The 57671-nt window shown below is 37.5% G+C and carries 54 protein-coding genes and 4 other annotated features (2 of these 58 running past the window's edge); of the genes, 10 read left to right on the forward strand and 44 right to left on the reverse strand.

The genetic code is table 11. From position 1 onward, the window contains the following. The 4 genes in view from AZF08_RS04310 to zapA are tightly spaced (at most 55 nt apart) and all read right to left on the reverse strand, a layout consistent with a single transcriptional unit that may run on beyond the window. On the reverse strand, positions 1-134 hold the 5' end (the start) of the coding sequence (locus tag AZF08_RS04310; RefSeq protein WP_033672837.1) for an endonuclease MutS2. It extends 2227 nt beyond the left edge of the window; the window shows 134 of its 2361 coding nt (coding positions 1-134); the start codon lies at positions 132-134; the stop codon falls past the left edge of the window. A 20-nt stretch (positions 135-154) separates the two neighbouring features. Next, positions 155-1873, reverse strand: a complete 1719-nt coding sequence (gene polX / locus AZF08_RS04315; RefSeq protein ID WP_033672838.1) for a DNA polymerase/3'-5' exonuclease PolX — start codon at positions 1871-1873, stop codon at positions 155-157. 55 nt (positions 1874-1928) lie between these two features. Beyond that, positions 1929-2468 (reverse strand): CvpA family protein, encoded by a 540-nt coding sequence (locus AZF08_RS04320; RefSeq protein WP_033672839.1) that lies wholly within the window; start codon positions 2466-2468, stop codon positions 1929-1931. A 1-nt stretch (position 2469) separates the two neighbouring features. After that, the gene (gene zapA, locus AZF08_RS04325) at positions 2470-2739 is read right to left on the reverse strand and encodes a cell division protein ZapA (RefSeq protein ID WP_002088902.1); all 270 of its coding nucleotides are present in this window, start codon (positions 2737-2739) and stop codon (positions 2470-2472) included. A gap of 124 nt (positions 2740-2863) precedes the next feature. On the opposite strand from zapA, the gene rnhC reads away from it, so the two are divergent. Further along, positions 2864-3802, forward strand: a complete 939-nt coding sequence (gene rnhC / locus AZF08_RS04330) for a ribonuclease HIII (RefSeq protein WP_033672840.1) — start codon at positions 2864-2866, stop codon at positions 3800-3802. Between the two features lie 308 nt (positions 3803-4110). Continuing rightward, positions 4111-4251 (forward strand): hypothetical protein, encoded by a 141-nt coding sequence (locus AZF08_RS30685; protein ID WP_162177845.1) that lies wholly within the window; start codon positions 4111-4113, stop codon positions 4249-4251. Between the two features lie 103 nt (positions 4252-4354). Here AZF08_RS30685 and AZF08_RS04335 read toward each other — a convergent pair whose 3' ends face one another. The 6 genes from AZF08_RS04335 to AZF08_RS04360 form a co-directional block, all read right to left on the reverse strand. Beyond that, entirely contained in the window at positions 4355-4489 is a 135-nt protein-coding gene (locus tag AZF08_RS04335; protein ID WP_063177237.1) for a YuzL family protein, read from the reverse strand. 105 nt (positions 4490-4594) lie between these two features. Further along, the gene (asnS, locus tag AZF08_RS04340; RefSeq protein WP_033672841.1) at positions 4595-5986 is read right to left on the reverse strand and encodes an asparagine--tRNA ligase; all 1392 of its coding nucleotides are present in this window, start codon (positions 5984-5986) and stop codon (positions 4595-4597) included. A 50-nt stretch (positions 5987-6036) separates the two neighbouring features. Further along, positions 6037-6288: a binding site (T-box leader), on the reverse strand. A gap of 71 nt (positions 6289-6359) precedes the next feature. Continuing rightward, the gene (locus AZF08_RS04345; protein WP_033672843.1) at positions 6360-6701 is read right to left on the reverse strand and encodes a hypothetical protein; all 342 of its coding nucleotides are present in this window, start codon (positions 6699-6701) and stop codon (positions 6360-6362) included. 141 nt (positions 6702-6842) lie between these two features. Beyond that, positions 6843-9263 (reverse strand): phenylalanine--tRNA ligase subunit beta, encoded by a 2421-nt coding sequence (pheT, locus tag AZF08_RS04350; RefSeq protein WP_033672844.1) that lies wholly within the window; start codon positions 9261-9263, stop codon positions 6843-6845. Between the two features lie 18 nt (positions 9264-9281). Beyond that, complete coding sequence (gene pheS, locus AZF08_RS04355; RefSeq protein ID WP_033672845.1) at positions 9282-10316, reverse strand: phenylalanine--tRNA ligase subunit alpha; 1035 nt, start codon at positions 10314-10316, stop codon at positions 9282-9284. Positions 10317-10360: 44 nt separating this feature from the next. Further along, positions 10361-10588, reverse strand: a binding site (T-box leader). 33 nt (positions 10589-10621) lie between these two features. After that, positions 10622-11386 carry a TrmH family RNA methyltransferase gene (locus tag AZF08_RS04360; RefSeq protein WP_033672846.1) on the reverse strand — a complete coding sequence of 255 codons (765 nt, stop codon included), beginning with the start codon at positions 11384-11386 and terminating at the stop codon, positions 10622-10624. Positions 11387-11500: 114 nt separating this feature from the next. Here AZF08_RS04360 and sspI point away from each other — a divergent pair, with 114 nt between their 5' ends. The 4 genes from sspI to AZF08_RS04380 all read left to right on the forward strand — a co-directional run bounded on the left by sspI (position 11501) and on the right by AZF08_RS04380 (position 14174). Continuing rightward, positions 11501-11710, forward strand: a complete 210-nt coding sequence (sspI, locus tag AZF08_RS04365) for a small acid-soluble spore protein SspI (RefSeq protein ID WP_033672847.1) — start codon at positions 11501-11503, stop codon at positions 11708-11710. Between the two features lie 190 nt (positions 11711-11900). Next, complete coding sequence (locus tag AZF08_RS04370; RefSeq protein ID WP_033672848.1) at positions 11901-12458, forward strand: HD domain-containing protein; 558 nt, start codon at positions 11901-11903, stop codon at positions 12456-12458. A 403-nt stretch (positions 12459-12861) separates the two neighbouring features. Then, on the forward strand, positions 12862-13578 hold the full coding sequence (locus AZF08_RS04375) for a CPBP family intramembrane glutamic endopeptidase (RefSeq protein ID WP_033672849.1): 717 nt from the start codon (positions 12862-12864) through the stop codon (positions 13576-13578). A gap of 230 nt (positions 13579-13808) precedes the next feature. After that, entirely contained in the window at positions 13809-14174 is a 366-nt protein-coding gene (locus tag AZF08_RS04380) for an ammonia permease (RefSeq protein ID WP_033672850.1), read from the forward strand. Positions 14175-14212: 38 nt separating this feature from the next. Here AZF08_RS04380 and AZF08_RS04385 read toward each other — a convergent pair whose 3' ends face one another. Next, positions 14213-15967, reverse strand: coding sequence for a DHA2 family efflux MFS transporter permease subunit (locus AZF08_RS04385; RefSeq protein ID WP_033672851.1), 1755 nt, complete (start codon positions 15965-15967; stop codon positions 14213-14215). Between the two features lie 12 nt (positions 15968-15979). Next, positions 15980-16633, reverse strand: coding sequence for an HlyD family secretion protein (locus AZF08_RS04390; RefSeq protein WP_033672853.1), 654 nt, complete (start codon positions 16631-16633; stop codon positions 15980-15982). Positions 16634-16929: 296 nt separating this feature from the next. On the opposite strand from AZF08_RS04390, the gene AZF08_RS04395 reads away from it, so the two are divergent. Continuing rightward, positions 16930-17547: a TetR/AcrR family transcriptional regulator gene (locus tag AZF08_RS04395; RefSeq protein WP_033672854.1), complete on the forward strand. Its 618-nt coding sequence runs from the start codon at positions 16930-16932 to the stop codon at positions 17545-17547. A gap of 38 nt (positions 17548-17585) precedes the next feature. On the opposite strand, the gene AZF08_RS04400 is transcribed toward AZF08_RS04395, so the two are convergent. From AZF08_RS04400 to AZF08_RS04520, 24 genes are all read right to left on the reverse strand, one after another. Beyond that, positions 17586-18671, reverse strand: coding sequence for a M42 family metallopeptidase (locus AZF08_RS04400; RefSeq protein WP_033672855.1), 1086 nt, complete (start codon positions 18669-18671; stop codon positions 17586-17588). A gap of 69 nt (positions 18672-18740) precedes the next feature. After that, positions 18741-19232 (reverse strand): dUTP diphosphatase, encoded by a 492-nt coding sequence (locus tag AZF08_RS04405; protein WP_033672856.1) that lies wholly within the window; start codon positions 19230-19232, stop codon positions 18741-18743. Positions 19233-19552: 320 nt separating this feature from the next. Further along, on the reverse strand, positions 19553-20575 hold the full coding sequence (gene adhP / locus AZF08_RS04410; protein WP_033672857.1) for an alcohol dehydrogenase AdhP: 1023 nt from the start codon (positions 20573-20575) through the stop codon (positions 19553-19555). Between the two features lie 271 nt (positions 20576-20846). Continuing rightward, positions 20847-21203 carry a 50S ribosomal protein L20 gene (gene rplT / locus AZF08_RS04415; protein ID WP_033672858.1) on the reverse strand — a complete coding sequence of 119 codons (357 nt, stop codon included), beginning with the start codon at positions 21201-21203 and terminating at the stop codon, positions 20847-20849. A gap of 37 nt (positions 21204-21240) precedes the next feature. Further along, the gene (rpmI, locus tag AZF08_RS04420; RefSeq protein ID WP_001125945.1) at positions 21241-21441 is read right to left on the reverse strand and encodes a 50S ribosomal protein L35; all 201 of its coding nucleotides are present in this window, start codon (positions 21439-21441) and stop codon (positions 21241-21243) included. A gap of 21 nt (positions 21442-21462) precedes the next feature. Continuing rightward, positions 21463-21966 carry a translation initiation factor IF-3 gene (infC, locus tag AZF08_RS04425; RefSeq protein WP_000973214.1) on the reverse strand — a complete coding sequence of 168 codons (504 nt, stop codon included), beginning with the start codon at positions 21964-21966 and terminating at the stop codon, positions 21463-21465. A gap of 63 nt (positions 21967-22029) precedes the next feature. Further along, positions 22030-22150 (reverse strand) — a sequence feature (ribosomal protein L20 leader region). 217 nt (positions 22151-22367) lie between these two features. Further along, a complete protein-coding gene (gene thrS, locus AZF08_RS04430; protein ID WP_033672859.1) occupies positions 22368-24299 on the reverse strand; it encodes a threonine--tRNA ligase in 1932 nt (643 codons plus the stop codon). Between the two features lie 47 nt (positions 24300-24346). Next, positions 24347-24575 (reverse strand) — a binding site (T-box leader). A gap of 31 nt (positions 24576-24606) precedes the next feature. Beyond that, positions 24607-25488, reverse strand: a complete 882-nt coding sequence (gene ytxC, locus AZF08_RS04435; RefSeq protein ID WP_033672860.1) for a putative sporulation protein YtxC — start codon at positions 25486-25488, stop codon at positions 24607-24609. A gap of 499 nt (positions 25489-25987) precedes the next feature. After that, a complete protein-coding gene (gene dnaI / locus AZF08_RS04445; protein ID WP_033672861.1) occupies positions 25988-26923 on the reverse strand; it encodes a primosomal protein DnaI in 936 nt (311 codons plus the stop codon). A gap of 33 nt (positions 26924-26956) precedes the next feature. Beyond that, positions 26957-28363, reverse strand: coding sequence for a replication initiation and membrane attachment family protein (locus tag AZF08_RS04450; protein ID WP_033672862.1), 1407 nt, complete (start codon positions 28361-28363; stop codon positions 26957-26959). Positions 28364-28521: 158 nt separating this feature from the next. After that, positions 28522-28983 (reverse strand): transcriptional regulator NrdR, encoded by a 462-nt coding sequence (gene nrdR / locus AZF08_RS04455; RefSeq protein WP_001203688.1) that lies wholly within the window; start codon positions 28981-28983, stop codon positions 28522-28524. A gap of 189 nt (positions 28984-29172) precedes the next feature. After that, positions 29173-29556, reverse strand: a complete 384-nt coding sequence (gene speD, locus AZF08_RS04460) for an adenosylmethionine decarboxylase (RefSeq protein WP_006096185.1) — start codon at positions 29554-29556, stop codon at positions 29173-29175. Between the two features lie 388 nt (positions 29557-29944). Then, positions 29945-30973, reverse strand: coding sequence for a glyceraldehyde-3-phosphate dehydrogenase (locus tag AZF08_RS04465; RefSeq protein ID WP_033672863.1), 1029 nt, complete (start codon positions 30971-30973; stop codon positions 29945-29947). Positions 30974-31082: 109 nt separating this feature from the next. Then, positions 31083-31685, reverse strand: coding sequence for a dephospho-CoA kinase (gene coaE / locus AZF08_RS04470; RefSeq protein WP_033672864.1), 603 nt, complete (start codon positions 31683-31685; stop codon positions 31083-31085). 52 nt (positions 31686-31737) lie between these two features. Continuing rightward, the gene (gene ytaF, locus AZF08_RS04475) at positions 31738-32370 is read right to left on the reverse strand and encodes a sporulation membrane protein YtaF (protein WP_033672865.1); all 633 of its coding nucleotides are present in this window, start codon (positions 32368-32370) and stop codon (positions 31738-31740) included. 82 nt (positions 32371-32452) lie between these two features. Then, positions 32453-33283: a DNA-formamidopyrimidine glycosylase gene (mutM, locus tag AZF08_RS04480; protein ID WP_033672866.1), complete on the reverse strand. Its 831-nt coding sequence runs from the start codon at positions 33281-33283 to the stop codon at positions 32453-32455. Between the two features lie 12 nt (positions 33284-33295). Beyond that, positions 33296-35929, reverse strand: coding sequence for a DNA polymerase I (gene polA, locus AZF08_RS04485; RefSeq protein ID WP_033672867.1), 2634 nt, complete (start codon positions 35927-35929; stop codon positions 33296-33298). A gap of 402 nt (positions 35930-36331) precedes the next feature. Further along, on the reverse strand, positions 36332-38095 hold the full coding sequence (gene pnpS / locus AZF08_RS04490; protein WP_033672868.1) for a two-component system histidine kinase PnpS: 1764 nt from the start codon (positions 38093-38095) through the stop codon (positions 36332-36334). Then, positions 38088-38804, reverse strand: coding sequence for a response regulator transcription factor (locus AZF08_RS04495; protein ID WP_033672869.1), 717 nt, complete (start codon positions 38802-38804; stop codon positions 38088-38090). The genes pnpS and AZF08_RS04495 overlap by 8 nt, the downstream gene beginning before the upstream one ends. A 293-nt stretch (positions 38805-39097) precedes the next feature. Beyond that, the gene (locus AZF08_RS04500; RefSeq protein ID WP_033672870.1) at positions 39098-39571 is read right to left on the reverse strand and encodes a MaoC/PaaZ C-terminal domain-containing protein; all 474 of its coding nucleotides are present in this window, start codon (positions 39569-39571) and stop codon (positions 39098-39100) included. A 309-nt stretch (positions 39572-39880) separates the two neighbouring features. After that, entirely contained in the window at positions 39881-40819 is a 939-nt protein-coding gene (mdh, locus tag AZF08_RS04505; RefSeq protein WP_033678285.1) for a malate dehydrogenase, read from the reverse strand. A 19-nt stretch (positions 40820-40838) separates the two neighbouring features. Beyond that, positions 40839-42131, reverse strand: a complete 1293-nt coding sequence (gene icd, locus AZF08_RS04510) for an NADP-dependent isocitrate dehydrogenase (protein WP_033678288.1) — start codon at positions 42129-42131, stop codon at positions 40839-40841. Between the two features lie 161 nt (positions 42132-42292). Then, the gene (gene citZ / locus AZF08_RS04515; RefSeq protein WP_082246201.1) at positions 42293-43441 is read right to left on the reverse strand and encodes a citrate synthase; all 1149 of its coding nucleotides are present in this window, start codon (positions 43439-43441) and stop codon (positions 42293-42295) included. Positions 43442-43828: 387 nt separating this feature from the next. Then, positions 43829-44290 carry a DUF441 domain-containing protein gene (locus AZF08_RS04520; protein ID WP_033678291.1) on the reverse strand — a complete coding sequence of 154 codons (462 nt, stop codon included), beginning with the start codon at positions 44288-44290 and terminating at the stop codon, positions 43829-43831. A gap of 449 nt (positions 44291-44739) precedes the next feature. Between AZF08_RS04520 and ytvI the strand changes: the two genes are divergently transcribed. Next, positions 44740-45861 carry a sporulation integral membrane protein YtvI gene (gene ytvI, locus AZF08_RS04525; protein ID WP_033678294.1) on the forward strand — a complete coding sequence of 374 codons (1122 nt, stop codon included), beginning with the start codon at positions 44740-44742 and terminating at the stop codon, positions 45859-45861. A 334-nt stretch (positions 45862-46195) separates the two neighbouring features. On the opposite strand, the gene AZF08_RS04530 is transcribed toward ytvI, so the two are convergent. The 8 genes from AZF08_RS04530 to dnaE all read right to left on the reverse strand — a co-directional run bounded on the left by AZF08_RS04530 (position 46196) and on the right by dnaE (position 57214). Then, entirely contained in the window at positions 46196-46582 is a 387-nt protein-coding gene (locus tag AZF08_RS04530) for an FxsA family protein (RefSeq protein WP_033678297.1), read from the reverse strand. A gap of 319 nt (positions 46583-46901) precedes the next feature. Continuing rightward, complete coding sequence (pyk, locus tag AZF08_RS04535) at positions 46902-48659, reverse strand: pyruvate kinase (RefSeq protein WP_033678301.1); 1758 nt, start codon at positions 48657-48659, stop codon at positions 46902-46904. Positions 48660-48712: 53 nt separating this feature from the next. Further along, complete coding sequence (pfkA, locus tag AZF08_RS04540; protein WP_033678304.1) at positions 48713-49672, reverse strand: 6-phosphofructokinase; 960 nt, start codon at positions 49670-49672, stop codon at positions 48713-48715. A 128-nt stretch (positions 49673-49800) separates the two neighbouring features. Continuing rightward, positions 49801-50775, reverse strand: coding sequence for an acetyl-CoA carboxylase carboxyl transferase subunit alpha (accA, locus tag AZF08_RS04545; RefSeq protein WP_033678307.1), 975 nt, complete (start codon positions 50773-50775; stop codon positions 49801-49803). Next, complete coding sequence (accD, locus tag AZF08_RS04550) at positions 50763-51632, reverse strand: acetyl-CoA carboxylase, carboxyltransferase subunit beta (protein WP_033678310.1); 870 nt, start codon at positions 51630-51632, stop codon at positions 50763-50765. The genes accA and accD overlap by 13 nt, the downstream gene beginning before the upstream one ends. Before the next feature lie 257 nt (positions 51633-51889). Further along, complete coding sequence (locus tag AZF08_RS04555; protein ID WP_033678313.1) at positions 51890-52534, reverse strand: FadR/GntR family transcriptional regulator; 645 nt, start codon at positions 52532-52534, stop codon at positions 51890-51892. A gap of 14 nt (positions 52535-52548) precedes the next feature. Next, positions 52549-53757, reverse strand: a complete 1209-nt coding sequence (locus AZF08_RS04560; RefSeq protein ID WP_162177855.1) for an NAD(P)-dependent malic enzyme — start codon at positions 53755-53757, stop codon at positions 52549-52551. A gap of 133 nt (positions 53758-53890) precedes the next feature. Further along, positions 53891-57214: a DNA polymerase III subunit alpha gene (gene dnaE / locus AZF08_RS04565; protein ID WP_033678316.1), complete on the reverse strand. Its 3324-nt coding sequence runs from the start codon at positions 57212-57214 to the stop codon at positions 53891-53893. A 117-nt stretch (positions 57215-57331) separates the two neighbouring features. Here dnaE and AZF08_RS04570 point away from each other — a divergent pair, with 117 nt between their 5' ends. Next, positions 57332-57667, forward strand: a complete 336-nt coding sequence (locus AZF08_RS04570; RefSeq protein WP_033678318.1) for a YtrH family sporulation protein — start codon at positions 57332-57334, stop codon at positions 57665-57667. Then, positions 57664-57671: the beginning of a sporulation membrane protein YtrI gene (ytrI, locus tag AZF08_RS04575; RefSeq protein ID WP_033678320.1), read on the forward strand. It continues 496 nt past the right edge of the window; 8 of the gene's 504 nt are visible here — the first part of the coding sequence; its start codon is at positions 57664-57666; the stop codon falls past the right edge of the window. Before AZF08_RS04570 ends, ytrI begins: the two co-directional genes overlap by 4 nt.

Raw genomic sequence — 57671 nt, forward strand, 5'->3', positions numbered from 1 at the left:
TCCACAATTTCTTCAAAATCTGTACTTGGCACAAGACTCTTCACTTTATCACGTCCAAGTGAAGAAGCGGTATGTTCAAGTAATTGTTCTTTTACTTTGTTATATTCTAATACACGCAACGTTCGTTCTAACATAGTTGCACGTCCCCCTTGTGTTACTTATTCCGTTTAATATAGTCTAATAAACGTTCAATATCCCATGTGTTAATCACGGTATCTTTTTGAATCCATCCTTTACGTGCGGCAGCTACACCTGTTTCCATATCTTCTAACATTTCAAGTGTATGAGCATCCGTATTAATGGCTACTTTCACGCCAGCATCTTGTGCTTGTTTTAATAATTTTGCACTTAAATCCAAACGGTTCGGATTCGCATTAAGTTCTAATACTGTATCAGTTTCTTTTGCAAGCTCAATTAATAAATCTGTATCTACATCGTACCCTTCGCGGCGTCCAAGTAGACGGCCTGTTGGGTGGGCAATCATTGTAACATGCTTATTTTCAACCGCTGTACGCAAGCGTTTCATAATCGTTTCACGGTCTTGTGAGAAGCTAGAGTGAATTGCACCAATTACGTAATCAAGTTCTGCTAATACTTCATCATCAAAATCTAACGTTGCATCTGGTAAAATATCCATTTCAATTCCACGTAAAATTGTGATGTCTGGGTATTTTTCATTAATGCGTTCAATTTCTTTTCCTTGTTCACGAAGGCGCTCTTTTGTTAAACCGTTTGCTACTTTCAAATATTGTGAGTGGTCGGTAATTGCCATAAACTTATATCCCCGAGCTCGGCACGCTTGCACCATTTCTTCAATTGAAAAAGCACCGTCGCTCCATGTTGTATGCATATGTAAATCACCTTGTATATCAGAGAACTGAATTAAATTCGGATATTCTTTAATTAACTCGATCTCTTTTCCATCTTCACGTACTTCTGGTGGGATAAACAGCAAACCAAAGTGAGCGAAGAACGCTTCTTCTGTTTCAAACGTCTTTACCTCACCTGTTTCTAAGTTTTCCACACCGTACTCACTAATCTTTTCGCCTCGATCTTTCGCAATTTGGCGCATTCTTACGTTATGATCTTTTGAACCTGTAAAATGATGAAGAGTTGTAATAAATTCTTCTGGCTTTACAAGACGGAAATCAATGGAAATGTCATATTCATATTGAAGTCGAACAGATACTTTCGTATCTCCGCTTGCAATGACTTCAATCATATTATCAAACTGCAGTAAATGTTCACGTACCACTGATGGTTCTGTCGTTGCGATGATGAAGTCTAAGTCTTTCACCGTTTCGCGAACGCGGCGTAAGCTACCAGCACGAGAGAATCGAACAATTTCCTGGATATTCGACAATTTCTCCTCTATTTCCCCGGCAATAGGTAGAACCATTGCAATCGGTAACCGTTCTGGACGAGAGCCAACTTGAGCGATTGATTCTAGTATTTTCTCTTCCGTTTTCTTACCGAATCCTGCTAGTAGCTGTACTTTATTTTCTTCACAAGCCTTTTGCAATGTTTCCATATCAATAACGCCAAGCTCTTTATACAACTTCGCTACTTTTTTACCACCAAGCCCTGGCAATTTTAATAATGGCAATAGACTACTTGGCACTTCTTTTTCAAGTTCTTGCAATACTTCTGAAGTTCCACCTTCAATATATTCTTGAATAACCGCTGCTGTTCCTTTTCCGATGCCTGGAATCTTTGTGAAATCTTCAATTTCAGAAAGACTACGATCATCACTTTCTAATGCTGCTGCCGCTTTACGAAATGCGGATATTTTAAATGGATTTTCGCCCTTAAGCTCCATAAAAAGACCGATTGTCTCTAGTAATTTAATCACTTGTTTTTTATTCACTTTCATTCTTGCCCCGCCTTTCTTTCATAGAAAAAAACTCCTCTTTCCGAAAAAAGAGAAGTTATACTCTGCTACCAGTCTGCCATAGTTCCTTCACCTTTTCAGAAAGAATAGGTGTATCGTCTACAATTATTTTGCTAATCGATGATTTTTGTAATGGTGTTTGTATTTGTTCAATTGGAAGTATTGTTCCAACAATAATTAAGACGAACAAAATAATATACACTTCTAAAAAGCCAAGCAGTGCCCCAGCAAATGCATTCACTTGCTTTAAAACTGGGATTTCTGTAAACATATTCAGCAAATTTCCAAGCAATGAAAGTGCGATTTTTGTAATAATAAATAATACGATAAACGCAATTGCTTGATAGAACACTGCTTCAATATTATTCACATCGATCCATTCTGGAACAGATACGTTCTTATCAAATGGATACGGAATAAATTTTTCAAGTGCTGGTGCTAAATCTTTGCAGTACCAGTATGCAACAAGGTATGCGATAATAAAGCTTGTTAACTTTACAAGTTGCAAGACAAATCCTCTTCTTAATCCGAGGAAAAATCCCATAACAAGCAGTAAAATGATAATAATATCAATCATGTTATTCCATTCCTTTTTGTGTCATACTTTCTTTCAATTTCTCATGTTCTTCTTTTAATTTTATGTAATCGTGTATGACGTTTACCGCCGTCAATACCGCTAGTCTACTCGTATCAAGCGAAGGATTCTTGGCATTGAGTTCGCGCATTTTATCATCCACAATCGCTGCTACCATGCGGATATGACTTGTACTTTCATCGCCAACAACTGAATATTGTTGACCATAGATTTCTACATTAATTCGACTTTTATTTCCCTTTTGTTGTGACAACTCACCGGCCTCCAATCACGTACAGAATCCTAAAGTTTATCATACCATGAACCATCATAATATGGAAACAGAAAGAACAATCCGATATGATAAAAATAACAATATAAAAAAAGGAGCGACCACTTTGTCAAATTCTATCGTAATACAAACAAGTTCTGCAACAATTGAAGACATGCAGAAGCAATATAAACAAGCAATTAGCCCGAAAGTTCCGCAAGGCGGTGTGTTTATGGCGAAAGTCCTATCTTGTACCATTACGGCCTATAAATCCGGTAAAGTAATGTTTCAAGGCATTCGTGCTCAGGAAGAATCTGCACGCTGGCAAAATGTTTCTCAAGCACCTAAAGCACCTAGTAAAAAAACAGTACATGCACATCGTTTTGCGCCCCCATCTTCTATCGGCACAATGTCTATTCTTGGGTCGGATGAGGTTGGTACTGGAGATTACTTTGGACCGATGACGGTTGTTGCTGTATATGTAGATGCAAAACAAATTCCATTGTTAAAAGAACTTGGTGTAAAAGATTCCAAAAACTTAAATGATGCTCAAATTACTGAAATTGCAAAACAACTCCTTAACGTTGTGCCATACAGCTCTCTCGTTCTGCATAATGAAAAATATAACGAGCTTTTCGACAAAGGAAACAACCAAGGTAAACTAAAAGCGCTCTTACATAATAAAGCTATTACAAACTTACTAGCAAAGATCGCGCCGACAAAGCCAGAAGGCATTTTAATCGATCAATTCACGCAGCCGGATACCTACTATAAATACTTAGCAAAGCAAAAACAGGTACAGCGCGAAAATGTGTACTTTGCTACAAAAGGTGAAAGCGTCCATTTAGCAGTTGCTGCAGCTTCCATATTAGCTCGCTACTCATTCGTAAGACAATTTGACGAACTAAGCAAAAAAGCTGGCATGCCACTTCCAAAAGGAGCAGGCAAACAAGTTGATATCGCCGCAGCTAAATTGATCCAAAAACTAGGGAAAGAAAGACTTCCTGAGTTTGTGAAACTTCACTTTGCCAATACGGAAAAGGCGTTTCGTTTATTGAAAAAATAACTACTTTTTAGTATCGACAGGATATGGATGAACTAAACAAGGCGAAAAGAATTGTGTTCTTTTCGCCTTGTTTATTCCCGAGCAGGCAAAAGATGCTCTTGTCTCCTCTCTTCAAATACTTGGATTTGTTCATTTAACTTAGATTGAATATCTCACAAGGTAGCAATTTGCTCCGTAACATCTTCTAATATGGATGAACATACGCAAAGTACTACATGACACAAAAAATACAAAAATCATTTCAAAAAAATAATACTTATGGTAGGTTTAAATTAGAAAAATTCGCCTAAAAAGGGAGTCGAAAGCTAATGAATCGACTTAAAGCAAAGAAATCATTATATATCCTTGTACATCTCATTGTACCTCTTGCCAATTTTATTATCTCCGTTATTTTGGGCGCCTTTTTCACTTCTAAATCTTCATTAGCCTACTATGGTTTTTCTATTTAGATCGTCTAGACAAAGATATAGAAAAAATTGTAAAATAAATTGAAGATAAGAAACGGAAAACGATATAAAGAAGAGTAGTCCGCATGACTACTCTTCTTTATATTTAGCTTCGTTTTTGCTTCTTATTTGAGGAAGATACTTTATAAGAACCCGTTTCGTGTGTAGTCGTTCCTTGTCCTTCCACTTCTGGAGAACCAAGGCCCGATCTAGAATGATCTGTTTTTACTTTTTTACCCAATGTACTCACCTCCAAGGTTACTTTTTACTTAGAGGTTAGAAACTATGCAGGAGAAGGACATAACAAAAAAAAGCGAGAGGATCCCCCCCTCGCTTTTTTCATATCTTAAAACTCCGCAGAACCTGGAGTTCTTGGGAATGGAATTACGTCACGGATGTTTGCCATACCAGTGATGTACATTAGGAAACGCTCGAAACCTAGACCGAATCCAGCGTGTTTTGTACCGCCATATTTTCTAAGTTCTAAGTACCACCAGTAATCTTCTTCATTCATGCCTAATTCTTTAATACGATCTACTAAAACATCCATTCTTTCTTCACGTTGGCTTCCACCGATTAATTCGCCGATGCCAGGAACTAGAAGGTCAGTAGCAGCTACTGTTTTACCGTCATCGTTCATACGCATGTAGAATGCTTTAATGTCTTTTGGATAGTCTGTTACGAATACAGGGCGTTTAAAGATTTCCTCTGATAAGTATCTTTCGTGCTCTGTCTGTAAGTCAATACCCCATTCGACTGGGTATTTGAAGTCTGCACCTGATTCTTGAAGCACTTTAATTGCTTCTGTGTATGTGATGCGACCGAAGTCTGAATTGATTACGTTGTTCATACGCTCTAGAACTGTTTTATCAACAAAGCTGTTGAAGAATTCCATTTCTTCTGGTGCATGTTCTAATACGTATTTCATTGCATATTTCAGCATATCTTCTGTAAGATCCATTACATCACCTAATTCAGCAAATGCAATCTCAGGCTCAACCATCCAGAACTCAGCTGCGTGGCGAGTTGTGTTTGAGTTTTCCGCACGGAATGTAGGTCCGAATGTGTATACATCGCGGAACGCTAATGCATAAGCTTCAGCATTAAGTTGTCCACTTACTGTTAAGTTTGTTTCTTTACCGAAGAAGTCTTTTGATTCATCAACTTGTCCATCTTCACCTTTTGGCACATTGTTCATGTCTTGCGTTGTTACGCGGAACATTTCGCCCGCACCTTCTGTATCACTACCAGTGATAATTGGTGTATGAACGTGTACAAATCCACGCTCTTGGAAGAACTGGTGAATCGCAAACGCTGCGATAGAACGCACTCTGAATGTTGCAGAGAATGCATTTGTTCTTGGACGTAAATGAGCGATTGTACGTAAGTATTCAAACGTATGACGTTTCTTTTGTAGTGGGTAATCAGAATCTGATAATCCCTCAATTTCAATTTTGTCCGCTTTGATTTCAAACGGTTGTTTTGCGGTTGGTGTTGCGATAAGAAGTCCCTCAATTGCAACTGAAGAGCTTAGTGGAAGCTTCGCAATTTCTTTAAAGTTTTCTAGTTCTGTATCAAAAACGATTTGAACGCTCTTGAAGAAGCTACCATCGTTTAATTCAATGAAACCGAATGCTTTTGAATCACGTAGATTACGGATCCAACCCGATACTTTTACTTTTTGATCAACATATTTTTCTGTATCTCTATACAGACTTTTTACTAATGTGTTTTCCATATTGAATTGCTCCTTTTCCTATATTTAAATACAAAAAAACCTTTCATCCATAAAGGGACGAAAGGTTAAACTTCGCGGTACCACCCAATTTGTCATAAAGACCAACTTTAACTCGTATGTATTACATACTTCCCGGTTTGTAACAGGCCGGCTTCCCGTCTAAGCCTACTCTTGAATGCAAGATTCAAATTCGGTTAGCAACTCCAAGGTGTTCTTCACATATACCGCCTCATCAGGCTCTCACCGTCCCTGACTCGCTATGGATTATAGTATATACTACTTTTCCTTATCATCGTCTTTCATTTTGTTAAACTAAAATTAATGTACTACATTCGCGGGAAAGATGCAAGTTGTCCTATTGATAAAGTGAAACTTACCACTCTCGCCATTCTTCAGTTATATCTTCTTCTACTTCCAATCCTGCTATAGATGCGGCTTCTACAATAAATTCATACAACTCTTCTCTTTCTAATGTCTCAATGAAAAAATCGTATCGTTCATTTAATTCATTCAAACTAACTACAACTTTTTCTACGCATTCCATAATTTCTTTTTCAGTCGCCCTTTCCGTAATCTTTTGTAAATCTCTTACATAGATATTTAAGACTTCTGATGTCGCTTCGATATTTTCATTTGTGAAAATTTCGTCTCCATCATTCATTCTAAGTTTCCATTCCATTGTTGGTTTACGCTCTAATAATCTTTCAAACTTCATTTTATACCTCCGCTAATACAAAACTTTATTTTTTCTATTTTATACACCATGTATTCAATAAACAATAACTTATTTCCCTTAAACAAAAAAGAGAAGATATCCTCCCAATAATGGGATGATATCTTCTCTTATGTTCAAAGATTATTTACGTAACTCCGCACCAAATTTCTCTTCTACTACCGCTAATACACGGCTATGTGCTTCTGTTACTTCCTCGTCTGTTAATGTACGTTCTGGATCGAAATAGTTCATAGAGAATGCAAGTGATTTCTTGCCTTCTTCCATTTTTTCACCTTCGTATAAGTCGAATAGTGTTACTTCTTTTAGAAGTTCTCCGCCTGCTTCAGCAATTACTTGCTTCATTTCGCCAGCTTTTACCTCTGTCGTTACTACAACTGCCATATCACGTGTCATAGATGGGAAACGCGGAATTGCTGAGTAGTAAGTATCTTCTACATCTGCAGCAAATACTTTTACAAGAGACAATTCAAATACGAATGTATCTTTCAAATCTAATTGTTTTTGCGTTTCTGGGTGTAGTTGGCCGATGAAACCAATTGCTTCTCCGTCTAGTAAGATATCAGCTGTACGTCCTGGGTGCATACCTTCACGTTTTGCTTGTGCATATGTGATGCTGCTTGTAACGCCAAGTACGTCGAATAATCCTTCTAATACACCTTTTGCAACGAAGAAGTCTACAACTTTCTTCTCACCTTGCCATGCATGGTGAAGAGCAAGACCTGTCATAACACCAGCAAGATGTTGTTCTTCTTTCGGAAGTTCACCTTCTGCTGTTGGTAAGAAGATAGAACCTACTTCGTATAATGCAACACTGTCGTTTTTACGAGCATTGTTATATGAAACTGCTTCTAACAATTGTGGTACTAAGCTTAAACGAAGTTGGCTACGTTCTTCACTCATTGGAAGTGCCAGATTCACAGGCGCTTTTTCGTTCGGCTCAATCATATATTGTTTTGCTTTTTCAGCACTTGTTAATGAATACGTGATTGCTTCATATAAACCAGCACCTTCTAAGAAACGACGTACTTTACGACGTTTTGTTTGTGCCGTAGTTAATTTACCACGCGTCATTGTACCTGATGGTAATGTAACTGGAATATGATCATAACCATACAGACGACCTACTTCTTCTACTAAGTCTTCTGCAATTGTAATATCAGGACGACGTGCTGGTACATTCACATGGAATGTTCCTTCTACTTCTGTGAATGGGAATTTCAAGTTTGTGAAGATTGTACCCATTTCACTAGCAGAAATATCTGTACCTAGTACACGGTTTACTTTTTCAGCTGTAACAGATACTGTACGCTCTTGTACTTGTAAGCTATCAACTTCTACTACGCCTTCTAACGCTTCACCGCCAGCATATTTCGCCATTAAAGCAGCTGCATGTTGAATTGCTTCAAATGTACGCGTTGGGTCGATTCCTTTTTCAAAACGTGCACTCGATTCACTACGAAGACCTAAGTCTTTTGATGTGTGGCGCACTGTTTGACCTGCAAAGTATGCAGACTCGATTAGAACGTTTACTGTATCGTTATCAACTTCAGATTCAGCTCCGCCCATTACACCAGCAACAGCTAATGCTTTTGTGCCGTTTGTAATAACAAGGTGATGATCATGTAGTTTGCGCTCTTGATCATCTAATGTTGTAATGCTCTCGCCTTCTTTTGCAAGACGAACAACGATTTCTTTTGAACCTAATTTATCGTAGTCAAATGCATGTAATGGTTGACCGTATTCAATTAGAATATAGTTTGTAATATCAACTACGTTGCTAATTGGACGAATGCCAGCTGCCATAAGGCGTGTTTGCATCCACATTGGTGATGGACCAACTTTTACGTTTTTCACCATTTTCGCGATATATAATGGGTTTTGTTCTTTTGCTTCTACACTTACAGAAATGTGATCAGATGTTTTTTCTGCTATTTCTTGTAAGTTTGCAGCTGGAAGTTTTACTTCACGACCATAAATCGCAGCCACTTCATATGCAACACCTAACATATTTAAGCAATCTGCACGGTTTGGTGTTAAACCAAGTTCAAGTACTTCATCGTGTAAGTTTAAGATTTCAAGTGCATCTGCACCAACTTCTGCATCACTTGGGAAAATGAAAATACCGTCTGCATATTCTTTCGCAACTAGTTTCCCATTAATACCAAGCTCTTGCAGTGCACAAACCATACCGTGAGAAGCTTCGCCGCGTAGTTTTGCTTTTTTAATTTTGAAGTTACCAGGAAGAACAGCGCCAACTTTCGCAACCGGTACTTTTAAACCTTTTGCAATGTTAGGAGCTCCGCAAATAATTTGTACTGGCTCTTCTTCCCCAATGTCGATTAGACATTTGCTTAACTTATCAGCTTCTGGGTGTTTTTCGCATTCTAATACGTGACCAACTACAACACCTTTTACACCTTTATTTAATACTTCAATGCCTTCTACTTCAATACCACTTTTCGTGATTTTATCTGCTAGTTCTTGTGCTGTTACATCTTTAATATCTACATACTCTTGTAACCAACGATATGATACGAACATACTTATCCTCTCCTTCCCTTACGCTCGTTTGAATTGTTGTAAGAAACGTACATCATTTGTATAGAAATGACGAATGTCATCAACGCCGTATTTCAACATTGCAATACGCTCTGCACCCATACCGAATGCGAAACCTTGATATTCTTTTGAATCATAGCCAGCCATTTCAAGTACGTTTGGATGAACCATGCCCGCACCTAAAATTTCAATCCATCCTGTTCCTTTACAAGTGCCGCACCCTTTGCCGTGACACATCATACAAGAAATATCCATTTCTACAGATGGCTCTGTGAATGGGAAGAAACTTGGACGAAGACGAATTTCACGATCTTCACCGAACATCTTTTTCACGAATACTTGTAATGTACCTTTTAAATCACTCATACGAATGTTTTTGTCGATTACAAGACCTTCAATTTGCATGAATTGGTGTGAATGCGTCGCATCATCATCATCACGTCGATACACTTTACCAGGACAAATAATTTTGATTGGACCTTTTTCTATATTCTTTTCCATCATGCGTGCTTGCACAGAAGATGTATGTGTACGAAGCAATGTTTCTTCTGTAATGTAGAAAGTATCTTGCATATCACGCGCTGGGTGATCTTTCGGTAAGTTTAATGCTTCGAAGTTGTAGTAGTCTTTTTCTACTTCTGTTCCTTCAGCTACTTCATATCCCATACCGATAAATACATCTTCGATTTGTTCAACAATCGCTGTTAACGGATGATGACACCCTGTTTCTACAGGACGCCCTGGTAATGTTACATCTATTGTTTCAGATGCTAATTTCGCTTCGATTACTGCTTTTTCTATATTGTTAATTTTGTCTTCTAAACGCGTTTGAATTGCTTCACGTACTTCATTTACTAATGCTCCCATACGTGGACGCTCTTCTGCTGATAATTTCCCCATGCCGCGTAATACTTCTGTAATTGGGCCTTTCTTCCCTAAATAGGCAACGCGTACATCGTTTAAGCCCTTTAGCTCTTTCGCTTCTTCAATCAGCTCTAACGCTTTTTGCTTTAGCTCTTTTAAACGTGCTTCCATTTGGAACCCTCCTAATGTTAAAAATAAAAAAACCTCGCTCCCTAAAAAGGGACGAGGTAAATTCGCGGTACCACCCTAAATTGACAGAACAAGTCTGCCCACTTAATTGTTATAACGGCTTCTTAGACCGGAACGCCTTTACATATATATGGTCCTGGCGTCAACTCCAGAGGTGAATTCACTTCCGTCTACCATAAGAATGCTTTCAGTCTACGGCATTCTCTCCCTATATGGCGATTTTGCAAGCTACTCTTCTCTATCAACGTTTTTTAACTATTTCACTTCCACCTATTATAAGAAGTTTTTTATCGATTCGCAACCGGGCTTTGTAAATAATACGTTAAAATCCCAGCAGCAACCGCAACATTTAATGATTCTGCCCCACCGTAAATCGGAATATACAAGTTTTGATCACATTTTGTAAGAATCTCTTGGCGTACACCATTTCCTTCGTTTCCTACAATTAATGCGAAACTTCCTGTCGGCGCGACTTCGCCATAAGGAACTCCATTTTCAAGAGCTGTACCGTATACAGGGACATTCTTTTCTTTCAATTTATCTACCCATTCTTCTAAATTCCCTTTTACAATCGGTAAATGGAAGATAGAACCTTGCGTTGAGCGAAGTACTTTACTATTATAAGCATCAACGCATCCTTCTCCAAGCACAACGGCCTGAATACCAGCTGCATCTGCTGTACGAATAATCGTTCCTAAATTACCTGGGTCTTGCAGACCATCTAATAACAGAAACTTTCCATCTGTAAGAACAATTTCCTTTTCATGCTTCTCACAAACAGCAAATACACCTTGCGTCGTTTCTGTTTCACGAAGTACCTTTACAATCGCTTCAGGCACAATATACATTTCAACATCAGCAACCGTCCAATCTTTCGGAAGGTCTGTCTGATCTGAGACGATAAGCTCTGTTACAACTCCTGCTTTTAAAGCTTCCTCCACTAAGTGGAATCCTTCTACAAAAAATAGTCCTTTTTGATCGCGCTCTTTTTTCGTTTGCAGCTTTTTCCACTGCTTCACGCGCGGATTTTGTACTGAATCAATATTTTTCATTCTATGCATTCCCTCTCTTCTTGTATTCTCATTATAGCCTATTTTTTATACATATTTACACTAAAAAGAACAAAAACTAACGTCAGTTTCAATTCAGAAGAAGAGGTGAAAGTGATGAGCTTTAATTTACGCGGTGCTGTATTAGCAAATGTATCTGGAAACACACAAGGGCAATTACAAGAAACAATTGTAGATGCAATTCAAAGCGGTGAAGAAAAAATGCTTCCAGGACTTGGCGTTTTATTCGAAGTCATTTGGAAAAATGCAGATGAAAATGAAAAACATGAAATGTTAGAGACACTGGAACAAGGGTTAAAAAAATAAAGAATAGGAAGTCACCTTAGCGTGAGTTAGGGTGACTTTTATGTTAGCGATGAATTCCTCAAAGTTCTCTTTCCTAAACATTTCTACTTTACTAACACAGGCATGATGAAGTAAAATAGTCAAAATATATTTACGGCAATCTTTTTGGTTTCCATCATACACATCAATGAATAAAAGGAGTGGATATTTTATGCGTCATATCACACTTGAACAAATTTTCCAACATCACATTACACAAAAATATATAAACCGTTCCGGAATGGTCCACGCGATCGCTGTCGCTTACCATGCGTTTCACTTAGCAAAAAAATATCACGTTTCAGTCGATGCAGCGACAAAGGCTGGTTTTCTTCATGATGTAGGACATTACACATGGTATCGTGATGGAGAATGGGACTATGAATTGTATAAAAAAAATGATATACATGCCATTAAAGGAGCGGAAAGAGCACATAAATTGCTAATTCGATTAGGAGAACACCCGAAGCAAGCAAAGGAAATTTCTGTTGCAATTCTTCTGCACACAGATTCCTTCCTATTAGAACAAACACTTGAAAGAACAACTCTACAAAATATTATTAAGTGGGCGGACGAAGCAGATGAAGAACCAGGCGGAGCACATCACTATCGAACAATCTCTTATGAAAAAGCATTGCAAGCAATTCAGCGATTGGATCGAATGGTAGATCGTGAATTACAAACACAGCAATCGAAATCCAATAAAAAAACAGAGCAAATTTATCAATGAATAAGAGGTATTACTACATAGCGATACCTCTTTTATTATTTTACAACAACTTCCTCATTTCACACTTTTCAGTAATCTGTTTTCTGCTCTCCTTTACAACTGATGTGACTGCGGGAGTAAAAGTACTTTTTGTAACACTATCGTTTCATTTTCCAATACAATCCCAAACGGCTAGCAGTATATCATCCATGCATTCTTCTTGCGGACGTTTAAAGAAATGAAATGCTTTTGAATACTACCTTTAGTCCACCGTATCAATCAATAGCGAAATATAGTACTTTTTCTTTTCTTAATCATTCATTTCTCACTTTAAATATCTGATTATTATGCAATATCGGACAATGACATCTTGAAATTAAATATGTATAATTTTATATATAAATACAAAGAGAGGATTCAGTATATGCAATCAACTACACAACTTACATATGGTCAAAAAAAATCTATGTCATGGGGACAATTTATCGGTTCCGCTTTATTCGCCTTTTTTGGAACAGGAATCATTAGTGGTTTATGTATATTACTCCCGCTTACGATTTATAGCGAAGGCGTTACGGACAAAAAAACAATCGCTCTATACGAGTCCCTTGGAAATACCGCAAATACCTTTTTACAGCTACTCATCTTATTGCTATTCATCTACAAATACGAACCAGCGAAAAGACTATTATCAGCAGCTTTTAATTTCCAAGCACTCAAAAAGGTGAGTACTTACGTATACTTACTTCTTTTCTTTGCTTTAAATATCGTCTTAAATTCATTTATCATTACACACCTGTTTCCAGATGCAACCGAGCAGCAATCCTCCGCTTTAAACTTGGATATTTTAAAACAGTATCGAATGCTATTGATTTTCGGGTTTGCAATATTTGCCCCTATCTTTGAAGAACTTATTTTCCGCGGAATCATACTTCGTTTCTTCTCACAGCGCTTTCCATTTTGGATTGCAGCAATCGGAACGAGCTTACTTTTCGGGATTGCTCATACGTACTCACCAGGCGTAATGCTTGTAACTTTCATTATGGGGATGTTAATGGCTGTATTATGCAAAAGAACAAATTCGATCCTTCCAGCAATGTTATTTCATATGATGAATAATACATTGGCGTTTTTATCGTAAAAAAGAGGTATCGCTGTGATATGCATCCTAATAGTTAGACCAAAAATCTAACTATTGGGGTGTTTATTTGGGTTAAATATAATTTTGAATTAAAACTGCGTATTGTTGAAGAATATCTTAATTCGTTTCCCTATCGCTCATTTCTATCAAAATTTATATATTTCTTAATAATATCCAAAATAAACCTCCTGTTATAAAATATAACTTATAAATTAGGAGGAAATTACAATATGCAAATTTTAAGCTTTCTATGGGTTTTCTTTATGCCCGTACTTGTATCCTGTGGAATAGTTGGTGGAATTTATTTAGTCATAGCAGGAATCATGTATCGAAAGCTACTTGTTATCACAATGGGAATTATTTGTTTCTCATTCGTCGCTATGCCTTTTATTTTCTGGGGAATGGGGATAGATGGTGATAAGATCTTACCAATTCCAACTGTCCTGTACTGGATTCTCTTCGCTTTATCTGGTTTATTAGCAGGTAGAAGCGGAATACGTAATCAAATTAAGAGCATTCGCAACATGGGGATTATTATTTTTTCTATAGGACTATTGGGAGCTATTTTCTATCAAATGATGTCTTTACCGATGTAACTTCTTTAGCATATAAGAACACAAAAAAAGCAGAGAAATTAATTCCCTGCTTTTCGGTTCGGCTTATTGCCTGATTGTAAGAAGAACGATAACACCCAAGCAATACCTGCTAATATTGTTGCAATTAAGAATGCATCGTTAATACCATTGATCGCAGATAACTTCGAAATTTGTCCGAATAATAGTTGTGAGCTCATCGCATCTCCAGCTTGTGCTGATCCAGCTACAGCTGCTAAGCTTTGTCCCATTCCGTGTACTTTATCAACTAAAATTGGATTTGTCTGAGTTAGCATGTTTCCATAATCTGCGACGTGATTGGTTGTTTGCTGCGTCATAATTGTAATTAAGATCGCTGTACCAATTGAACCAGCTACTTGTCTTGACGTATTTTGTGTTGCTGTACCGTGAGAAATTAATTTCATCGGTAGCGCATTCATACCCGCTGTCATAATTGGCATCATAATGAATGACATCCCAAATGAACGAATAATATAATCTGTCATAATGACACTGTATGGTGTATCCATTGATAGCTGTGTAAATTCATATGTTGCATATGTTGTAATAGCTAATCCCACTATCGCTAATGGACGAATTCCATACTTATCAAATAACTTCCCTGCAATCGGTCCCATAATCCCCATAATTAATGAACCTGGAAGAAGCAATAGACCTGATTCAATTGGCGTAAAGCCGCGAATATTTTGCAGGTATACTGGAAGTAATAACATCCCGCCAAATAGCGCCATCGTTACAATTGCGTTAATTAATAAAGTAAAAGTAAACGTTGGATATTTAAACACATGTAAATCAAGCATTTTATTATCCGTCGTTATTTCTCTCCAAATGAATAACGCTAAACCAATCACACCAATAATAAGTGAAATAATAACTTCTGCACTACTCCAGCTGTTATTTCCCGCTTCACTAAATCCGTACAATAAGCTCCCAAGGCCAATACTTGAACTAATTACGCCAAACATGTCAAGCTTCGTTTTGGAAACTGACTGCGCTAATGTAAAGAATTTCAAAGCTAATAGTGTAATGATTAAACCAATGACAAACATTGCGTAGAACATTAAGTTCCAGCTGTAATTTTCAATAACCCAACCTGTTACAGTTGGTCCGATAGCTGGCGCTAAAATCATCGCCACACCAAGTAATCCCATTGCTGCTCCGCGCTTATGCGGCGGAAACAGAGTCATGAAAATATTCATACCAACTGGCATTAAAATACCAGCACCAACCGCTTGAATTACGCGCCCTGTCATCATCATTGTAAAGTTTCCTGATAACGCGCAAATGATAGAGCCTACTGTGAAGAACAGCATAGCCGCTACAAACAATTTACGATACGTAAACCTGGAAACTAAGAAGGCACTAATTGGAACTAAAATCCCATTCACAAGCATAAATCCTGTAATTAACCATTGTGCAGTTGAAGTTGATACATTGAATTCATTCATTAATGGAGGTAAGGCAACATTAATGATTGTTTGGTTTAAAATCGAAACGAACATACCGAAAATTAATACCGCTACAACTGCTTTTACATTTACATTCGCTACCGGCAATTGTTTTTTCGGTGTTTCTTGCTCTAGTGTTTCCTGTTTTGGTGCTTCTAACTCCAATACATTTGAAACCTCTTGTTCTGGCTTCTTTGTTTCTATCTTACTTACGGCTGGGACTTGTTCTTCTCCCGCGTTCGTTTTTTTCTTTCTTAAAAGACGATTTACAAGGAAGAAGACGATAATACAAAATAATGCATATCCTACTATTAAAACTGAGGACATTTCATCTCCCCCTTACTTATGAATACGAACTGTCACATTCATTCCAGGAACAATATTTACTGATTTGCTATGATCTAAAGAAACTTTAACTGGTACAACTTGTGTCACTTTCGTATAGTTAGCTGTCGCATTGCTTGATGGCAGCATAGAGAACGTATTTGCTGTTGTTAATCCAACCTGTTCTACTTTTCCTGTTAATGTTGTGTCAGGATATGCATCTACATATACATCTACTTCTTGACCTTTTTGTACATCATCAATATCTATTTCTTCAATATTTGCTGTTACCCATAAATCACTCATATCATACGCATATGCAATCGGGTTACCTGCTCCAACGAACGCATTTGTTGTTGCATTTGATTGAACAACCGTTGCAGTCTTCGGAATTGTTACATCTATCGTTTGCTCACCATTTGGACCTTGTGCAGAAACGGCACCTAATTTATCATTTTCATTGTAGTTCTTACCTACTTCTGCTTTCCATTCTGTTAGCTTACCTGCTACTGGTGATGCAATCGGGATTACTTTCCCGTCGATTTTTGCATTTTCTGTTTTTAAATAGTTTTCAGCTTGATTGTAGTAGTAATAACCGCCAATACCACCGCTAACTAATACAATTAATGTGATAATATTAATAATCACCATTCTTCGAAACTGATTCATTGCTTTCCTCTCCTTATATCGCATATAATTTTTTCTAAACTATTTCCACTCCTTTTGTTTATACTGTTTAATTGTTAATTATATTAACCATTAAACAAAAAAAGCACACCTTTTGCCATGCAAAACCATTCTTTCCCTGCATGTGCGTGGTGCTGTTTTCTAAAGGAATATCGTTTATAATTATAAATAATTATTTCGAATCTACAACCGACAATTTGGGTATGAATGTCGTTTAACCAACACTAAACTATATATGTGTTGGTTAAGTTAATAAAATTCAGCAAGGAGCAGTAAAAATGTCTATTAAAAATACAAATGATCCGCGTGTAAAACGAACGAGACAGCTAATACAGGATGCTTTTGTCGCTTTAGTAGGCGAAAAAGGCTTTGAGAATGTAACAGTGCAGCACATCGCTGAGCGTGCTCCTGTGAACCGTGCTACATTTTATAGCCATTATCATGATAAATACGATTTATTAGATAAAAATATAGAGGAAATGCTAACAACGTTAACTGAAATAATTAAACCTAAGAAACAAAAGAAAGAAGATTTTCAGCTTACCTTTGATTCTCCACATCCAACTTTTCTAGCATTATTTGAACACATCGCTGAGAATGCTACCTTTTACAATGTAATGCTCGGAGACAAAGCAGCCGGAAATTTTTCTTATAAAATGATGAAAACCATTCAAACACATTTAACGTTAAGTCTGTCTATTTCACAGCCAGACGATGAAGAACTTATGGTTCCGCGGGATATTCTGATTAGTTATGTAACGGGGGCACATATCGGAATGATTATGTCTTGGTTGAAACGAGGCATGATCTATACCCCTCACTTTATGGCGATGCAGCTCACGCGTTTAATTATTTTAGGAGCACATACTGCCGCTGGATTAGAAAGGCCTTTTTAAACACAAAAAAGCGAAGGGACATCCCTTCGCTTTTTTTATTAGTTAAATGTAATATTATGTACAGTTTCTTTATCTAGACGTTTGATAACTTCTACAATAAGTTTCACTGCATTTTCATAATCATCACGGTGTAGCATTGCCGCATGAGAGTGAATGTAGCGAGTTGCAATTGTAATTGCCATAGACGGGATTCCGTTTACAGAAACGTGAATTGCTCCTGCGTCTGTTCCGCCACCAGGTACGAAATCATATTGATATGGAATTTTTAATTCATCCGCAACATCAATTACGAATTCACGAAGACCTGTATGTCCAATTACAGATGCATCATATAAAATGATTTGTGGTCCATCGCCCATTTTACTTTGCGCTTCTTTATCTGTTACTCCTGGTGTATCACCAGCAATACCAACATCTACTGCAAACGCGATGTCTGGTTTAATATAATGTGCAGATGTTTTCGCGCCGCGAAGACCTACTTCTTCTTGTACAGTTCCAACACCATAAACAACGTTTGGATGCTTCTCATCTTTTAATTGTTTTAATACATCAATTGCAATTGCACAACCAATACGGTTATCCCAGGCTTTTGCAAGCAACATCTTTTCATTATTCATCACTTGGAATTCAAAATACGGTACAACTTGATCCCCTGGTCGTATGCCCCATTCCATCGCTTCTTCTTTACTAGAAGCACCGATATCAATGAACATGTCTTTAATATCAACCGGCTTTTTACGAACTTCTGCTGGTAAAATATGCGGTGGTTTTGAACCGATTATACCTGTTACATCCCCTTTGCGCGTTACAATTGTTACACGCTGTGCAAGCATAACTTGTGACCACCAGCCACCAACCGTTTGAAAACGAAGAAAACCTTTGTCATCAATTTGCGTAATCATAAAGCCAACTTCATCTAAATGGCCAGCTACCATGATTTTCGGACCGTTTTCTTCCCCTACTTTTTTCGCAACTAAACTTCCTAAATTATCTGTAGAAATTTCACTTGCAAACGGTTCGATATACTTCTTCATTACTTCACGTGGTTCGCGTTCGTTACCTGCAATGCCACGTGCATCTGTTAATTCTTTTAGCATTGTCAATGTCGCGTCTAATTTTGTCATTGCCAACACCCTCCTTTTTCTTCAGTCACTTTATTATACAAAAGCAAATTGAAATATTCAAAAATCAACTTAGTATCCTTGCGTTTGACGCTGATGATTCACTTCGTTTTTATCTAAATACGCTTTTTCAATTTCTTCTTGGCCAAATTCAAGAGCTTGTCCAAGGCGAAGGTAGCTTGTAAATAGTTCGATATAATTTGTAATAGACGGTTGATCTGTAAAGCGAATCACTTTCGCATATGTGTCTAAGAAAATTTCAACTTGTGTTTTATTCGTTTGTGCACATTTATAAAACAGGAAATTTTTATCGATTCCTAAGTCAATCCCAATTGATAAAATAAAATGTAATCCATCTACATATTCTTCAAGTATAACTTCACGCTCAGCTGCTGGCTTTTTACTCCAATATTTAAAGCAACGTGTTTCATTTGCCAGTTCTCCAATTTCAACAAGTAAAGCTAACATTTTTTCTTTCAGTAATTTTTTCGGTTGTAACTCATGTTCTTTCACAATACGGTCATCTAATTCTTTTTGTAATTTAAATAGTTGTAGTAAATCCATTCTATTCTATTCCTCCTCCAACATCGCATAAAAAAACAATGTTGTTTCATCTCATATTAATTGTAATACTTATAAATCAAAATCCTCTATCTCTTATTAACAGGACAGCTTCCTATACCTCTATTAAATAGCTTGTCCCTAAAACATTAATACGTTTCATTCATTTTCTACATACGATGAACGTTGTATATCATCTTTCCATTATAGCAGTGTCGTTTCTACTAGGAAAGCCACCTTTCTGTATGATTGAACGACAGTAAAAAAGCCAGAGGAAGCTCCTCCGACTTTTTACTATATATTCTTCTATATCGTTACAACTTTTATATTGATTTTGTCATATCCAGCACAACACGTCCATTAATCTTTCCTTCTTCCATTTCGGTAAAAATCTCATTAATTTCATGAAGGTGACGTGTTTCTATAATTGCTTTCACCTTTCCTTCTGCACCAAATTGGAGTGCTTCTTGTAAGTCTTTACGTGTTCCAACGATAGAGCCCACAATTTTCACCGCGTTTAGTACGGTATCAAAGATCGGCACTTCCATCATTTCTGGTGGTAAGCCTACCGCTACACATGAACCGCCGCGGCGAACTGCACGATACGCTTGATCAAATGCTGGTTTAGATACCGCTGTACAAATAGAAGCGTGTACGCCATTTACCTTTTCATGAATCCAAAGCGGAGCATCCTCTTTTAATGGATTTACAACTAAATCTGCACCGAGTTCTTTTGCGAGTTCAAGTTTTTCATCAACTGTATCAACCGCTACTACGTGTAATCCCATCGCTTTTGCATACTGCATCGCTAAATGACCTAACCCACCAATTCCAAAAATCGCTACCCATTGTCCGGGTTTCGCTTCTGATACTTTTAATGCCTTGTAAGTTGTAACACCTGCGCAAAATAAAGGAGCCGCCTCCACAGAACTTAAGTTTTCTGGTACTTTCACGACATAATCAGCTGCTGCGATGCAATACTCTGCATAACCCCCATCAACGGAGTAACCGGCATTATGCTGATCCAAACAAAGTGTTTCACGACCGGATAAACAGTATTCACAATGTCCACATGCTGAATATAACCATGGTACACCAACGCGATCCCCTATTTTAAGATGAGTAACCCCCTCACCTACTTCTTCCACAATCCCAACACCTTCATGCCCTGGAATTAATGGCAGTTTCGGCTTTACTGGCCAATCACCGTGCGCTGCATGTAAATCTGTATGGCAAACACCACATGCTTGAATATGTACAAGCACCTCATTCATTCCTGCTTTTGGCCTTGGGACATCCTTTACCTCTAATTTCTCTCTAAATTGGTTTACGACAGCTGCTTTCAAATGAACTCCTCCCTCACTCGGTTTTTGAAAAGGTTTTCATTTACATATTAGTACAATGTTATACCTAAATCTACCATTTATTTAAAAATTTTCAAAAAAATCTATGTAATATTATATCGAAAAAGCTAGAGGATTTTCCCATAGCTCTTGACACATTATATTAAGATTCTTTTTTCATATCGATAACAATACGTCCGTTAATCTTTTCCTCTTCCATTTCGGTAAAAATAAAAAAACCTCAGAAGAAAATTCTTCTAAGGTTTTTGAATAATTAGTTTAAGTTGTTTTTTGCAACTGTTGCTAATTCAGCGAAAGCTTTTTCGTCATGAACAGCTAAGTCAGCAAGCATCTTGCGGTTAACTTCGATACCAGCAACTTTTAAACCGTGCATTAAACGGCTGTAAGAAAGACCGTTAATACGAGCAGCTGCGTTGATACGAGTGATCCATAATTTACGGAAGTCACGTTTCTTTTGACGACGGTCACGGAATGCATATAGTAAAGATTTCATAACCTGTTGGTTAGCAACCTTAAATAATGTATTTTTAGAACCGTAGTAACCTTTTGCTAATTTTATAACTTTTTTACGACGTTTACGAGTAACCGTACCACCTTTTACTCTTGGCATAATATTACCTCCTATTTGTTCTATATATCAACCGAACTTATTTTAAGTTGTCAAGCATTTGACGAATGCGTTTGAAGTCACCAGCGCTTACTACACCAGCTTTACGTAGTTTACGTTTAGCTTTTGTAGATTTGTTAGCGAATAAATGGCTTGTGTAAGCGTGTGAACGCTTAAGTTTACCAGATCCAGTTTTTTTGAAACGCTTTGCAGCGCCGCGATGAGTTTTTTGTTTAGGCATAGGTATTTCCTCCTCTATCTATTACTTATCGTTTTTCGGTGCTAAAACTAAGAACATACTACGTCCTTCCATTTTAGGCTTAGATTCAATTGTACTAACTTCAGCACAAGCTTCTGAGAAGCGATCTAAAACACGTTGACCGATTTCTTTATGAGTAATGGCACGTCCTTTAAAGCGAATTGACGCTTTAACCTTGTCGCCTTTCTCTAAAAACTTGATAGCATTACGAAGTTTTGTGTTAAAGTCGTGTTCATCAATTGTTGGACTTAAACGAACTTCTTTCATGCTGATTACTTTTTGATTTTTGCGCTGCTCTTTTTCTTTCTTTTGTTGCTCAAAGCGGAATTTACCGTAGTCCATAATGCGGCATACTGGCGGTTTCGCATTTGGAGCAACCAATACTAAATCAAGATTAAGATTTGCAGCTAAGTCTAAAGCGTCATTACGAGACTTGATGCCAAGCTGATCACCATTTGCACCAACTAAACGTACTTCACGTGCACGAATTTGCTCGTTAATCATCATATCCTTGCTAATAGTAAGCCACCTCCAAGGTTTTCTCAGAACACGTTTTGTAGTCATAGAACCCGAACAAAAAAAGTGCGGGCATACGGCACCCACACTTGTAAGATCTTAAGTAAGAAATACATTTACCTGCTAACTGCGAATGCGTCAATCAGGTGAGAAGCGGGTGCTTCTACTTGTTCCACAAAACAATATTCTATTATCCTTGATGAGTTTACCATAGGACATAACGTCTGTCAAGATGACGTGTTTTACTAACAACAAGAAATATTGTAACAAACAACACGAATACATGCAATACTTTTTTACGAGAAGTATTGTATGGTTATTATTTCTAGTTCTAGTCACCGTACTTGCGTATTACAAAATATAAGAAAAAGTCGCGGCATGCCGCGACTTTTTTAGCGTTTTCCTTCTACTTTAATCATATCAACAAACGCATCTAATGCGATTGTTTCTGATTTTTGTTCACCATATTTACGTACGTTTACGCCATTTTCAGTAACTTCATTGTCACCAACTACAAGCATGTACGGAATTTTTTGCATTTGTGCTTCACGGATTTTATAACCAATTTTCTCTTCACGAGTATCTACTTCAACACGGATACCAGCACGTTGTAAGTCTTCCTGTACTTTCTTCGCATAGTCTAAGTGTACTTGCGGAGAAACTGGAATGACTTGTACTTGAACTGGCGCTAACCATGTTGGGAATGCACCTTTGTACTCTTCGATTAAGAAAGCAACGAAACGTTCCATAGTTGATACAACACCGCGGTGAATAACAACTGGACGATGAGGTTTACCATCTTCACCAACATAAGTTAATTCAAAGCGCTCTGGAAGTAAGAAGTCTAATTGTACAGTTGAAAGTGTTTCGTCTTTTCCAAGTGCAGTACGAACTTGAACATCAAGTTTCGGACCATAGAATGCCGCTTCACCTTCAGCTTCATAGTAATCAAGACCCATTTCATCCATCGCTTCTTTTAACATAGATTGTGCTTTTTCCCACATTTGATCGTCATCAAAATACTTCTCAGTATCTTCTGGATCACGATAAGATAAACGGAATGAATAATCTTCTAAACCGAAGTCTTTGTATACTTCTAAAGTTAAGTTTACAACACGTTTTAATTCTTCTTTAATTTGGTCTGGACGAACGAAAATATGTGCATCATTTAAAGTCATTCCGCGTACACGTTGTAATCCAGATAGTGCACCAGACATTTCATAGCGGTGCATCGTTCCAAGTTCCGCAATACGGATTGGTAATTCACGATAGCTGTGGATATCATTTTTATAAACCATCATATGGTGAGGACAGTTCATTGGACGAAGCACTAATTGCTCATTATCCATTTCCATTGCTGGGAACATGCCATCTTGATAGTGATTCCAGTGACCAGAAGTTTCATACAGCTCTCTGCTTCCTAGTACTGGAGTATATACGTGGTCATATCCTAAGCTTGCTTCCTTATCAACAATGTAACGCTCGATAATACGACGAATTGTTGCACCTTTTGGTAACCAAAGTGGTAAACCTTGTCCTACTTTTTGACTATTTGTAAATAGCTTTAACTCTTTACCTAATTTACGGTGGTCACGCTCTTTCGCTTCTTCAAGCATACGCAAGTGCTCATCTAATTCTGCTTTTTTCACGAATGCAGTACCGTAAATACGTTGTAGCATTTTATTATTGCTATCGCCGCGCCAGTAAGCACCTGCAACGCTTAATAATTTAAATACTTTCATTTTTCCTGTAGTCGGAAGATGAACACCACGACAAAGGTCGAAGAATTCGCCTTGTTCATAAATAGAAATAACTGCATCTTCTGGAAGATCGTTAATTAATTCTAATTTCAGCTCATCGCCGATTTCTTCGTAACGACGAAGCGCTTCTGCGCGTGGTACTTCATGACGAACGATTTCTAAGTTCTCGTTCACAATCTTTTGCATTTCTTTTTCGATTTTCGGGAAGTCTTCAACTGTAATTGCTTCTTCCATATCGATATCGTAGTAGAAACCATTTTCGATTACTGGACCGATACCAAGTTTCACATCTTTATATAAACGTTTTAACGCTTGTGCTAAAAGATGGGCTGTTGAGTGGCGTAAAATGTATGAGCCATCTTCAGAATCTAATGTAATGATTGAAACTGCACCATCTTCTTCAATTGGTGTACGAAGATCAATCATCTCATCATTTAATTTACCAGCCACAGCTTTTTTCTTTAAGCCTGGGCTAATAGAAGCTGCGATTTCTTCAGTTGTTGTTCCTTTTGGAAACTCCTTCACAGCTCCATCAGGGAAAGTAATTTTAACTACATCTGCCATCACTGGTCACTCCTCTTTTTCTCAAAATAAAAAACACTCATCCCGTAAAAAGGGACGAGTGTTGAATTCGTGGTTCCACCCTTGTTCCAATTAACAAAACTGCTAATTGCTCAAGTTCAACATAACGGTGTTGTCCGTTAGCAATTACTAGAAAAAACGTTCACTGCTAAAGTTTAGAGGTGGTAAGTAATACACCCGTACTAGGAAGCTCACACCCTAAGGCTTCCCTCTCTGAGAATCGTAGCAAATTACTCTTGTCCTCATCGTGACATTTCAATATATTTCATTTATGTAGGTAATTATATGCTCAAAAACTTAGAAAATCAAGGGCGTTCCCTTTATTTTTTAAATTTTTCACGTTGTGTTCAAATTCATGCAAAGCACATAATTGAACTCGTTCTTGGAATACATTTCGAAGGGTAACAATCATATTATGATCTTGTTCTTTCGTATATAAATAAATCATTTTCGGTGAAATAGAAAGAAGCGGTGCGATTACTTTCGTATCAATGTATACATCTTTTTGAGCAATTAATTCTTCATCTATATATTGAACCAATCTTTCCTGTTTTAAACGTATCCCTTTTTCATCATAAAAAATAAAACTTTCATCGAACACAAGGTGCAAACAAGGTAATCTCGACTTCCGACTACTTACTTGCTGACGAAGCATTTCAATAAACATTTGATATTCTTGCTCCATTTTATATTCGTCAATCGCCAATTCTGCCAGCCGTTCTACCATCTCCCTGTATGTGCGCAAACGAAAGCGAACATACGACGAGAAGGAAAATGACAATGGATCATTAAGCCAACCTTTTAATGAAGACATAACATGGTTTTCGATTTTATTACGTGTTAAATCACGAGCAATCCCTTTTCGTTTCCCCTTTAAAATCGCATGTGCCATATGTATAATTTGATGGCATTCTTCATGTTCTTCATAGAAAAACTTCTCTTTTAAGATGACACGAAGCCACTCGTTTTGCTTTATATTTACAATGAAATATAGAAGTACTGGTATCAAAACTTTCTCAATATAATGCGAATCACATATCGGTATATGAATAATAACCTTCTGCTCATATAGGTAAACACTCGTTTCTTTATACGGCTCTTCCGTTCTCTTCATTAGTTGTTGATATACATACACAGCATCATTTTTTTCTTCGAAGCAAATTTCAATCACTCTTGTCCCCCCTTTTATCCCCGCTCTAAAGGACAGTAATCTCTTACCAAAAAATAAGTAAGACACAAATCCCATAAGAGTCCGATTCGTGAAGCCTCACTCTAAGTAGAAATAAATCACCTATCACTGAAAGTCTTCACTCGATATTTCTTGCTAATTTTATATATATTAAGGGGGGGAGAAAAAAATGATACAAGCTCGTATGAATTTTCAGCGTAACGATACTATTTAATTGTAAAATTTAACCATTAAGTTATTGAAGGCGGGATACAATGTTCGAATATAAGTTTGTAACAATCAAACTAAAACCAGGTTTTATTAGATCTACACCTGCAGAACATTACCAAGAAATTATTACAAAGTATACGAAAGAAGACTGAAGATTCGTACAAGTTTTCTCCCCTGGAATAGCTGGCAAGGACGCCCCGAATATTTCGATCTCATTTTCGAAAAGAAACAAACACTATAACAAAAAAAGAGCAAGCATAGCGCTTGCTCTTTACGTATGGCGGCGATTTTTCCCACCAATTGAAACTGGCTTCGCCAAGTATCTAATACGTTCCATAATACGGGCCGCTTTCATTTCTTCTGCTTCCCCACGTTGTGTATATGTTAAATGATGTTCTAATTGTTTAAAATCAAAGTTAGATGTGAAGAACGTCGGTAAGTTTTCCAACATACGGAATTGCAGTATAGCACCTAGGACATCATCACGTACAAAGCTAGACATCGCCTCCGCTCCAATATCATCTAACATCAATACTGGAACATACTTTACCGCATCAATCTTCTCACTAATCGTATTATTTTGGATAGAACTTTTAATTTCACGTAAAAACTCTGGTAAGTATACGATCATTGAACTTACTTTTCGTAGCGCCAGTTCATTAGCAATTGCACCTAAAACAAACGTTTTCCCAACGCCAAACGGTCCATGGAAGTACAACGCTTGTACTTTTTCCCCTGGCTTATACGCACTTAAAAATTCATTCGCAGCGCGGATTGCCTCAAAACGGTTTCCATCGGATAAATCAAGCGAAGACATAGAAGCCTGCAATATATCTTTTGGCATATATACACTTTGAATCAGCTTCTCTTGTTTCTTTCTTTCGTCGTAAGCTACTTTTCGTACGCAACGATCATATTGAATGTCAATCATCTTACCTTGAATAACCAATTTTGGTTCATACCCTTGAATCATATTTTTACATGATTCCAAGTTCGGACAATCTCCGCACCCAACACTTTGTCCAATGTATTCATACAGTTTCACAAGACTTCGTTCTATCATAGAAGTTGTTACTTCACCTTTATGTTCCTCAATAAACTCTTTCACACGCGGGTGTGCCATAACTTCCGCTTTTAACACTTCATATCTATTTTTAAAATTTTCATTCTGCATCAACTTTGCAAATGAATTTTGAATATGCTCCATTCTTTCACCTCAAAGAGCGTTCATTCTCTTTTATTAATCACGCTTATATTTTTTTAACTCTTCTTCCAATCTCTTACGTTCTTCTTCTAACTTGTTCGGTTTTTCGACTACACTTGGACGGTTTTTCGATTGTTCTTTCTGCTCTTCTTCCGGCTGTTCCTTAAGCCAATCTGGTACCATTTCTTTCCGCACAGTTTTCTTAGATGTACGACCTTTTTTCTTCGTCTCAGCCCATTCTTGATATTGACGATTCTCTTCTTTTGCTAAGGCCATTGCTTCTGATACTGTACCGACCTTTTTTCGCGCCCAGTGCCCAGCAATTTTTTCAACATATGTTTTAGCGAGTTTCATATCAGAACGAAGCATAACATAATAAATAAGTACGTTAACAACACCTGGCGTCAGTTTCTGGCTCATCATCACTTCTTCTACAATTTGCAAGTCCGCTTTTGTCGCTTCTGCTCCGCCCGAAATTTCTTTTAATAATTGTTTCGGTGAAATTTCCTCAAGCTGTTTAATAAGCATCTCTTCTTGCGTAGACGGTTCTTTCTCTTTCATCGTACGTGCAGAATGAGGCTGCACTCGTTCACTTAACACAGGAAGCGCTTGACCATTTTCAAATTGGTACCAATCACGCGCTCCTTTCCGAAGTCTTTCCATATCAATCGTTTGCAGCTCTGTCATCGCGCCAAGAACAATATTTTGCATGGATATCACATCGACACCATATACGTAAGCTAGCGTAATCACACATTCACGTATTTGATCTGTAATTGCCTTTTTGGGAACAAGTGTCGATAAACCATCTACAAATAAGGAGAAATCAAAGAAATCATTCCAGACCTCAGGTGCAGTTCCCTTTTCATTTCCAGGCATAACTGTTGTCTTCGGAATACGAAGTTCTTCTTGCGCATGCTCAAATTGTCCTGGGTTAAATGAACCAAATACATCATTAAAAGAATGCGTAACATTTTCATACGAAGCAAAGTCGAACTCTTCTTCTAAGAAATATTGTTTTACTTGATTGTATTTCGTTCGGCTTAATCTGTTGTACAAGAAAATACTTAGAACAATATCATCAAAAAATTGTTTCGGAGTTAACGGTGGCTGTAATTCATATATAAACATTCGAATATCTTTTTCTTTTTTAATGTATACGTTTAAAAGCCCAATCGCCTCTAATTTCACCCGCTCTTCATACACTTCCGGAAGCTGCATTTGCATCGTTACCATAAGAGAGTGGTGCGTATTCTCTTTTCCAAACACACGATCCTGTTCTAGCTCTCCCCATAGCGTCATGTATAAGCTGAAAGCTTTGCTACCTACTAATGGTTGATATAACATCGTTAATACCTTCCGATCATAGCTATGTAGCAACCCTTTTGCACTTACTTTATAACGATCAATTGGCAATAGCTCCAGCCATGACTGTTTTTCCATCCTTGCAATTCCTTTCTTTCGTCCATTCTATCTCATCACATTCTATATAATAATAGCCTCTTAGTGAAAAAGAGCTAATAGCCTCCGCTTCTAGCTCTTTTTCACATCATCCCACAAAGAAACGAAGAGAAGAATTTATCGCAATTTCGAGTTTCACTTTACTCTCTTTCTTTTTGCAGTATATCTTTTAGTTCTTCAATAAATACGTTTAAATCTTTAAATTGACGGTATACAGAAGCAAAACGTACATATGCAACATCATCAATATCTCGCAGTGCTTCCATCACGATTTCACCAATCATATCGCTTTTCACTTCTGATATACCTAGATTTCGAAGTTCACGCTCTACATTTTGCGTTACTTCCTCTAATTGTTTTAGCGATACGGGTCTTTTTTCACAAGCTTTAATTAGTCCACGTAAAATCTTTTCTTTATTAAACTCTTCTCGTGTTCCTTCTTTTTTTACAACAATAAGAGGTGGCTCTTCCACTCTTTCAAATGTCGTAAATCGGTTTAAGCAACTTTCACACTCTCTCCTTCTTCGAATCGAGCGTCCCTCGTCTACCGGACGTGAATCCAATACTCTTGTACCATTATGAAAACAGGTTGGACAACGCAACTCATTCACTCCCTTACAATGTAATCTTTACTCTCTTTCATTCACCTACACGTGAAAATATATATCCAATATTATATAACCATTTTTATTTGCTCACTACTTTAACTACTTATCAATACTTCATTTTATATAAACTAAAAAGAGGTGCATTATACACCTCTTTACATTTTAAATCAATTATGTTCTTTTTTAAAGAGCTTTTGTTTCCCTATGCTTAATTTCGAAGCTACCTGTGCCTCGAGGAAGCTCAATGCTCTCTCGCGTTTTCGCATTTAAACCTTCTGCAATATATTCTGCAGCAACATTTGGATCAATACGATCCCCGCAAGTATAAACATCAATACTCGCATAGCCGTGTTCCGGAAAACTGTGAATTGTTAAGTGAGATTCTGAAATGATTACAACTCCACTTACACCCTGCGGTGCAAACTTATGGAAAGCTACCTCACGCACTTCAGCACCTGCTCTTAGTGCTGCATCCACAAATAATTGTTCAATAAACGGCATATCATTAAGCTTGTCGAAATCGCAATCCCAAAGTTCAGCGATTACGTGACGACCCATCGTATCCATAGTATCCATTCTACAGTTCCCCCTCATAAATTTAATCTAACTGTTCGAATTGAAAACTAATTTGCAATTTGGCTTGCTCCACTACCACGGGGGAAAGTTAGTCCAGAGAGGTCCTAACCCTTTAAGCAGTGACTACGTACCTCAGCTCTTAAGTTTACGAGTGTTAGTATACTTTGTTTATTTTCATTTTGCAACAACAGTTTTTTCGATTTTTTCCTCATATTCTCTTCTTTACTTTTCCCAAAAAAAAAGAAAAGATTCACAAACACAGTAATCACAATGGTTCTAGGTATGTAACAACAAAAACATATACTTATATAATTTTTTTCCTTTTCAGAAAAAAAATTAAAAAGAAGGCAAGCAATCGCTTGCCTTCTTTTTATTTACATTAAATGTGTTGTATATTTTCTTGTTTTGCTAATTCATCAACCACTAACGTCACAAGATCTACAACGCGTCGAGAATAGCCCCACTCGTTATCATACCAAGCAAGTACCTTCACTTTACGCTCACCCATTACCATTGTCGATAGACCATCAATGATAGCAGAATGTGTATTTGTATTAAAATCAATGGAAACAAGAGGTTCTTCGCTGAACTCTATAATCCCTTTCATTGCACCATTTGCAACAGTTTTAAATGCTTCATTAATTTCCTCAACTGTTACATCACGTTTTACATCTACTACTAAATCAACAAGAGACACGTTTGGTGTCGGAACGCGAAGTGCCATACCATGAAGTTTTCCATTTAAATGTGGAAGAACTTTTGCTAGCGCTTTCGCAGCACCCGTTGTTGTAGGAATAATAGACTGTCCACATGCACGTGCTCTTCGTAAATCTTTATGTGGGTTATCAATATTTTTTTGGTCATTTGTATAAGCATGAACGGTTGTCATTAAACCGTTTTCAATTCCGAACTGCTCATCTAACACCTTAACAACAGGCGCTAAACAGTTCGTTGTACAAGATGCATTTGAAATAACAGTATGTTTTGTAATATCTAATTGGTCTTCATTTACACCAACTACAACTGTTATATCTTCGTTTTTACCAGGTGCTGTTAAAATAACTTTTTTCGCCCCAGCTTCTACGTGAAGAATCGCTTTTTCTTTTGCATTAAATTTACCAGTTGCTTCAATTACAACTTCAACACCTAATTCTTTCCAAGGCAATTCTTTTGGATCGCGGTTGTTTAAAAGGCGAATCATTTTCCCATCCACTAGTAAATGATCTTCAAATGCTTCCACTGTTCCGTCAAACTTGCCATGAACTGTATCATACTTGATTAAATGCGCTAATGTTTCTGATGGATAGCTTGCATTGATCGCTACAATTTCGAATGCGCTTTCTTTTATCGCTTGACGAAATACCATTCTCCCAATACGTCCAAATCCATTAATTGCCACACGATTCATAATCTGTTATCCCCCTTGAATGCGTTATACTATTTATCTCCAATCCCAATAATAGTATAACACAAAAAGGAGATATGTCACTAAACATTTTCATTAATTTCACAATTTTTTAGTCAATAATGCTCCATTCTTTTAAAATGTCTTTTAATTGGGCTTTTGTCTCATCAATTGTGCCATCATTATGAATGATTTTATCCGCTAATGCTACCTTCTCCGCTAAAGGCATTTGCGAATCAATGCGTGCTTTCGCTTCTCCTTCTGTAAATGCATTACGTTTCATTAAACGTTCTAATTGTACATCCTGCTTAACAGCGACAAGTAAAACTTGATCCACAATTGCCGTTAACTTACTTTCAAATAAAAGTGGAATATCTAGCACAATCGCTTGCACACCTTCTTTTATGTACATATCCTTCTGTGCATTCATTTCATTACGAACAGCAGGATGAACGATTTTATTTAAATGCAATCGTTTTTCTTCATTATGAAATACAATACTTCCTAATTTTTGGCGATCCAGCTCTCCATCTGCTTGTACAACCTCCTTTCCAAACACATCTACAATCTCTTTATATGCATCCTTACCTTGTTCTACAACTTCTCTTGCAATCATATCCGCATCAATTACAGGGATGTTTAGCTCACGAAACATTTGTGAAACTGTGCTTTTCCCACTTGCAATGCCTCCGGTTAATCCAATTACAATTGTCATTCTTCTTCCTCCTCAATAATAAAAGCGTGAAACTTATGTTCCACGCCTTTACTTACATTTTCCAAATCCCAATAATAATGAGCAAAATCCCAGGCAGGAACGTAAATTTTTGTAACCACCGCATATTTGATAAAACAGTTCCTAATCTCATTCCGATAAATAAAAACAAAGAGCTCATAACAGCAACTAATACCGCCATCATGGCTGGTGCATACCCAAGTAAGGATGCACCAATTCCAGCTCCAAATGAATCCACCGAAAGAGCGATACCAAGAAGTAACGCTTCTCCACCAGAGATTGTTCCTGATTTATCAAAATCAGCAACAGTCGGCTTTCGTAAAATCTGAATAACTAATCCAAGCGAAGCAATTTCTAATTTCCAAACTTTCTCTTCTTGCTGCGGTTCATCTTTTCTGTCGCTCCGAAAAAATTGATATAGTACCCACGCCCCAATTGCTATAAGAACAAGTCCACCGATACGTGTCGCAATAATTGGAGAAAACACTTTAGCAATCATATGCCCAATCCCCATAGATAGAAGCATCACTGCCGCCGAACAAACTCCAATGATTACTATCGATTTTAACGGAATCCGCACACTCCTTAGTCCATAAGTAAGCCCTACACTACAGCTATCTAAGCTTAATGTAAAAGCTAATAAAATAAGTGAGAAATAATGATACATCGGTAAGCTCCTTCCCTATACATAGCTTTGCTGTATGTATATGACAAATGCCTATCCGATGTTATTGAAAAAAATTGCTTTTTTAGCTTCTAGGCTGACAAACAGGACAATAATGCGTGCCACGTCCACCAACAACTGTCTTTTCAATTACAGTACCACAAGTTACACATGGTTCATCTTTTCTTCCATATACATTTAGAAGCTCTTGAAACGAACCGATTTGCCCTTGTGAATTGATATACGTTCTGATCGTGCTTCCTCCTCGTTCAACCGCTTCAGCTAATGTCGCGACGGTTTCCGCATGAATCTTTTCTATTTCCACTTTCGTTAAAGATGAAGCCTCTCGTTCTGGATGAATCCCAGAACGGAATAATACCTCATCTACATATATATTCCCAAGCCCTACTAAAAGACTTTGATCGAGCAATACAACTTTTATCTTGCGGCTTGTCTTTTGCAATCGCTCTTGTAAATACGCTGGTGTTAGTTCAGCATCAAATGGCTCTGGTCCTAAATCAGCAAGTGGCATTTGAGTAAACTCTTCACCCTTTTTAAAGAGGTGCATCGTTCCAAACTTTCTTACATCTTTATAGTGTAACTCTGTACCATCTGTAAACTGGAAACGCACATGCGTATGTTTATCAATTGGATCATCGCCCTCATGAAGTAAATATTTCCCCTCCATACGAAGATGTGAAACAATAACGTACTTTGTTACATAAAGAAGTAAAAACTTACCTCTGCGCTCAATTCGTTCAACCGTTTCACCACGTAACATTTCTTTAAAGAGCTCCGCGTCATCTGGTCGCTTTACTAATTTTGGATATGTTACAATCACATCTTGAATTGTTTTTCCCGTTACAAGATTTTCAAGTGTCCTTCTAACATTTTCAACCTCTGGTAGTTCAGGCATTCAATCACTTCCTTATTTTGCGTCATACCAAGTTGGACCGGAAGAATAATCAACTTTTAACGGAACAGCAAGTTCAATCGCATGCTCCATCACTTCAGGTACAAGCTTCTCTAGTTTTTCTACTTCTTCTTTTGGCACTTCAAAGATTAATTCATCGTGTACTTGTAAGAGAAGACGAGCTTGTAATCCTTCTTCTTCTAGACGATCCGCCATAATAATCATCGCTTTTTTAATAATATCCGCTGCACTACCTTGAATTGGTGTATTCATCGCAGTACGCTCCGCAAAGCTGCGTAAATTAAAATTACGACTCGTAATTTCCGGAATATAACGACGACGATTTAATAATGTAGAAACGTATCCTTTTTGCTTCGCTTCTTGTACAATCTCATCCATATATTCTTTTACACCTGGGAAACTTTCAAAGTACTTTTCAATAAATTCCCCTGCCGCTTTTCGTGTAATTCCTAAATTTTGTGAAAGTCCATAATCACTAATACCATATACAATTCCGAAGTTAACTGCTTTCGCTTGACGTCTCATATTCGATGTTACTTCATCTTTTCCAACACCAAATACGTCCATTGCTGTTTTCGTATGAATATCCATATCATGCTGAAATGCTTCCACTAACCCTTTATCTTTCGCAATGTCTGCTAATACACGCAGCTCAATTTGTGAATAATCCGCCGCATATATCACCCAATCTTTTTTCGATGGAATGAATGCCTGACGAATCTTTCTGCCTTCTTCTAAACGAATCGGGATGTTTTGTAAGTTTGGCTCAGTAGAACTTAATCGCCCTGTTTGGGTTAACACTTGATTAAAACGCGTATGAATTTTAGACGAATCGTCATGAACAACTTTTAGCAACCCTTCAATATACGTCGAATTCAACTTCCCTAATTGACGATAATGTAAAATTTTAGGGATAATTTCATGATGATCCATTAATTTGTCCAGCACATCAGCTGATGTGGAATACCCTGTTTTCGTCTTTTTAATAACCGGTAAGTTTAAGTTTTCAAATAGAACAACGCCGAGCTGTTTTGGAGAATTAATATTAAATTCCGTTCCTGCAAGCTCATAAATTTCTTGTTCCATTTCCGCGAGTCTTCCAGCAAGTTCATCTCCCATATTACGTAAGCGTTCCGTATCAACAGTAACACCTTTCACTTCCATTTCAGCTAACACACGAGCAAGCGGCAATTCTAGCTCTGTAAACAGTTCATACTGTTCATTTTTCTGTAGTTCTTCTACAAACGTTTGCTGTACATCGTATAATACATGTACTTTGCGAGCGACATGCTCAGCAACTACACCTTGCTCCGGAACCGCACGCTTTGCACCTTTTCCGTATACTTCTTCATCAGACTTCACTGCATGCGTCTCTTTCATTTTCGCTACTGCACGGAAATCTTTATCGGTATCAGCTGGATCGAGTAAATAAGCAGCGATTAATAAATCAAAGTCGATCCCTCGAATCTCGTATCCCTTCCACTTAAGTGCGACGATTGCACGTTTTGTATCAAATGTATATTTTTTCATTTCTTCATTCGCAAGCCACTCAGTAAAGGCTTCAGATTTTAGTGCAACATCGCTTGGAATGAAATAACAACCATTTTCATTTTGAATACCAAACCCTTGAATGTCCGCTTTATGGTAATTATCTTCTTGTACTTCCACAATGATTGCACTATCTTGCTGTAACATTTCTTTTGTTACTTCTTCAGCAATATCAAATGAAATATCATCTAATTCAGCTGGAGCTGTTTCTTTAGGAGTAGCACCAAGCTTATTTAGTAGGGAAGTAAACCCTAAATTCTCGAACATCGGAATGACATCACTCGCTTCATACCCTTTATATTCGATATCATCCACATGCACCGTAACCGGCGCATCTGTAATAATTGTTGCAAGCTCTTTACTCATAAGTGCTTGCTCTTTATTCGCTTCTAATTTTTCTTTTAATTTCTTTCCGCTCACTTGATCTAAATTCTCATATACTGCTTCTACTGTTTCAAATTGCGTTAACAATTTAATGGCAGTTTTTTCACCAACACCTGGTACACCTGGGATATTATCGGATTGATCTCCCATTAGACCTTTCATATCAATAATTTGCTTTGGTGATAAACTATATTTTTCAAATAGAGATGCTGTCGTATATTCATCTACTTCTGTAATTCCTTTACGAGGAATACATACAAGCGTATTTTCAGAAACAAGTTGAAGTAAGTCTTTATCTCCAGAAATAACTTTAACATGAGCTCCTTGTTCACTCGCTTCTTTCGCTAGTGTGCCCATAATATCATCCGCTTCATAGTTCTCTAACTCATAACGCGGTACATGAAATGCATCTAGTAGTTCACGAATAAACGGAAATTGTTCAGAAAGCTCAGGTGGCGTTTTTTGACGCCCTCCTTTGTAATCACTAAATGTTTTGTGACGAAACGTTGTTTTCCCTGCATCAAACGCAACAAGCATGTGCGTCGGTTTTTCTTCTTCTAATATTCTCATAAGCATCATCGTAAAACCGTAAATTGCGTTCGTATGTATACCTTTGTCGTTATTTAAAAGCGGCAGCGCGAAGAAAGCACGATACGCGATATTATTCCCATCGACTAATACGACTTTTTTTTCCAAATTGGAAACCTCCCCATACAAAATTAAAACGATTTTTTGATATAGAAAAAAACCGTTCTTTCCTTCTCTCTATATTAACATGACTAAGAGAGAGAAGAAAAATAACGGTTTTTTCTATTGCATATATTTAGGCATATAAATGGAGAGGCTGTCATAATACCTTCATTCATATAAAATATCCTTACCCTATTGGTAAATACATAAAGATATTTTTTTCAATAAAGACACTACATGTTTACTAAAAGGGAAGTGACGAGAATAGAGCAACTATTCTCGTCCAAAATTACTCCTTGGATGAAGGGGTTTTCATGTATTATATTAACAGGATTTTATTAATATTTAATGAAGCTATTGTTAATATAATGTAAATATCTATCATCCAAGAAAAATTGATGTTCACAACTACTTCTCAATTGCCGACTTCGGTAAAACAACTGTAAAGGTTGTGCCTTCCCCTATTTTACTAACCACTGTAATCGTCCCTTGATGCGCTTCTACTAAATGTTTCACAATCGACAAACCAAGGCCTGTTCCACCCGTATTTCTACTTCTTGCTTTATCTACGCGATAAAAACGCTCAAAAATACGTGGAATTTCTTCTTCACTAATTCCAATTCCTGTATCAGTTACTTTTATATAAGCGCTATATTCATCTTCTGATAAACGGACAGAAACAATGCCACCTGCTGGCGTATATACAATTGCATTATTAATTAAATTAATAAAGATCTGCTTTAACCTGCTCGGATCTCCAATAACAGAAACATGTCTCAGTGCATCTACTTGTAAAGAAATTTCTTTATCTTGCGCCTTGTTTTCTAACACCATGTGAATTTCTTCAAGCAGCCCTTTCACATCAACAGTACCCATATTCAATTTAAACCCTTGCTGTTCAATCTTCGACAAATCTAATAGGTCTTCAATTAAGCCTTGCATACGTTCACTTTCTTTTAAAATAATATGTAAGAAATGCTCACAAAACTGCTTATTTTCCATCGCTCCATCAAGCAATGTTTCAGAAAACCCTTTAATAGAAGTAATTGGGGTCTTAAGTTCATGAGATACATTTGCTAAAAAGTCTTTTCGCATTTGCTCTAATCTCTTTAATTCCGTTATATCATGAAATACAAGAACAATCCCTTTCCATTCATGATTTGTCCCAATGATCGGGGCACCATATACTTCAAAATGTTTTCTTTCAATCCCAAGTGGCAACAGCATTTGCTTTCGCACTTTCACTTCTGTCATAAAAATTTCTTCTACAAGTTCAATAATTTCCGTATGTTGAAACGATTCATAATATAAGCGATTTAAGTACTCTTCATCTGTTACATGAAAAATCTCTTTATACGAGCGGTTTACAAGGCTTATATAACCGCGACTATCAATCAGAATCATACCGCTCCCCATATTTTCAATGAGTGTATGTAAACGATCTTGTTGCATTTCTTGTTCTAGTGTCATCTCTTGTAAATTACGTGCTAAAATATTAATCGCCTTGCTTAACATTCCTGTTTCATCTGAATGACTTTCATAAGCACGAGCCTTATAATTTCCTTTCGCTAATTCAATTGCTACTTTCGTAACAGATTCAATTGGACGAATATACTGCCCTGTAATTTTCATACCAAGAAAGACAACAACAAGACAAGCAATTACAAATCCTACAATTAATAGTCCCCACGTTTTTTGGCGAACATCCTTCAAAGGCTCCACTATGCTTTGTATAATGATATATCCTTGCTTTCCTTGCGCATCTTGAACAAATACGGCATGATGAAACACATTCTTTTTATTTGTTTCCTTCGTAATGACTCTATTTCTTTGTTTTGCTGTTTCAGAGGAAAGCTCTTCAATGGTGGCTTGATCCAATATAGATTTCTTACTTTTACTATACTTGACCTGCTTCTCTTCATCAGTAAATATCACCGAGGCAGGAATTTGATCTTCTAACTTTTCAAATACGTTCGGTTCTTTTAGAACGTTATCAATTCCTTCTGATTCTACTAATAAAGCGATATATCTCGTCTCTTTTACCATTCTCTCCTGTGCATGATCAATATAATAATTCTCAAACACTGTTTCTAAGAGTACTCCTAGTCCAACTAAAATAAAGACAATAAGAGAAACAAATGTAAAGAGAAGCCTCGAGCGAAATTTATTCATTTCCCTTTGGCTCCTCTAATTTATAACCTAATCCACGAATTGTTTTAATATATACTGGTTTTTTTGTATTTTTTTCAATTTTATCTCGCAAATGACTAATATGAACATCAACGATTCTTGTATCACCTGCAAAATCATAATTCCATACAGCACTTAATAACTGATCACGTGTTAAAACACGCCCTTTATGCCTTGCAAGATATACGAGTAATTCAAATTCTTTTGGCGTTAGCTCTAACTTTTCTCCCTGGAAATACGCCTCATAAAATTCAGGTAAAATCCTTAAATCTGTAATCGTAATACTATTTTCATCCTGCACTTCTGGAACTTGTTCATCTTGTAATTTTGTACGACGCAAAATCGCCTTCACACGGGCAACAACTTCCCTTGGGCTAAATGGCTTTGTCATGTAATCATCCGCCCCAAGTTCAAGACCTAACACTTTATCAAATTCATCATCTTTTGCCGTCAACATTAAAATAGGTGTCATAATGCGCTGCAAACGTAATTCTTTACACACTTCCATACCATCCATTTTCGGAAGCATTAAATCTAATATAATTAGATCTGGACGTTCCGTTGTTGCTTTCTGAAGCGCTGCTTCACCGTCCATCGCCGTTATGACCTCAAATCCTGCTTGTTGTAAATTAAATTCAATTAAAGTTAAGATAAACTCCTCATCATCAACGACTAAAATTCGATTGCTCATTCTTTTCCTCCAAGTAATAGACTTGAAACCTTCTTCATCCTAGTGTTTCCCCACTATTCTCATCATACTAGAAAACAATTCCCCTCTCAATAGAATTGTCTATTAGCTGGATAAGATTATATTAAGAACAGGTTGCTCTGATTTCAAAGATGGATTCCTAGCAGGATTCTTTCATTAAGCAACACTTTAGCTATTCTTATATTTTATAACCTCCAAAGAAAATAGCTCTAACAGATAATTTATCATCTGTTAGAGCTATTTTTAATTATAATCTACATTCCCTATTCATTTTTCTAAAAGTTATCTAACGCTTTTTCTAAAATGGAAGCTGACTTATAAGGCGGCGCGACCGTTACTACACCTTTTACAACCACTTCTTCTTTTTCATCATAAGCGAATACACGCATCTCAATCGTGTGCTCCTCCCCCGAAACCGCTACAACTTCAAAATGAATTTGCAATGTTTCATAATGATGTACCGGCTTTACAAAAGTAAGGTCTTTCCTAACAACATGACTACCTGGACCTGGTAAATATTTCGTAACTGCTGTTGTAATCATACCGGTTAACATAATGCTTGGCACAATCGGTTTTTCATACGGAGTTTGGGATGCGTAATCATGCTGGATATATAATGGATTTGAATCGTTTGTTAACCCTAAATACAATAACAGGTCTTTATCCTCAATCTTCTCAGTGATGGATAATTTTTCTCCTACTGTAATTTCATCCATTCGACGACCAATTTGAACTTTTTTCTTTAACACGTTACAATCCCCCCAATTTTTACTTTATCTCCCTATTTGCAGATATACCTTATCCTTACTATTCCAAAAGATTCAAAGAAAATAGCAAGATAACAGGATCTCCTATACTGAGAAAAGTTTTATTTTATTATCCTACCAAAAGCGATATATTATCCGAAGCGCTACTATAATGAGGGCAAGGTATATTACAATCTACATTTCCATCATAGGATACAAATAATGATAGCGTTTTCATATTATTCCAAGAAAATAATCCGCTAAATAGCGGAAAAAGATTCGGGATCCCGAATCTTTTTCCTAACTTATATTTTAAACAAGAACTTTCATAACATTGCGTACAGATTCTACAGAACGATCTAATCCTGCTTTTTCTTCAGGAAGAAGGTCTAATTCAATAATCTTTTCGATTCCTTTACCACCTAGAATTACTGGTACACCTAGGTAAAGGTCGCTATAGCCATATTCACCTTCAAGGTACGCGATAGCTGGTAATACACGGCGTTGATCTTTTAAAATCGCTTCAGTCATCTCAACTAAAGAAGCAGCTGGCGCATAGTATGCACTACCATTTCCTAGTAAGCCTACGATTTCTCCGCCACCTTTACGTGTACGCTCTACAATTGCTTCTAAGCGATCCGCTGGAATTAATGTTTCTAACGGAATACCACCCGCATAAGAATAACGTACAAGAGGTACCATGTCATCACCGTGTCCACCAAGAACGAATCCTGTAATATCTTTTACAGAAAGGTTTAATTCTTGTGCGATGAATGTACGGAAACGAGCTGTATCTAATACACCCGATTGACCGATAACGCGTTCTTTCGGGAATCCCGCTTCTTTAAATACGGAATATGTCATTGCATCAACTGGATTTGTTAACACAACAATAATTGCGTTCGGTGAATGTTTTGCAATATCTTGCGTAATACTTTTCATAATTTTTGAGTTTGTCGCTACTAAATCATCACGGCTCATACCAGGTTTACGTGCGATACCTGCTGTAATAACAACAACGTCAGAATCAGCAGTATCTGCGTAATCAGATGTGCCGATAATGTTAGCATCAAAACCTTGTACAGGGCTTGCTTCTAACATATCTAACGCTTTTCCTTTTGTTGGATTTTCCAGCTGTGGAATGTCCACTAACACAACATCTGCAAGCTCTTTTTGAGCTAGTAAGAACGCTGTTGTTGCTCCTGTAAATCCTGCACCGATGACTGATACTTTTTTGCGTTTGATTGTCATAATTTCTCCCCCACTTTGATTATGCGTTTTTGATTGCTGCTACATCCATATTGTTAATAAGTGCATCAGCAAATTCGGAACATTTCACTTCAGTTGCACCATCCATTAGACGTGCGAAGTCATATGTTACCACTTTTGAAGCAATTGTTTTTTCCACTGAAGCAGTTACTAATTTCGCAGCTTCATTCCAACCTAGATGTTCTAATAATAATACCCCTGAAAGAAGAACAGAAGATGGATTTACTTTATCTAAACCTGCATATTTTGGAGCTGTACCATGTGTCGCTTCAAAAATAGCATGTCCAGTAACATAGTTAATGTTTGCACCAGGTGCAATACCGATGCCACCTACTTGCGCTGCAAGTGCATCAGAAATATAATCGCCATTTAAGTTCATTGTTGCAACAACATCAAACTCACGTGGGCGTGTTAAAATTTGTTGTAAGAAGATATCTGCAATAGAATCTTTTACGATGATTTTACCAGCTTCTTCAGCTACTGCCATCGCTTTATTCGCTGCATCTTTACCATCTTTTTCAACAATACGGTCATATTCAGCCCAAGTAAATACTTTATCGCCAAATTCTTGTTCCGCTACTTCATAACCCCAGTTTTTGAAAGCACCTTCTGTAAACTTCATAATGTTACCTTTGTGAACAATAGTAACTGAAGAACGATTTTCGTTAATTGCATATTGAATTGCAGCACGAACAAGACGCTTTGTCCCTTCTTCTGAAATTGGTTTAATACCAATTCCTGATGTTTCTGGGAAGCGAATTTTATTTACACCCATTGCTTCTTTTAAGAATTCAAGTACTTTTTGAGCTTCTGGCGATCCTTGTGCATATTCAATACCAGCATAAATGTCTTCTGTATTTTCACGGAAAATAACCATATCAGTATCTTCCGGACGTTTTACAGGTGAAGGAACACCTTCAAAGTAGCGAACTGGACGTAGACATACGTATAAATCTAATTCTTGACGAAGTGCTACGTTTAGAGAACGAATACCACCACCAACAGGAGTTGTAAGCGGGCCTTTAATTGCAATTAAATATTCGCGAATTTCATTTAAAGTCTCTTCTGGTAACCACTCGCCTGTTTTATTAAATGCTTTTTCCCCTGCAAGCACTTCTTTCCAAACAATTTTCTTCTCACCATCATAAGCTTTTTCAACAGCCGCTTCTAATACACGAGATGCAGCAGCCCAAATATCCGGTCCAATTCCGTCCCCTTCAATAAAAGGAATAATTGGATTGTTCGGTACATTCATAACACCATTCGTTACAGTAATTTTTTCTCCTGTCGTCACTGTGATAACCCCCATGTTTGAAATTTCATATGTATGAAACTGAGGGAATAAAACCCTCAGTTCAAACCGTTAGTCAAATTAAAATATTCCAATCATTATATCTTTGCGAAAAAATCAGACTTTTGAAAGCGTATTTACACTATCGAAATAGTGTTTTTCATTTATCGTTGCGCTAATGGAACATATCGTTGATGTGTTGGTCCATTATAATCAGCACGTGGACGGATTAAACGGTTATTTTCATATTGTTCTAGAATATGAGCTAACCATCCTGACATACGGCTAATTGCAAAGATTGGTGTAAATAAATCATGATCAATTCCTAAACAATGGTAAACAGAAGCAGAATAGAAATCGACATTTGGTGGAAGACCTTTTTCTTTTGTTACAATGTCTTCAATTTTGATAGACATATTATACCATTTCTCTTCACCTAAAAGCACGCATAATCTCTTAGACATTTCGCGTAAATGTTTCGCACGTGGATCACCATGCTCATACACGCGATGACCGAATCCCATAATCTTCACTTTATTTTGAAGTGCATTATGAATATAAGACTCTACATTCTCTTCTTCGCCAATGTCTTTTAACATTTTCATTACATTTTCATTCGCCCCACCGTGAAGAGGACCTTTTAGCGCACCGATTGCTGCTGTAATACCAGAATATACATCTGAAAGCGTAGCAACACAAACACGCGCTGTAAATGTGGAAGCATTTAACTCATGATCCGCATGAAGTACAAGCGCTTTATCGAAAGCTTCAATTTCCACTTCATTTGGTTCACGGTTATTTAACATATAAACAAAGTTTGCAGCTAACGATAAATCTTTTCGTGGTTCAACCACTTCTAAACCTTTGCGAATTCTTGCATACGCTGCAACAAGAGTCCCTACTTGAGCCTGTAATTTAACCGCTTTCAAATAATTGGACTTCTCATCCATTAATTCAGCTTTCTCATCGTATAATGATAGCATGGAAATCGCTGTTCGTAAAACAGACATTGGATGTGCAATCTTTAAATCTACTTGTTTTAAATATGTTAAAATCTCACTTGGGACTTTAGAATATTCAGATAACAATCCCTTTAACTCCGTTAGCTCCTCTTCGTTCGGAAGCTTGCGGTGCCATAATAAGTATACCACTTCTTCAAATGTAGCGTTCTCCGCTAAATCATCGATATTATACCCAACATACGTTAATGTATCATCAATAATTGAACTCACAGATGATGTTGTTGCTACTACCCCTTCTAAACCTCGAATAACAGTCATGACATTCTCTCCTTTTCCTGTAAATTCTCCCAACCTTGCTCCCTTGTATCCGTTTGCTTCCCTTATAAATTATGAACGCTCGTTCACTCTTTAGGCAAGCAAAATGCACGATCATGCAATTTGTTGTGGTGTTCCCATCCTGTAGTCCATTACTTTTTTGCAAAGCATGAGCGTGAGTTTCTCCTCGAATCCTCACGCTTAGACTAACAGATGGTGAGGAAAACTAGTTTCGAAGAGTTTTATGATAAAAACAACATAAAACAATATCAGTAGAAAATTGTTTTATGTTGTTTTTATTTTATCTGGTGTAAGTCTTCGTTGTTATGTAACCTTTAAAAAGTTTCTAATTCCTATTATAAACAATTATCTGACTTTTGTGAATGGAAAGAATTCAAAAAATTTATATTACTATAAAATTTTTTATTTAAACATCTGTATAATGTTCATCACCGCATAAGCAATTCCAGCTCCGATTAACGGCCCTACAGCGACCCCATTAAATAATGCCACCGCAATAATTGTCCCGAATACAAGCGCCGTAGTAATGTGCGGATCATTTGTTAACAATTGCAATCCACCCTTTGCCAGTAAAGCAACTGCTATTCCTGAAGCTAGCGCAATCCACGCATAATACGATTTAGTCGCTTCCGCCAATTGCTTAAATCCAATTTCCCCAGTAGCGATTGGGACAAGAACAGCGATGGTAATAACCGTTACTCCAAGATTAATTCCCTTCGTTTGCATGTACGGAAGAAGCTTATCTCCTAAGAACGTCCACTTTAATAAAAATAGGACGCCTACTGCTACAGTAAGTGATTGATTTTTAGCAATAAGTCCAATAATAAGTAGTATGAATAAAAATAACGTTGACTGACTAATCATGACTACACTTCCTTTCTGAAAATAATGAACCTGTTTACAAATAAAATTACCGTTAAACACATCGTTATACATGATATAAAGCGAAGTATTTGTGAATCGATATAAAGTGAACTTCCTATCAACGGGGTCTTACTAACCACCAAATAGCAGGATAAACATCCAGACTTTTAGCGCTTAAAATTGAGATCGGAATGAAATATTTATACCAACAAGGAAAGAACTGCACTCTCCTTTCTTTTCTTATAAGAAACAGGTAAAATAAAAATAGATAAAACGAGGACATCACCAATCAAAAAAGAGAACATCCTTACCGTTAATTCGTCCTCACCTTCAAGCTTTTACGAGCAAACATTTCCGCCCTAAAAACGGTCCATAACGCCCGTAAATAGTAGGATAAATCCATCATTCCACTATAACATACTACAATTTGGAATGGGAGGTAAGCACCTTTGAATCGAAACTTACTGTATATCATATTGCGACTTATCTTTGTCATTGTAGCAACAGTAATAGGGTTTTATGCACTCTTGTATGTTTCAGGTCTTATATACCCTTTTATCATCGCTTTAGCGTTCGCTTATTTGATCAATCCAGTCGTCAATTTCCTTAATCAAAAACTACAATTCCCTCGCGCCTTAGCAGTACTTGTTAGCTTAATTCTTGTATTCGGCGCCATGGTTGGACTCGTTACATATCTTGTGACAGAAGCAATTTCCGCCACAACCTACTTACTGCAAATTGTCACAGAAAAGTTACCAACTATAGTGCAATACGCACAGCAATTTGCACTCGATAATATTATGCCTTTATATGATGATTTAATTTCTAAATTTAATCACCTTGGTGAATCTCAGCAATATACAATTACACAAAACATACAAAATCTAGGAACAGAAGCAACAAAACAAATGAAAGAGTTGTTAACAGCTATTATAAGCGGATTAACAAACTTCATTAGTGCACTTCCAACGACTTTAACAGTACTTGTCTTCGTCTTATTAGCAACTTTCTTTATTAGTTTTGATTGGCATACACTTGCTTATAAAGTAAAGCGATTACTTCCCAACCGTGTACACGGATACGGAAAGACCATTTTTGTCGATTTACGAAAAGCGCTATTCGGATTTGTAAAAGCGCAGCTCACACTTGTATCTATGACAACTATCATTGTATTAGTTGGGCTATTAATTTTACGTGTGCCGTACGCTATTACCATTGCACTCATTACAGGTATCGTCGACTTACTTCCTTATCTAGGAACCGGAGCTGTCTTTGTTCCTTGGGTAATATATGTATTTTTCACAGGGGATACAGCTTTCGCAATTGGTCTGCTTATTTTATACATCGTTGTTATTGTTCAAAGACAAATCATGGAACCTAAAGTATTATCATCTAACATTGGACTCGATCCATTACCAACACTTATCGCACTATTCGTTGGATTTAAAATCTATGGGTTTTTAGGATTAATCATCGGTCCAGTTACATTAGTATTATTAAATACATTGCACAAAGCACATGTATTCCATGATTTATGGAAATTTATTAAGGGATCACCATTAAAAAAATGATATTTTCACTCTCATCAAAGTCTTACAATAAAATTTTCTTCACAAAAAATAAAACAAGGGAATTACCCATAACAAATGGATAATTCCCTTGTTTTTTGCATAAAATGAGCCCTCCAAGGTCATTTGTACATCTTTATTCTATTTTCTACATTTTTATTATTACCTTTTCTTCCTTTTTCTACAAATGTATAAATATACATTTTATAATTCGACAAAAAAATAACACTTAGAACATTATTTATTCCAAGTGTTATTTTTGTACAATAAAGTAAACTCCCATCAGTAGTTATTATTTCCCACTGATAAGACCATAAAAAAAATTATTCTTTTACCACTAGCGCTGAACAATAATTGTATTCCTTCTTAGTTTCCATTCAAACCATTTCATCAACATAGATTTAAACGGCTTTCTCGTCACCGGAAATAAAAAAACAAAACCCACCACATCCGTTACATAACCTGGTGCCAAAAGAAGGATTCCTCCTACAAAAACAAAGATACCATCTAACACAGTATCTCCCGGCATTTCCCCACTATGTAAACGAGATCTAATCTCCTTTACTATCATAAAGCCTTGCCGCCTCGCTAAATACGTACCAAGAACACCTGTAAATACAATCATAGCGAACGTCGGCCATATACCGATCAAATGACTAGAGCCAATTAACACTGTCACTTCAAGCGCCGGGATTAAAATAAAAAGAAATAACATCCACCTCATTCTCCCACTCCTTCACCCTATTATTTATAGTTCACAATCCCCTACTTCATGCAAATAACCTAAGAATCAACCTGATTTCTTTACAAAGGTAATACCTCTTTCAATAACCTTGTCTCAAAACCTCCAAATAGCACCTTATACACCCCTTGAAGCTGCATGCATAGGGATACCCCTCCCAACAAACACCCCTTACTCACGAAGCCTCCTCAAGCGCTAATACAACATCTCTATCACGACTAACCCTCTTATCTTCGCCACTTTTTTTATTTTAGGTGTAAAAAAAAGAGAAGGACTCCCATCCTTCTCTTCACATTACTTCTTATAGCACTTCCGCATGTCCATTATAAACAATTCCGCGCGCTGCATCAACTGTTACTTCTTGGCCATTGATTAGAGTCGCTGTCACACCTTCTACACCAACGATAACTGGAATACCGATCGATACACCTACAACAGCTGCATGGCTTGTTAAGCCACCTTCTTCTACAACTAGAGCTGCAGCTTTTTCAATTGCAGGAATCATATCTTTATCAGTACTTGTTGTAACAAGAATATCACCTTCCGTTACGTTCGCTACAGCTTCTGCAGCTGTCTTTGCTACAACTACTTTACCTTTTGCTGATTTACGACCAATCCCTTGGCCTTTAGCGATTTGCTCACCAACAACATGGATTTTCATTAAGTTTGTTGTACCAGTTTCTGCAACCGGAACACCAGCAGTGATTACAACTGTATCACCAAGACCGATTAAACCTGCATCCATACCTGTTTGAATTGCTGTATCTAACATTTCATCAGTAGATGCTGCACGTTTTTCAGCCATAAATGCTTGTACACCCCAAACAAGTGCAAGACGACGGCATACTTGCTCGTCAGATGTTACAGCTACGATTGGAGATTTTGGACGGTATTTAGAGATCATTTTCGCAGTATGACCACTTTCTGTAGGCGCAACGATTGCAGCTACATCAAGAGCGATTGCTGTGTGTGCAACAGATTGACTAATTGCATCTGTAATTGTTGCAGTTTGCTCTTTAATACGTTTCTTGAACATATCTTCATATTGTAATGATTTTTCAACACGAGTTGAGATGTTCGCCATCATCGTTACTGCTTCTACTGGGTATAGACCTGCTGCTGTTTCACCAGAAAGCATGATTGCATCTGTACCATCGAAGATTGCGTTTGCTACATCACTTGCTTCCGCACGTGTCGGACGTGGGTTACGTTGCATAGAATCTAACATTTGTGTTGCAGTAATAACTGGTTTGCCTAATACGTTACATTTTTTGATTAGACGTTTTTGTACTAATGGTACTTCTTCTGGTGGAATTTCTACACCCATGTCACCACGAGCTACCATTAAACCATCAGAAACTTCTAAGATAGAATCGATGTTATCGATACCTTCTTGGTTTTCAATTTTTGGTACGATTTGAATGAATTGTGCACCATGTTCTTCTAATAATTCACGGATTTCTAATACGTCAGATGCTTTACGAACGAAAGATGCTGCGATGAAATCAACTTTTTGCTCGATACCGAAAACGATGTCTTTTACGTCTTTCTCAGTGATACCAGGAAGCTTAATGCTTACGTTTGGTACGTTTACACCTTTTTTATTTTTTACAGTTCCGCTGTTTAATACTTTCGTACGGATGTTGCCGTCTGCTTTTTCAATTACTTCTAACTCGATAAGACCATCATCGATTAGAATGCGAGAACCTGGGTTTACATCCTCGTAAAGACCTGCATAAGATACAGAGAACTTTTCAGCAGTTCCTAATACTTGCTCTGTAGAAATTACAACTTCTGCACCTGTTACTAATTCAGCTTGTCCGTCTACGAAGTCATGTGTACGGATTTCTGGACCTTTTGTATCAAGTAAGATCGCAACTGTTTTACCAGTTTTCTTTGAAGCTTCACGAATGTTTGTAATACGAGCTCCGTGCTCTTCATGGCTACCATGAGAGAAGTTTAAACGAGCAACGTTCATACCAGCTTCGATTAACTGTTCTAATTTTTCAATACTTTCACTAGCAGGACCTATAGTACATACAATTTTTGTTTTACGCATATTGCACCTCCGAAAATTATGAAACCGTTCCCAAATATCCGACGTTATGCCGATTAGATGGATAATTCTTTAGATAATTGATACATATCTTTATCAATCGTATGCTTTTGAGCTAACGCTTCGATAATGTCATGATCAACAAGTTGATTGTTTTGGATACCAACGCAACGTCCACCTTTTCCATCAAGTAACAGTTCAACTGCTCTTGCGCCAAGACGACTTGCTAACACACGGTCTTGTGCACTTGGTGATCCACCACGTTGCACGTGACCTAATACGGTTACACGAGTATCAAAGTTTGTAGCTTCTTCAATGTGCTTACCGATATCAATCGCACTTCCAACACCTTCAGCTACAACGATAATACTATGTTTCTTGCCACGTTCACTACCACGTTTTAGACGAGCGATAACATCATCCATGTCGTACTCTTCTTCTGGAATTAAGATTGTTTCTGCACCATCAGCTAAACCAGCCCATAATGCGATATCTCCAGCGTGACGTCCCATTACTTCGATAACATATGTACGCTCATGAGATGTAGCTGTATCACGAATTTTATCAATTGCATCAATAACAGTGTTTAATGCTGTATCGAAACCAATTGTGAAGTCAGTTCCAGGAATATCATTATCAATTGTACCTGGTACACCGACACACGGGAATCCTTGTTCTGTTAATTTTTTAGCACCTTGGTAAGAACCATCGCCACCAATAACAACAAGGCCCTCAATGCCAAGTTTCTTTAATTGCTCGATTCCTTTTAGTCGTACTTCTGGATCTTTAAACTCAGGACATCTTGCTGTATATAATTTCGTACCACCACGGTGGATAATATCGCCAACAGAACCAAGTTCTAATTTTTCAATGTGACCAGAAATCAATCCAGCGTATCCATGGTAAATACCATATACTTCTATATCATGGAAAATCGCTTTACGAACAACTGCACGAATGGCAGCATTCATACCAGGTGAATCTCCACCACTTGTTAATACACCAATACGTTTCATTTGTACTCACCTCATAAAGATTATTTGCCTTATAATAAAATAACATGAAAAAATATAAAAATACAATGGAGAAGATGTGTCTTTTCATAATAAAAACGTGCATTCGCGAAGTGGAACGCACGCTTTTCTTATTTTATCCAAATGGAAGCGTTTGAAAACGAAACTTGCCCAATTTTCATATATTTTTCATAACGTTTTTCGATTAATTCATCTTTCGAAATACCGTTTAATTTTTCGAATGTTTTTTTGAGCATCAGATCAATATTTTCTGATTGCTTTAAAATATTACGATGTGCACCACCGCGTGCTTCTGGAATAATTTCGTCGATTACACCTAATTCTTTCAAATCCGCCGCCGTGATTTTCATCGCTTCTGCAGCTTCTTTTGCTTTTCCTGCATCTTTCCAAAGAATCGCCGCCGCTCCTTCTGGTGTAATAACAGAATAAGTGGAATTTTCTAGCATGTGAATGTAATCTCCTACTCCAAGACCAAGTGCACCACCACTGCCACCTTCACCGATAACAATACAAATAACAGGTACAGAAAGGCCCGCCATTTCAAATAAATTACGAGCAATAGCTTCACTTTGTCCACGTTCTTCAGCAGCTTTACCAGGATATGCACCTTTCGTATCAATGAAACAAATAATCGGACGATTAAATTTCTCTGCTTGTTTCATTAAACGTAGTGCTTTTCTATATCCTTCTGGATGAGGCATCCCAAAATTACGACGAATATTTTCTTTCGTATCTTTTCCGCGCTGATGCCCGATTACCGTTACAGGCATCCCATAATATTTCGCAATGCCGCCGACAATCGCTGCATCATCGCCAAAGAGACGATCTCCATGACATTCAAAAAAATCAGTAAATAAGTGCTCAATATAATCGAGCGTCGTCGGTCGTTCTGCATGGCGAGCAATTTGAACACGGTCCCATACTTTCATATTGCCGTATATTTCGCCTTCTAAATGTTCTAGCTTATCTTCCAAAATACGAATCTCCTCACTGAAGTCCATCTGGCTGTTTTTCGTATAGTCTTTCAGTTCACGAATCTTATTTCTTAGCTCAACAACTGGTTTTTCAAATTCTAGCTCTGCCATACAGCCATTTCCCCTCCTTGATGAACTTCTAAAATCTTACGGAGCGAATCTCTCATATGATCTCGATGCACAACCGCATCCAATTGACCGTGCTCTAGTAAAAACTCTGCCGTTTGGAAGTCTTCTGGCAGTTTCTCACGCACCGTTTGTTCAATTACACGTCTACCAGCAAACCCGATAAGTGCACCTGGCTCTGCAAGATTATAATCACCAAGTGAAGCAAAGCTCGCTGAAACACCGCCTGTCGTCGGATGAGTCATAACGGAAATAAATAATCCGCCGGCATTACTATGTTTTTTCAAAGCTACGCTCGTTTTTGCCATTTGCATTAGGCTTAAAATACCTTCTTGCATACGTGCACCGCCCGATGCAGTAAAGATAATAAATGGTACTTGTAAGTCGTATGCCTTTTCAACTGCACGCGCAATTTTTTCGCCTACAACAGAGCCCATGCTGCCCATTCGAAAACGAGAATCCATTACTGCAATAACAACAAGCATTTCATCAATTGTTCCTTCACCTGTCACAACCGCTTCGTTTAATTCTGTTTTCTTGCGATCACTCTCTAGTTTCTCTTCATAATTTGGGAACCCAAGTGGATTTAACGAAACCATCTCTTTGTCGTATTCACGAAATGAACCTTCGTCCAATACACTATCAAGGCGCTCCCATGCATTCATTGGATGATGATAACCACAGTTCACACATACTTTTAAATTTTTAAGAAGCTCTTTTGTATACATGATTTTCTTACATTTCGGACATTTCGTCATAACACCGTCCGGCACATCTTTTCGTACTTGTTCTGAAGGAATTGCAGCGTACTTTTTCTTTTTTACGAATAAATCTCTTAGCACAATTTGACCCCCTTTGTTGAGAGCTAAGGTTAGGGTAAGAAGAAAACGGGGCTAACACCAAAGTTTGATGTTAGCCTTGTCTTCTCAATCTGTCTAATAGAGGATGTCCAAAAAGCCTGGTAAAGATAGCTCTCGCATTTCTTTATCCTCCTTTTTGAACACGCACTCATAACCTCTCTCTTTACGTTTAACTTTAACCGCTATGCGATAGATTGTTTGTCATAACGTGTCATGGTCATTTCGACAAATTTTATACATTACGAGTGAAACTGTATATTTTCTACTAATTCATCATAAATTTTTAGCGCCTCTTCTTCTCGTTTCGCGTCTAGCGCTTCATACAGATTTCTATACATCTCTATAGAATCTAGCGAAATTTCACAAGAAAGAGTGGCAACATAGTCATTTACAATCATCCAAATGCGATAAAGTAAGTAATTATCTACTTGTTCAATTAGTGTTTTGAAAAACGTTTGATGCAACACTTGAATTGAATTTTCGTTATTCTCAAGTACTTGTTGTAACTTACCTAGCACTTTAGAAAACGTTTCTTTCGGTAAATCACAAACGATTCGAAGCATATCCTTTTCAAGCAATCGTTTCGTCTGTAACAAATCACGAATTGTTTTCTCATCTTGCAGTAGAAACGGTGCAATCAATTGAACAAGGCCGTTGTCATAAAAGTTTCGGATAAATGTCCCTTCACCACGTCTTGTTTCAATTAACCCTACGAGTTCTAAAGCTCGCAATGCTTCTCGTACCGATGAACGCCCCGCATTCAAGCGTGAACTTAATTCTCGCTCAGACGGTAAACGGTCACCAGCTACTAAACCATCCTCTTCCATAATGGAGCGGATTTTCTTTACAATTTCGAGATATACTTTTGTATTTGATGATGTCAATGGAAATTCCTCGCTTATTCTTTACCAATCAGCGCTAATTGTTTTGTTTTCTCAGCGACTTCATTTGGATCTACTTGTCGGCGAGCTACTCCTGTCTCCATTGCGGCTTTCGCAACGTAAGCCGCCACTTGAGGCGCTACACGCGCATCAAATGGCGCTGGAATGATATAGTCCGCATTCAACTCATCGGCCGCCACAAGCTCTGCAATGGCTTGTACAGCTGCCATCTTCATTTCTTCATTAATTTGCGTAGCATGTACATCAAGTGCACCGCGGAAAATACCAGGGAACGCTAGCACATTATTTACTTGGTTCGGGAAGTCAGAACGACCAGTTCCAACTACAGCTGCCCCTGCTGCTTTCGCCATTTCTGGCATAATTTCCGGAACTGGGTTTGCCATTGCAAAAATAATTGCATCGTCATTCATTGTACGAACCATTTCCTCAGTTAATGCACCTGCTACAGATACACCAATGAATACGTCCGCATCTTTTACAACATCTGCCAATGAACCTTCTACACGATTTTTATTCGTATATTTTGCAACTTCATCTTTCACCGGATTCATACCAACAGGGCGACCTTCATAAATCGCACCTTTTCGGTCACACATAATAATGTCACGTACACCATAGCGATATAAAAGTTTAATGATTGCAATACCCGCTGCACCTGCACCATTTGCTACAACTTTAATGTTAGACATTTTCTTTCCAACTAACTTAAGCGCGTTTACAAGACCTGCTACTGTTACGATAGCTGTTCCGTGTTGATCATCATGGAATACAGGAATATTTGTTTCTTTTTTCAAACGTTCTTCAATAATAAAGCAGTTTGGTGCTGCAATATCCTCTAAGTTTACACCGCCAAATGTTGGCTCCATTAATTTTACAGTTTCAATAATTTTATCTACATCGTTTGTATTTAAGGCAATTGGGAATGCATCTACGCCAGCAAAGCTCTTGAATAATACTGCTTTACCTTCCATTACTGGAAGAGATGCTTCTGGTCCGATGTTACCAAGACCAAGTACAGCTGTTCCGTCCGTTACAACTGCTACCATGTTTCCCTTCATTGTATATTCATATACCTTACTTTTATCGTCATAAATTTCTTTACAAGGTTCTGCAACCCCTGGAGAATACGCAAGACTTAAATCTTTTGCATTTTCTACTTTTACTTTTGATACAGTTTCTAATTTTCCTTGATGCACTTTATGCATGTGAAGTGCTTCTTCACGAAGTGTTGACAAACTATCCACTCTCCTCAAATTATTCTTGCTGGTATCATTCTCTCCAAGTGGTCTGACCACGAACACTACTACTATAATAATCGAAATACAGGGAAATTGTCCATTATATTTTCACTACGACATTTTCCTCACCGACAATTTCGCGAAGTGCTCCCAAGCATTCCTCACTTGGATGGATTGACAAACTACGAGACAATTGTACCATTTTATGTTCCTTTTCATAATAAATTAGTACTTTCGCAAAACCTGAATAGTGAAACAATATTTTTGTGACATCATTGAATATCTTTTTTTCATATTGTGACGGTATTTTCACATAAATGGATGCTTCTTTCATTTCATCGTAAACATCCATTTGTTCTAGTGAATACACCCCATTCACAATCCATTGCGCTTTATGATTTCTCTGTTCAATCGTCCCTTCAACTAAAACGATTTCACCTTCTTGTAACCTTTCAGAAAAATGGATATACGTCTCCGGAAAGACGACAGCTTCCATTTCATCATTATGATCACAAAACGTTACAAACGCCATTTTTTGCAATTTCTTCGTCCGAATGACTTTCACCCTTGTTATATAAACAATGGTACGCTGTACTTTTCCCTTTTGCCTCATCGCCTGCGCAAGCGACGGAATTTCTAGTTCTTTTACAAATTTTGCGTACTGCGCCGTTGGGTAGCTGGATAAATAAAAACCAAGCGCTTCTTTCTCTTTATTTAATTGTTCAATAAAGGGAAGCTCTTCTCCTTGTACATATACTGATTTCGGTATATCTCCTAATTCACGCGTAAGGTTTGCATACTCAAGCGCTCCCCTAATGCTATTAAATAACGTTGTCCGCGTGACTTGAAAATCATCAAAACAACCAGCCCAAACAAATGCTTCTAAATTGCGCTCTGTAACAAATTTCGCTGGCATACGAAGACAAAAATCAAACAAATCTTGGAATGGATTTCGTTCTCTTTCCTCAATCACCGCGGTTACTGTAGCCATCCCTATATTCCGAATCGAAAGCAAACTATAACGAATTGCATTTCCTTCAATACGGAAATTGTAACTACTTCTGTGCAGCGATGGCGGTAAAACACGAAAACCTTTGCGCTTCGTTTCGCGTATATATTGCACAATCTTATCTTCATTACCAATCGCACTTGATAACAATGCAGTCATAAACTCAAGTGGATAATTGGCCTTTAAATAAGCAAGCTGATATCCAATCATACTGTACGCCACTGCATGACTTCGGTTGAAACCATAATTCGCAAATCTAACAATTAAATCATAAATTTGCTCCGCGGATGTTTCATCGTATCCATTTTTTAAACATCCTTGAACGAAATGCTTTCGTTCCTGATCTAAAATATCACGATTTTTCTTACTCACCGCACGTCTCAGTAAATCAGCCTCTCCAAGCGAAAATCCCGCGAGTCTTGAAGCAATTTGCATAATTTGTTCTTGATATACAATAACGCCATATGTGCTTTTTAAAATCGGTTCCAAATCAGGATGCAAATAATCAATTTGGCGCTTTCCATGCTTTGATTCAATAAAGGTTGGAATTTGTTCCATCGGTCCTGGACGATATAAAGCATTGACAGCTACTATATCTTCAAATTCATTTGGTTTTAACCCGCGAAGTACATTCCGCATACCTCCAGATTCAAGCTGGAATACGCCTGTCGTATCCCCTCTTCCTAGTAACTGAAATGTCTTTTCATCTTGAAGAGGTATATTTCGTATATCAATTTGTTTGCCAGTCTTTGTAACGATAAAGTTAAGAATGTTTTCAAGTAACGTTAAATTACGCAATCCCAAGAAATCCATCTTAAGCAAACCAAGTTCCTCTAATACATCTGCTGGATATTGTGTAACATACACATCATTATGCCCTTCTTGAATCGCAACGCTTCCCGTTAACGGTTCTTGACTCATAATAACCCCAGCCGCATGAATAGACGTATGACGCGGCAAACCTTCTACCCGTTTCGCAATTTCAAAAACGCGCTCGTGCAGGAGATTTCCTTGTACAAATTCACGAAGAGACCCAGATTCCTCATACGCTTCTTTTAGTGTTATCCCAAGCTTCGAGGGAATAAGTTTTGAAAATATGTCAATATCTCTCGGTGGTAACCCCATTACGCGGGCAATATCTCGAATTGCTGCTTTGGCAGCAAGTGTTCCAAACGTAACAATTTGAGCAACGCGAAGCTGACCATATTTATCTTTTACATAACGAATCATCTCATCACGTCTGATATCAGGAAAATCGATATCAATATCTGGAAGGGTAACGCGCTCAGGATTTAAAAACCGCTCAAATAACAAGTCATATCCAATTGGATCAATATCCGTAATTTCCAGCACATAAGAAACAAGTGAACCCGCTGCTGAACCACGGCCCGGTCCTGTCAAAATATCATGTTCATGTGCGTATTTCATAAAGTCCCAAACAATGAGGAAATAATCGCTAAATCCCATGCGAGAAATAACCTCAAGTTCATGATTCAAACGCTGCCTATGGACGTCTTTCACCGCTTCATATCGCTTTAATAGTCCTTCTTCACATACGTGGCGTAAATACGCATCACTCGTCTCACTTGCCGGAACCGGAAACTTCGGTAATTGATTTACATGAAACGGAATCTCTACGTGACAACGTTCAGCGATACTAACTGTATTATGAAGAGCTTCTCGTACATGAGAAAATAAAGCTTCTATCTCAGCAGATGATTTCAAATAATACTGATCCGTCTTGAGCCTTGGTCTGTCTGGATCAGTCATCTTCGTTCCGCTCTGAACAGATAATAAACACTCCTGCACAAGCGCATCGCTCTGATTCACATAACGAACATCATTTGTTGCAACGAGTGGAATATTCACCCTACTTACAAATTCCGGAATCTTCTCTTGCAGGAACAACTCATCTTGAATAGCATGATGCTGCAAACTCATATAGAAACTTCCGAACATTTTTTGGTACGTGCGAGCCACTTCTTCAGCAAGCTCATCTTGCCCTTGTAATAGTAATTGTTCAATTTCCCCCTCTTGCCCTGGCGAAATCGCAATCAATCCTTTCGCATAATGAGCAAGCCACTTTTTCGGAATCCCGTCTTTTGACTTTGTCATAATGCTACTAGAAATTTTCAATAAATTTTGGTAGCCTACTTCATTTTCAGCAAGTAGTACAAGCGGATAAGATTGCTCTTCTTCCTCACTAAAGACAGAAGCTGTTAATCCTATGATGGGCTGAATCCCCATTTTCTTACATGCTTTATAAAACGGAATGACTCCGTACATCACATTTTCATCTGTAATTGCAAGCGATGAAAATCCAAGCTCTTTCGCCCGAACGACAAGTTCATCAATTTTACAAGCGCTTTTTAACAAACTATAAACGGTTTGACATTGTAAATGCACAAACTTCACTTTTGTACCCTCTCTTTACCTGTTTGACTACTTTCATTATAGGTGATGAGGAAAGCGGAAATCAAAACATACTTCTTATACTTTGTCCATATACATGAAGAAGAAAGGGGAATGACGATGGATGTAAGTCAAAAATTTTTTTCTCTTCTTATTACAACTTACTTTATTGCCTTCGGTGTCATGCTTGGCGGTTCTATAATTGGCGGACTTGGTGCATTTCTTGTTGGAAAGCCTGCACTTACCGCGATTAATCAATTCTCACAAAACTTAAAAATTTGGGCACTCGTTGCAGCAATTGGTGGGACTTTCGATACCTTTTATAGCTTTGAACGAACCTTTTTTGAAGGAGCTACAAAAGATATTGTGAAACAAATCCTACTTATATTTTTCGCAACAGGTGGCATGCAAACCGGTCTTATTATTATTAAATGGATTACACAGGAGCATGTATGAGGGT

Source organism: Bacillus gaemokensis (assembly GCF_001590835.1).
GTDB lineage: Bacteria > Bacillota > Bacilli > Bacillales > Bacillaceae_G > Bacillus_A > Bacillus_A gaemokensis.

Coding starts and splice junctions, on each gene's coding strand:
- polX (WP_033672838.1), bottom strand. CDS start 1,873: ATGAAAGTGAATAAAAAACAAGTGATTAAATTACTAGAGACAATCGGT.
- AZF08_RS04320 (WP_033672839.1), bottom strand. CDS start 2,468: ATGATTGATATTATTATCATTTTACTGCTTGTTATGGGATTTTTCCTC.
- AZF08_RS30685 (WP_162177845.1), top strand. CDS start 4,111: ATGAATCGACTTAAAGCAAAGAAATCATTATATATCCTTGTACATCTC.
- asnS (WP_033672841.1), bottom strand. CDS start 5,986: ATGGAAAACACATTAGTAAAAAGTCTGTATAGAGATACAGAAAAATAT.
- AZF08_RS04345 (WP_033672843.1), bottom strand. CDS start 6,701: ATGAAGTTTGAAAGATTATTAGAGCGTAAACCAACAATGGAATGGAAA.
- pheT (WP_033672844.1), bottom strand. CDS start 9,263: ATGTTCGTATCATATCGTTGGTTACAAGAGTATGTAGATATTAAAGAT.
- pheS (WP_033672845.1), bottom strand. CDS start 10,316: ATGGAAGCACGTTTAAAAGAGCTAAAGCAAAAAGCGTTAGAGCTGATT.
- AZF08_RS04360 (WP_033672846.1), bottom strand. CDS start 11,386: ATGAAAAATATTGATTCAGTACAAAATCCGCGCGTGAAGCAGTGGAAA.
- sspI (WP_033672847.1), top strand. CDS start 11,501: ATGAGCTTTAATTTACGCGGTGCTGTATTAGCAAATGTATCTGGAAAC.
- AZF08_RS04370 (WP_033672848.1), top strand. CDS start 11,901: ATGCGTCATATCACACTTGAACAAATTTTCCAACATCACATTACACAA.
- AZF08_RS04375 (WP_033672849.1), top strand. CDS start 12,862: ATGCAATCAACTACACAACTTACATATGGTCAAAAAAAATCTATGTCA.
- AZF08_RS04380 (WP_033672850.1), top strand. CDS start 13,809: ATGCAAATTTTAAGCTTTCTATGGGTTTTCTTTATGCCCGTACTTGTA.
- AZF08_RS04385 (WP_033672851.1), bottom strand. CDS start 15,967: ATGTCCTCAGTTTTAATAGTAGGATATGCATTATTTTGTATTATCGTC.
- AZF08_RS04390 (WP_033672853.1), bottom strand. CDS start 16,633: ATGAATCAGTTTCGAAGAATGGTGATTATTAATATTATCACATTAATT.
- AZF08_RS04395 (WP_033672854.1), top strand. CDS start 16,930: ATGTCTATTAAAAATACAAATGATCCGCGTGTAAAACGAACGAGACAG.
- AZF08_RS04400 (WP_033672855.1), bottom strand. CDS start 18,671: ATGACAAAATTAGACGCGACATTGACAATGCTAAAAGAATTAACAGAT.
- AZF08_RS04405 (WP_033672856.1), bottom strand. CDS start 19,232: ATGGATTTACTACAACTATTTAAATTACAAAAAGAATTAGATGACCGT.
- rplT (WP_033672858.1), bottom strand. CDS start 21,203: ATGCCAAGAGTAAAAGGTGGTACGGTTACTCGTAAACGTCGTAAAAAA.
- rpmI (WP_001125945.1), bottom strand. CDS start 21,441: ATGCCTAAACAAAAAACTCATCGCGGCGCTGCAAAGCGTTTCAAAAAA.
- infC (WP_000973214.1), bottom strand. CDS start 21,966: ATGATGATTAACGAGCAAATTCGTGCACGTGAAGTACGTTTAGTTGGT.
- thrS (WP_033672859.1), bottom strand. CDS start 24,299: ATGGCAGATGTAGTTAAAATTACTTTCCCTGATGGAGCTGTGAAGGAG.
- dnaI (WP_033672861.1), bottom strand. CDS start 26,923: ATGGAGCATATTCAAAATTCATTTGCAAAGTTGATGCAGAATGAAAAT.
- AZF08_RS04450 (WP_033672862.1), bottom strand. CDS start 28,363: ATGGAAAAACAGTCATGGCTGGAGCTATTGCCAATTGATCGTTATAAA.
- speD (WP_006096185.1), bottom strand. CDS start 29,556: ATGGATACGATGGGTCGTCACGTAATCGCTGAACTTTGGGATTGCGAT.
- AZF08_RS04465 (WP_033672863.1), bottom strand. CDS start 30,973: ATGAATCGTGTGGCAATTAATGGATTTGGACGTATTGGGAGAATGGTA.
- coaE (WP_033672864.1), bottom strand. CDS start 31,685: ATGACAATTGTAATTGGATTAACCGGAGGCATTGCAAGTGGGAAAAGC.
- ytaF (WP_033672865.1), bottom strand. CDS start 32,370: ATGTATCATTATTTCTCACTTATTTTATTAGCTTTTACATTAAGCTTA.
- mutM (WP_033672866.1), bottom strand. CDS start 33,283: ATGCCTGAACTACCAGAGGTTGAAAATGTTAGAAGGACACTTGAAAAT.
- pnpS (WP_033672868.1), bottom strand. CDS start 38,095: ATGAATAAATTTCGCTCGAGGCTTCTCTTTACATTTGTTTCTCTTATT.
- AZF08_RS04495 (WP_033672869.1), bottom strand. CDS start 38,804: ATGAGCAATCGAATTTTAGTCGTTGATGATGAGGAGTTTATCTTAACT.
- mdh (WP_033678285.1), bottom strand. CDS start 40,819: ATGACAATCAAACGCAAAAAAGTATCAGTCATCGGTGCAGGATTTACA.
- AZF08_RS04520 (WP_033678291.1), bottom strand. CDS start 44,290: ATGATTAGTCAGTCAACGTTATTTTTATTCATACTACTTATTATTGGA.
- AZF08_RS04530 (WP_033678297.1), bottom strand. CDS start 46,582: ATGAGGTGGATGTTATTTCTTTTTATTTTAATCCCGGCGCTTGAAGTG.
- pyk (WP_033678301.1), bottom strand. CDS start 48,659: ATGCGTAAAACAAAAATTGTATGTACTATAGGTCCTGCTAGTGAAAGT.
- pfkA (WP_033678304.1), bottom strand. CDS start 49,672: ATGAAACGTATTGGTGTATTAACAAGTGGTGGAGATTCACCTGGTATG.
- accA (WP_033678307.1), bottom strand. CDS start 50,775: ATGGCAGAGCTAGAATTTGAAAAACCAGTTGTTGAGCTAAGAAATAAG.
- AZF08_RS04560 (WP_162177855.1), bottom strand. CDS start 53,757: ATGCATAAAGTGCATCAAGGAAAATTAGAAACTGTATCAAAAGTAAAA.
- AZF08_RS04570 (WP_033678318.1), top strand. CDS start 57,332: ATGGATGTAAGTCAAAAATTTTTTTCTCTTCTTATTACAACTTACTTT.